The following is a 52,380-nucleotide window of genomic DNA, read 5'->3' on the forward strand; positions in this document are numbered from 1 at the left end:
CCTCCCCCCCCCCCCCCCACACCCCCCCCCCCCCCCCCCCCCCCCCCCCCCCCCCCCACCCCCCCCCCCCCCCCCCCCCCCCCCCCCCCCCCTCCCCCCCCCCCCCCCGCCGTCATGCCGGGAGGGCTGTGCGGGAGCTAGCCCCGCCGGCCTCCGGGCCCGTTGTGGCCGCCGTTGCTCTGGCCCTGGATGAAGTTGCCGGGGAGGGAGATGGTCGGGGTCGGGACGGTGCCGCCGGTGGTGTCACCCGTGGTGCCCCCGGTCGTTCCCCCGTCCGTCAGTCCGCCGATCAGTCCGCCGATCAGTCCGCCCGTGTTGTCCCCCTTTCTCCTGCCGTCGGTCCCGCCCTGTCCTTTTCCCCGGCCGTCCCCGTTGTCCTCGTCGTCGGGGATGTCGACCAGGTTGAAGTCCGGGGCGTCCTTGCCCTCGAGGGCGCCGGCCATGGCGTCCCGCCAGATCGGGCCGGGGACCTGACCGCCGTAGACGAGGTCGCGGTAGACCCCGCCGATGGTGATGTGGGTCATCTCCACGTTCTGCTTGGCGCTGCCGACCCACACCGCGCCGGCCATGTTGGGCGTGTAGCCGACGAACCAGGCGTTCTTGCGGGAGTCGGTCGTACCCGTCTTGCCCGCGCTCTCGCGGTCGGTCAGGCCCGCCTCCTGGCCGGTACCGGAGTCGACCACGCCGCGCAGCAGGGTGTTGACGGTGTCGGCGGTCTGCTCGCTCATCGCGCGCGAGCAGGTCGACTTGGGCACCTGGAGCGACTTCTCCTCGTTGCCCACCTTCTGGGTGATGGACTCGATGGCGACCGGGGTGCAGTACATGCCGCGGGCGGCGAAGGTCGCGTACGCGTTCGCCATGGTCAGCGGGGAGAGACCGATCGAGCCGAGGGCGATGGAGGGGGTCTCCGGGAGCTTCGAGCCGTCACCCTGCACCACGTGCAGCGCGTCGGTCATCTTCACCACCGGGCACAGGCCGATGTCGGAGATCAGCTGCACGAAGTAGGTGTTGATGGACTTGGCCATCGCCTCCTTCATGCGGTACGGGCCCTTCTCCGACTCGTTCTCGTTCTCGACCGTCTCGTTCTTGGTGTTGACGTAGGGGTTGCTGCTGCACCGCTGGACGGGACTCGGGTAGTTCATCTTGTACGGCGCCGAGTACTCCTGCGTCGCCGGTTTGCCGCCCTCGATCGCGGCCGCCGCCACGAACGGCTTGAACGTCGAACCGGTCGGGAAGCCGTAGTTGGAGCCGCCCATGGCCCGGTTGACCGAGAAGTTGTACTCGGTCTCGTTGTTGCCGTACCCGAAGGGCTTCGACTGGCCCATCGCCAGGACCTTGCCGGTGCCGGGCTCGACCAGCGTGGCGGCCGCGGCGACCTTGTCCGACTTGTAGACGTGCTCCTTCAGGGAGGCCTGCACGGAGGCCTGGGCCTGCGGGTCCAGCGTCGTACGGATGGTCAGGCCGCCCCGGTTCCAGAGTTTGGCGCGCTCCTCACGGGTCTTGCCGAAGGTCGGGTCGGTCAGGAAGACGTTCTCGACGTACTTGCAGAAGAACGCGGCGCCCTTGGTGGCCGTGATGCAGCCGTTCTTCGGCTTGCTGACGTGCAGACCGAGGGGCTTCTCCTTTGCCCGGTCGGCCTCCGCCTGGGAGATGTCGCCGACCTCGGCCATGCGCTGCAGCACGGTGTTGCGCCGCTTGGTGGCCTCGGCCTCGTCGTTCACCGGGTCGTAGCGGCTCGGGGACTGGACGATGCCCGCGAGCAGTGCCGATTCCTGCAGGCTCAGGTCCTTGGCGTGCTTGGAGAAGTAGCGCTGGGCGGCGGCCTCGACGCCGTAGGCCTGCTCACCGAAGAAGGTGATGTTCAGGTAGTTCTCGAGGATCCGCTTCTTGCCGAGCTTCTCCTCGATCTGGATCGCGTACTTGAGCTCGCGGACCTTGCGCCCGAGGGTCTGCTGGGTGGCCTCGGCGACCTTCGTCGGGTCGTCGCCGGCCTCCTCGATGAAGTAGTTCTTCACCAGCTGCTGGGTGAGCGTGGAGGCGCCCTGGGCGACCCCACCGCTCTGCGCGTTCTTGTTCAGGGCGCGCAGCACACCCTTGAGGTCGATCGCGCCGTGCTTGTAGAAGCGGGAGTCCTCGATCGCGACGATCGCCTTCTGCATGTACGGCGAGATGTCCTTGAGCTCCACCACCGTGCGGTCACGGGAGTAGACGGTCGCGAGCTGGTTGCCCTGGCCGTCCAGTATGGTCGTGCGCTGGCTGAGCTGGGGACTCTTGAGGTTGGCCGGGATCTCGTCGAAGCCCTTGACCGAGCCCTTGGCCGCTAGGCCCAGCGCGCCGGCCGCGGGCAGCGCGATGCCCGCCATCACGGCTCCCGCGAGCACACTGACACCGAGGAACTTGGCGACCTGCTGCGTTGCCGACAGGCCACCGCCCGAGCGCTTCTTTGGCATGGGGGCAGCCTAATCCGTACTGATGAGCGTTCCGATGGAGCGACCGGCTCTCGGGATGTTCGGGTGCCGGATCGTGATGTCCGTGATGTCCGTCGCGGGCGCATCGGGGCAGGCCGGCGGGCAGGGGTCGCATCACGGCAGGGCAAAGCCGGCGCCTACGTTCTCATTCGCCGGACACGCGCGCAGGCCTTGGCCTAAGCTGCTATCAACTGTCACAGCGGTGCGGCCACGTATCAATACGTCCGGCGACCCCGAATCGTTCCGGAAGTACCCCGACTTTCTGGTGGGGGCGTGTCCGAATCCGCCTCGTGTGTCACCTGGCGCCCGGTGTGGCGCACCACAGCTGTCCCGCTTTGCCGGGATGGTCGCGCATGTCGTCAGCTCACTCCCGCGGGTGATCTGCCGCTTACCCATAGTCCGTTCGGGCCATTCAAGATTGGGCCCGAAGGGGGTGTTGCGCTGTCCCCACCTTCCGTAACGTCCTCAACTGGCGGCGGTGAATATGCCGCTGCCGCCGTGGGGGAGCCTCGATTCGGGAGAGGACGGCGCCGGTATGGGCTGGGTAACCGACTGGAGTGCGCAGGCCGCCTGCCGCACTACCGATCCGGATGAACTGTTCGTGCAGGGAGCAGCGCAGAACAGGGCCAAGGCGGTGTGCACCGGATGCCCGGTACGCACCGAATGCCTGGCCGACGCGCTGGACAACCGCGTGGAGTTCGGCGTGTGGGGAGGCATGACGGAGCGGGAGCGCCGCGCACTGCTGCGCCGGCGGCCCACCGTGACCTCCTGGCGCCGGTTGCTGGAAACCGCCCGCTCGGAGTACGAGCGGGGCGTCGGCATCGTGCCCCTCGACAGCGACGAGGTGTACGAGCACTACGCGGCGGTGAGCTGAGGACATCGCCCCCGGCACAGACCCGGGGCCACTCCGGCCGGCCATGAGGCATGGGAAGCAGCGGTCGGAGGCGTGTTCCGGGACGACACCCACCGGCATGCCCGCCGGAACCTTCGCGGGGTCACCCGCCGTGCGGGGGCGTGCCCGTGAGGCCGTCATGCGGGCGTATGCCCTTGGGGCAGCGCCCACAGGGCACGGGCGTACGCGCGGCGACCCGTCGCCCGTCGGCGCGCCCACGGGCCATGGCTCGGCTCGGGCGCGCGCTCGTGTGCGCACGGTGCTACGACAGCTCCGTTCGCCCCGCCGCCAGCCGTTCGCCGATGTCGCGCAGACCCGTGAGGTCGTGCACGTCACCGGGCAGTGCGGGCACCTCGACAACCGCCACCTCGGGGTGGCGGGCGGTGAAGCGGTCACGCGTGCGCTGCTCGCGCGAGAGCAACTGCATGCGTTCGGCGTGCAGCCTCAGCAGGCCTGCGGTGAGCTGGTCGACGGAGCGCTCCGCGGTGGCGGGGGAGCCTTCTTCGGGAGCGGGGTCCTCAGCTGCGGCCTCGGAAGCGGAAGATTCTGAACTGCCTTGCGTGTCGGGAGAGTTACGAAGTCCAGCTTTCCCGTCCCCCTGATCCACAATGCGGGGCTCCTCAAGATTTTCCGCGGCGGCGAGCGCCCGCTCGGCCGAAAGCCGGCCGGCGCCGCTGCCGTGGACCCGGTTGAGCACCAGTCCCACCAGCGGCATGTCCTCCGCGTCCAGCCGCTCCACGAAGTACGCGGCCTCGCGCAGCGCGTCCCGCTCCGGGGCCGCCACCACGAGGAACGCCGTACCGGGCGCCTGCAGCAGCTTGTACGTGGCGTCCGCGCGGGTACGGAAACCACCGAACGTGGTGTCCATCGCGGCCACGAAGGTCTGCACGTCCTTCAGCAGCTGGCCGCCCAGCAGCTTGCCCAGCGTGCCGGTCATCATCGACATGCCGACGTTGAGGAAGGCCATACCGGCGCGGCCGCCGAGCTTCGCCGGAGCGGTCAGCAGCCGGATCAGCCGGCCGTCCAGGAAGGAGCCGAGCCGCTTGGGCGCGTCCAGGAAGTCCAGCGCCGAGCGGGACGGCGGGGTGTCCACCACGATCAGGTCCCACTCGTCCCTGGCCCGCAGCTGGCCCAGCTTCTCCATGGCCATGTACTCCTGCGTGCCCGCGAAGCCCGCCGAGAGCGACTGGTAGAAGGGGTTCGCCAGGATCGCGGCCGCCCGCTCGGGGTCCGCGTGCGCCTCGACGACCTCGTCGAAGGTGCGCTTCATGTCGAGCATCATGGCGTGCAGCTCGCCGTCGTCCTCGGTGCCCTTCACCCGGCGCGGCACGTTGTCCAGCGAGTCGATGCCCATCGACTGGGCCAGCCTGCGCGCCGGGTCGATGGTGAGTACGACCACCTTGCGGCCCCGCTCGGCCGCCCGCAGGCCCAGCGCCGCCGCCGTCGTCGTCTTGCCGACCCCGCCCGAGCCGCAGCACACCACGATGCGGGTCGTCGGGTCGTCCAGCAGCGGGTCGACGTCGAGTACGCGCGCGGGGGAGAGGCGAGGGCGGGCGGCGTCCTGCGCCTGGGCCGGGTCCGGACTCATGACAACCCCTGCTTCCGCAGCTCGGTGGCGAGTTCGTACAGGCTCGCGAGGTCCATGCCCTCGGCGAGCAGCGGCAGTTCGTGCAGCGGCAGGTCCAGCTCGCCGAGGACCGTACGCTGCTCCTGCTCCAGCGCGTACCGCTCGGCGTACTCCGTGGCCTGCTCCAGCAGCGGGTCCACCAGCCGCTCGGCGTGCCCGCCGCGCCGTGCTCCGCCGAGCCCGGCGGCCGACAGGGCCTGCGCGACGGAGGAACGAGGCACGGACCGTACGAGTTCCAGGTCGGCCGCGTCCAACACCTGGGGCCGGACCATGTTCACGACGACCCTGCCCACCGGGAGCCGGGCCGCGCGGAGTTCGGCGATGCCGTCGGCGGTCTCCTGGACCGGCATCTCCTCCAGCAGCGTCACCAGGTGCACCGCCGTCTCCGGCGACTTCAGCACCCGCATCACCGCCTGCGCCTGATTGTGTATCGGGCCGATCTTCGCGAGGCCGGCCACTTCGTCGTTGACGTTGAGGAAGCGGGTGATGCGCCCGGTGGGCGGGGCGTCCATCACGACGTAGTCGTACGTGAACCGGCCCGACCTGTCCTTGCGGCGCACCGCCTCGCACGCCTTGCCGGTGAGGAGGACGTCTCTGAGACCCGGCGCGACGGTGGTGGCGAAGTCGATCGCGCCGAGCTTCTTCAGGGCCCGGCCCGCGCCGCCCAGCTTGTAGAACATCTGGAGGTAGTCCAGAAGGGCCAGTTCGGGGTCTATGGCGAGTGCGTACACCTCCCCGCCGCCCGGAGCCACTGCGATCTTCCGCTCCTCGTAGGGCAACGCCTCCGTTTCGAAGAGCTGTGCGATTCCCTGGCGGCCCTCGACCTCCACGAGAAGCGTCCGCTTCCCCTCGGTGGCGAGGGCCAGCGCGAGTGCGGCGGCGACCGTCGTCTTTCCGGTCCCGCCCTTGCCGCTGACGACCTGGAGCCTGCTCACGCCTTCGAGCCTAACCAGTCCGGCCGACAGTCACGCGGGAGGCTGTGGATAACAGCGGCTACAGTCGGCCCATGACCAAGTGGGAATACGCAACCGTGCCGCTGCTCGTCCATGCCACGAAGCAGATTCTGGACACCTGGGGCGAGGACGGCTGGGAGCTCGTCCAGGTCGTGCCCGGGCCCAACAACCCCGAACAGCTCGTGGCCTACCTGAAGCGGGAGAAGCAGGCGTGAGTGCGGTCGAGGCCAAGCTGGCCGAACTGGGCCTGACCCTGCCGGAGGTCGTACCGCCGCTGGCGGCGTACCAGCCGGCCGTGCGGTCCGGTGCGTACGTCTACACCGCCGGCCAGCTGCCGATGGTCGAGGGCAAGCTGCCGATCACCGGCAAGGTGGGCGCCGAGGTAACGGCGGAGGAGGCCAAGGACCTGGCCCGGACCTGCGCGCTGAACGCGCTGGCCGCCGTGAAGTCCGTGACCGGCGACCTGGACCGCATCGCGCGCGTGGTGAAGGTCGTCGGCTTCGTCGCCTCCGCCTCCGACTTCACCGGGCAGCCGGGCGTCGTCAACGGCGCCAGCGAACTGCTCGGCGAGGTCCTCGGCGACAAGGGCGTGCACGCCCGCAGCGCGGTGGGCGTCGCGGTGCTGCCGCTGGACGCGCCGGTCGAGGTCGAGATCCAGGTCGAGCTCGCCCCGTGACCCACTGAAGCCCCGCTGACCTCGGGCACCTCTCGAACATTCGCCCTATCCGGGATAGCCTCCGGCCATGGCGAACGGTCAGTGGTACCCCCCGGAGTGGCCGGACCGCATCCGTGCGCTCGCGGACGGCACCCTCACCCCGGTGTCCCCCCGGCGCGCGGCCACGGTGCTGCTCCTGAAGGACACCGCAGCAGGCCCGGCCGTCCACATGCTGCGCAGACGCGCCTCCATGGCCTTCGCCGGAGGCGCGTACGCGTACCCGGGGGGCGGGGTCGACCCGCGCGACGACGACCGCCAGGTCCGCTGGGCGGGCCCCACGCGCGCGTGGTGGGCGAACCGGCTCGGCGTGGACGAGTCCGGCGCCCAGGCGATCGTGTGCGCGGCCGTGCGGGAGACGTACGAGGAGGCGGGCGTCCTGCTCGCCGGGCCCGACGCCGGTTCGGTCGTCGGCGACACCACCGGCGACGACTGGGAGGCGGACCGCGCCGCCCTGGTCGCGCGCGAGCTGTCCTTCGCCGAGTTCCTCGACCGCCGCGGCCTGGTGCTGCGCTCCGACCTGCTGGGCGCCTGGACCCGCTGGATCACCCCCGAGTTCGAGGCCCGCCGGTACGACACCTGGTTCTTCGTCGCCGCGCTCCCCGAGGGCCAGCGCACCCGCAACGCCTCCACGGAGGCCGACCGCACGGTGTGGATCCGCCCCGAGGAGGCCGCCGCCGGGTACGACAAGGGCGAGCTGCTGATGATGCCGCCCACCATCGCCACCCTGCGCCAGCTGCTCCCGTACGGCACCGCCGCCGAGGTGCTCGCCGCCGCGCCCGCGTGCGACATGACCCCCGTGCTTGCCGGCGCCCGCCTCGTGGACGGCGAGATTGTCCTGTCCTGGCCGGGGCACGCGGAGTTCACCAAGCACATTCCGACGGCTCCGAACACGGGCGGAGGCTCCGCATGACCGACGCAGCAGCACTGCCCGGCCAGCCCCGGGGCGCCGTCCTCTCGGGCCCGGCGACCGAACGGGCCGTCAACGTGCTGGCGCCGAACGCCTCCGCGATGACCCTGGACGGCACCAACACCTGGATCGTCGCCGAGCCCGACTCCGACCGCGCGGTGGTGATCGACCCGGGCCCGCTGGACGACACGCATCTGCGCAACGTCGTCGACACGGCCGAGAAGGCCGGCAGGCGCGTCGCCCTCACCCTGCTCACCCACGGCCACCCCGACCACGCGGAGGGCGCCTCCCGGTTCGCCGAGCTGACCGGCACGCGCGTGCGTGCCCTCGACCCGGCGCTGCGGCTCGGCGACGAGGGCCTGGCCGCCGGGGACGTGGTCACCGTCGGCGGCCTGGAGCTGAGGGTCGTGCCGACGCCGGGGCACACGGCGGACTCCCTGTGCTTCCACCTGCCGGCCGACGGGGCCGTGCTGACCGGCGACACGATCCTCGGGCGCGGTACGACCGTGGTGGCGCACCCCGACGGCCGCCTGGGGGACTATCTGGACTCCCTGCGCCGGCTGCGGTCGCTGACCGTGGACGACGGCGTGCACACGGTCCTGCCGGGCCACGGGCCGGTCCTGGAGGACGCCCAGGGGGCGGTCGAGTTCTACCTCGCCCACCGCGCCCACCGTCTCGCCCAGGTCGAGACGGCCGTCGAGGACGGCTACCGCAGCCCCGCCCAGGTCGTCGCGCACGTGTACGCCGACGTGGACCGCTCGCTGTGGCCGGCGGCCGAGCTGTCGGTGCGGGCCCAGATGGACTACCTGAGCGAGCACGGGCTCATCTAGGGCCTGTCCGCCCGTCCCCTGTCCTCCTGTCCTCCTGTTCGCCTGCGACCCCATCAGCCGGACGGGCTCTGGTCCGGCCGGGGCGCCTTGACCCCGTGCACGCGCGCGTACTCCTCGGCCAGCCAGGGGCCGAGGTCGTCCACGTACGACCGCAGGACCTCGGGGTCGCCGACCGGTTCGTGGCCGTACTCCGCCGCCCCGAGCAGCAGCGCCGCCCGCTGTGGGTAGTACGCGCCGAACACCTCCGCCATCTCCCGCAGGTCGCTGGTCCAGCCGTTCCAGCGGGGCATGACGAGGGTGAAGCCGGTGCGCACCAGGTGCCGGGACATGAAGCGCACCAGCGGCCGCCGGGCCTCCTCGGAGTCCGCGGCGGCGGCGATGCGCTGCCGCCAGCGGGGCAGGAGCAGCGCGAGGTCGCCGTTGGTCTCCCGGGCGAGCAGGGAGTCGGGCCGGTAGCGGGGCAGGTACTCGGCGAGGTCGTCACCGAGCAACGGGGTGCACAGGCAGGCCACGAACCAGCCCAGGTCGTGCGTCTCCAGGTCGCTCAGCAGCCGCGCCCGCCCGTACAGCAGCGTGCCGACGCCGTCGATCTGCGGGAACTCCTTGTCGAGCGCCTCGCCGAGGGCGCGGGCGGCCTCCCGGTCGGCGTCGGCCGGCTCCTCGCGCAGGGCGACGAGCAGGTCCAGGTCGCTGCGTCCCACGCGCGCGGTGCCGCGCGGAACGGAGCCGTAGAGGTAGGCGCTGTGCAGGCGCGGGCCGAAGAGGTCCAGCAGCCGGTCGCGGGCCGCGGCCACGACCGGCCGGAAGGCGTGCGGCACGCGCGCGAGGGAGCCCTCGCGCTCGATGAAGCCCAGGCCGTCGAGGCCCTTGGATGCAGCGGTTGCGGCCATGGGGCCACTGTGCCCGGTCGGGAGTGCCGGGTCAGCTGATTTACGGCGGGCCGTGGCGTGTTTTCAGCCCCGGGAAGCCACGGTCACGACAGCGGGGCCCGGCATTCCGAGAAGCCGGACCCCGCGGTCGTACGGTCGAAGCAGGCGTCAGCGCGAGCGCTTCGCCAGCCGCTCGACGTCCAGCAGAATCACGGCCCGCGCCTCGAGGCGGAGCCAGCCGCGCTGGGCGAAGTCGGCGAGGGCCTTGTTCACGGTCTCGCGCGAGGCGCCGACCAGCTGGGCCAGCTCCTCCTGCGTGAGGTCGTGGACGACGTGAATGCCCTCCTCGGACTGCACGCCGAAGCGGCGGGAGAGGTCCAGCAGGGCGCGCGCCACGCGGCCGGGGACGTCGGAGAAGACCAGGTCGGACATGGCGTCGTTGGTCTTGCGCAGCCGGCGCGCGACGGCGCGCAGCAGGGCGGTGGCCACCTCGGGGCGCGCGTTCAGCCAGGGCTGGAGGTCGCCGTGGCCGAGACCCAGCAGCTTGACCTCGGTCAGCGCGGTGGCGGTCGCCGTGCGCGGGCCCGGGTCGAACAGCGACAGCTCGCCGATCAGCTCGCCGGGGCCGACGACGGCGAGCATGTTCTCGCGGCCGTCGGGTGAGGTGCGGTGGAGCTTGACCTTGCCCTCGGTGACGACGTAGAGCCGGTCGCCGGGGTCGCCCTCGTGGAACAGGGAGTCGCCGCGTGCGAGGGTCACCTCACTCATGGAGGCGCGAAGCTCCGCGGACTGCTCGTCGTCGAGAGCCGCGAAGAGCGGGTTGCGCCGCAGAACGTCGTCCACGAGTTCTCTCCTTGTCGACCTGCTCAGGGGATCTTGCTCCCCCGTGTGCCAGGGGACCGTGTTCCCCATTTTGCCGGACGGTCCAAACAGTGTGATCTGTCACAAGGATGCCGCACAGGTGTCCCGGGGTAAGCGGCAGGGGTCCAATCGGGGGCCGATCTTCCGGGTCCGGGGCGGATGTCGGTGCCGGGCTTTAGGCTGGCCGGGTGTCCAAATCGCCGGTGAGAGCACAGGCCAAGGGGGCTTAGCGGGTGGTTGTACGTCGCGATTCCGCTGTGGGCGAACAAGGTCCCGGCGGAAGTAAGAAAACAGGCAAAACGGTTAAAAAGACCGCTCCTGCGAAGAAGGTTACGCCTGCCGAGAAGGTGGTGGCCGCCAAGAAGGCCGTTCCGGCCAAGAAGGCTGCCAAGAAGGCCGCGCCGATCAAGAAGATCGCGGTGAAGCCCCCGGCCGGCGAGTCCCGCACCGCCCTGGTCCGCCGCGCCCGCCGCATCGACCGCGAGCTCGCCGAGGTCTACCCGTACGCCCACCCCGAGCTGGACTTCGAGAACCCCTTCCAGCTCCTGGTCGCCACGGTGCTGTCGGCCCAGACCACCGACCTGCGGGTCAACCAGACCACCCCGGCCCTCTTCGCGAAGTACCCCACACCCGAGGACCTGGCCGCCGCCAACCCGGAGGAGGTCGAGGAGATCCTGCGCCCCTGCGGCTTCTTCCGCGCCAAGACCAGGTCGGTCACAGGGCTCTCCAAGGCGCTCGCCGAGGACTTCGGCGGCGAGGTGCCCGGCAAGCTGGAGGACCTGGTCAAACTGCCCGGCGTCGGCCGCAAGACCGCCTTCGTCGTCCTCGGCAACGCCTTCGGGCGGCCCGGCATCACCGTGGACACGCACTTCCAGCGGCTCGTGCGGCGCTGGCAGTGGACCGACGAGACCGACCCCGACAAGATCGAGGCCGCCGTCGGCGCGCTGTTCCCCAAGAGCGACTGGACCGACCTGTCCCACCACGTCATCTGGCACGGCCGCCGCATCTGCCACGCCCGCAAGCCCGCCTGCGGCGCCTGCCCCATCGCCCCGCTCTGCCCGGCCTACGGCGAGGGCGAGACCGACCCGGAGAAGGCCAAGAAGCTCCTGAAGTACGAGAAGGGCGGCTTCCCGGGCCAGCGCCTGAAGCCACCGCAGGCCTACCTCGACGCCGGCGGGACACCCGCCCCGCCGCTGGGGGCCGGATGACGGAACGATGTCGGTGCCCTCGGGCGTTGGACACGGCAGGACGGGGGTGGCGATGACGTACACGCACGACACGCACAAGGGTCCGGTGACGCTGAGCAAGGAGGGCCTGCCGGGCTGGCTGGACCCGGTGGTCCGGGCGGCGGAGACCGTCGAGCCGCTGCAGCTGAGCCGCTTTCTGCCGCCGGAGAACGGCTCGGGACGCAAGTCGGCCGTGCTCATCCTCTTCGGCGACGGCGAGCGCGGCCCCGAGCTGCTGCTCATGGAACGGGCCGGATCCCTGCGCTCCCACGCCGGCCAGCCCTCCTTCCCCGGCGGCGCCCTCGACCCGGAGGACGGCGACCCGCGAGGTGACGGGCCGCTGCGGGCCGCGCTGCGCGAGGCCGAGGAGGAGACCGGCCTCGACCCCGCCGGCGTCCAGCTCTTCGGTGTGCTGCCCGCCCTCTACATCCCGGTCAGCTCATTCGTCGTCACACCCGTGCTCGGCTGGTGGCGCGAGCCCAGCCCGGTCGGGGTCGTCGACCCGAACGAGACGGCCCGCGTCTTCACCGTCCCCGTGGCGGATCTCACGGACCCCGCCAACCGCGCCACCACCGTCCACCCCAGCGGCCACCGAGGCCCGGCATTCCTGGTCGAATCGGCTCTGGTCTGGGGTTTCACGGCCGGAGTGATCGACCGCCTGTTGCACTTCGCGGGCTGGGAGCGCCCCTGGGACAGGGACAAGCAGGTCCCGCTCGACTGGCGGTCATGACAGGGTGTCTGCCGTGCTGTGTTTCTCCGGGGGCGCCCACCCCCGGACCCCCGGCCGAGCCGCTGGGACCGGAGTGAATAGGCGAGGCCTGAAGCAGTGAACGTGCTGGACATCCTGTTGCTGGTCGCGGCCGTGTGGTTCGCGGTCGTGGGCTACCGCCAGGGCTTCGTCGTCGGCATCCTGTCGGTGATCGGGTTCCTCGGCGGCGGTCTCGTCGCCGTGTACACGCTGCCCGTGATCTGGGACGCCGTGACCGACAACGCGCGGGTCGGCACCACCGCGGCCGTCGTCGCCGTGGTCGTCGTCATCGTCTGCGCCTCCGTCGGCCAGGCCCTCACCACCCATCTCGGCAACAAGCTGCGCCGCCACATCACCTGGTCACCGGCCCGCGCCCTGGACGCCACCGGCGGCGCCCTCGTCAACGTCGTCGCGATGCTGCTCGTCGCCTGGCTGATCGGCTCCGCCCTCGCCCAGACCACGCTGCCGACGCTCGGCAAGGAGGTCCGCAACTCCAAGGTGCTGCTGGGCGTGTCCGAGACGCTGCCCGCCGAGGCCGACACCTGGTTCAAGGACTTCACCTCGGTCCTCGCGCAGAACGGCTTCCCACAGGTCTTCAGCCCCTTCTCCAACGAGCCGATCAAGGACGTCCAACCGCCCGACCCGGCCCTGGCGAACAGCCGGGTCGCCACCCGCGCCCAGCGGTCCATCGTCAAGGTCACCGGCACCGCCCAGAGCTGCGGCAAGGTCCTGGAGGGCACCGGCTTCGTCTTCGCCGACCGCCGGGTCATGACCAACGCGCACGTCGTCGGCGGCGTCGACGAGCCCACCGTGCAGATCGGCGGCGAGGGCCGCAAGTACGACGCGAAGGTCGTCCTGTACGACTGGAAGCGCGACATCGCCGTGCTCGACGTACCGGATCTGAAGGCGAACGCCCTCAGGTTCACCACGCGGGACGCGGCCGGCGGCGACGGCGCGATCGTCGCGGGCTTCCCGGAGAACGGCTCCTACGACGTCCGCGCCGCGCGCGTGCGCGGGCGCATCACGGCCAACGGCCCGGACATCTACCACCGCGGCACGGTCAGCCGCGACGTCTACTCCCTGTACGCGACCGTCCGTCAGGGCAACTCCGGCGGCCCGCTGCTCACGCCCGACGGCAAGGTGTACGGCGTGGTGTTCGCCAAGTCCCTCGACGACGCCGACACCGGCTACGCGCTCACCTCGGACGAGATCCAGCGGGACATCACCCGGGGACGTACGGCCAACGAGCAGGTGGGCACCGACAGCTGCGCCCTGTAAGGGGGTTGTGGGAAGCGTCCCGCGGGGCTCAGCCTCGCGGGTGACGCAGACGCACGGAGACCCAGCGGGCCCGGCGGCGCAGGATGCGCGGAATCCCCACCCTGAGGTCCGCTTCACCGAGCTGCGGAGTGCCTCGCTGCGGGGAGCTCGGCCCTGAGGCGGAGCGGCGGTTGCGGGGTGCGTCACTGTAGTCGTGCGTCCAGCCCATACCCCGACGTGTGCCCCCGCCCCAAGGTCGATAACCGCTTCCGAGCCGCCCAATTGGCCTATGCGGCAGGCATGTGGCCGTTCGAGGGACAAGTGTTCAGGAGCCGGATACTCCACGCACCCGAACGGTCACCGGTCGGGTTCGGGATCCTTCAGCCAGTTGACGAGTTCGGTCGAGAACGCCGCCGGGTCCTCCTCGTGCGGGAAGTGGCCGAGCCCGTCGAACAGGCGCCAACGGTACGGCGCTTCGACGTACTCGCCCGAACCGGCCGCGCTGCGCGTCCGCGTCACCGGGTCCAGCGAGCCGTGCAGATGCAGCGTCGGCACCCGAACCGGCCTTTTCATACGGCGGTTGAACTGGATGCCGTCCGGGCGGGCGAGCGAGCGCACCAGCCAGCGGTACGGCTCGATCGCGCAATGAGCCGTGGACGGGATGCACATGGCCCGCTGGTACGTCTCCACGGTCTCGTCCTCCGGCAGCCGCGGCCCGGACCACTCCCGGATCAGCCGGCCCACCAGCGCGCCGTCGTCGGCGGTCAGCTGCCGCTCCGGGATCCACGGCCGCTGGAAGCCCCAGATGTAGGAGCCGGCGGCCGTCTGCCGGGCGTCCCGGAGCATCGCGGAACGCCAGCGACGGGGGTGCGGCATCGAGACCACCGCGAGCCGTCGTACGAGCTTGGGTCGCATCGCCGCCGCCGTCCACGCCAGATAGCCGCCCAGGTCGTGGCCGACCAGCGCGGCGTCCGGCTCGCCCAGCGAGCGGATCACGCCGGTGACGTCCAGGGCGAGGTTGGCGGGGTCGTACCCGCGCGGGGTGCGGTCGCTGCCGCCGACGCCCCGCAGGTCCATGGCCACCGCCCGGTAGCCCGCGTCGGCGAGCGCGACCAGCTGGTGCCGCCACGTCCACCAGAACTGCGGGAAACCGTGCAGCAGCAGCACCAGGGGCCCGTCGCCGAGTTCGGCGATGTGGAAGCGCGCGCCGTTGGCGGCGACGTCCCGGTGCGTCACCTTCACCCCGTGGGGGAGGTCGATCCTTACGGCCGAGGCCGCGGCGGGCTCGGTCATGACGACGTGCGCACCCCGGCCTCGATGGCCACGGGCTCCCGGTCCTGCGGCAGCTCCGGGCGCGGGTGCGGCTTGGCGTTCTGCAGGACGCTCGCCGACTCCTTCACCGACGCGGCGACCTTCTGCGGGCCCTGGCTCTTCTTGGCCTTCTTCGCGAACACCATGCCGATCAGCGCGAGCAGGCCGGCGACCAGGACGTTGGCCGCGAAGGAGAGCAGGAAGCAGACGGCGAGGTTCCAGCCGCTCCAGGTCCGAATGCCGTACGCCAGGGCGAAGTTGAGCATCGGAAGGGAGAACAGCAGGAGCACGCCGGCCGCCGAGAAGGCGCCGCCGCTCGTCGCGCCGCGCTTGACGTCCTGCTTGAGCTGGGCCTTGGCCAGCGCGATCTCGTCGTGCACCAGCGCCGACATTTCGGTCGTCGCCGAGGCGAACAGCTGGCCGATGCTGCGTTCGGCGCCGACCGGGCTGCCGTCGGGTGCGCTCATCGCGTTCTCCCTCTGAGTCTTTCGTGCCGTCTTGATTTGTACCGTCTCGTCAGATCATGCCGGACGGTCGCCTTCCTCGCCTGCCCCGCCCGGTACTTCCTGAAGCCCGTGGCGCGCCGCCGCGGCCTTCTCGGCGGCGATGCGCCGGTGCTCGGCGGCCTTCCGCTCGAGGATCTCCGCCATCCGCAGGTGATAGGCCGGGTCGTCCTGCTCGTACACGTCCGGGATGCCGTCCAGGTCCTCGTCGCGCTCCTCGTCCTCGCACAGCCCGCGGTACTTGGCGTTCCGCATCTTCAGCAGCACCGTGGCACACACGGCCGCGATCAGCGATCCGGTGAGGACGGCCGCCTTCACCTCGTCGGTCAGCACGGCGTTGCCCTCGAAGGCCAGCTCGCCGATGAGCAGGGAGACGGTGAAGCCGATCCCGGAGAGGGCGGCCACCGCGAAGACGTCGGCCCAGGCGAGGTCCTCGCTGAGCGAGGCCCGGGTGAAGCGCGCGGTCAGCCAGGTGCCGCCGAAGATCCCGGCCGTCTTGCCGACGACCAGCCCGAGGACGACGCCGAGCGTCTGCGGCTTCGTGAACACGTCCACGAGCGCCCCGCCGGACACCACCACCCCGGCGCTGAACAGCGCGAACAGTGGTACGGCGAGACCGGCCGACAGCGGCCGCACCAGGTGCTCGATGTGCTCGCCCGGCGACTGCCGCTCGTTCTCCCGGGTGGTGCAGCGCAGCATCAGGCCCATCGCCACGCCCGCGATGGTGGCGTGCACGCCGCTGTTGTACATCAGCCCCCAGACGGCCAGCGCCAGCGGCACGTACACGTACCAGCCGCGTACGCCCTTGCGCAGCAGCAGCCAGAAGACCACCAGCCCGGCGACGGCCCCCCCGAGCGCGGCGAAGTCGATCCGCTCGGTGAAGAAGATCGCGATGATCAGGATCGCGAAGAGGTCGTCGACGACCGCGAGGGTCAGCAGGAAGGCGCGCAGGGCGCTGGGCAGCGAGGTGCCGATGACCGCGAGGACGGCCAGCGCGAAGGCGATGTCGGTGGCGGTGGGGACCGCCCAGCCCTGCGTGGAGCCGTGTCCGGTGAGGTTGGTGAGGGTGTAGACGAGCGCGGGTACGGCCATTCCGCACAGCGCGGCCACCACGGGCAGCGCCGCCGCCCTGGGGTCGCGCAGATCCCCGGCGACCAGCTCGCGCTTGAGCTCGATGCCGGCGACGAAGAAGAACACGGCGAGCAGGCCGTCGGCGGCCCAGTGGGCCACGGACAGGTTCAGGCCGAGGCGGCTGGGGCCGAGGTGGTACTGGCTGACGGCCTCGTAGCTGTCGTGCAGTCCGGGTACGTTCGCCCAGATCAGCGCCGCGACCGCTGCCAGGAGGAGCAGGACACCGCCGACGGTCTCGGTGCGCAGCGCGTCCGCGACGAAGGTCCGCTCCGGCAGGGACAGGCGTCCGAGAAACCTACGGGCGGTGTTGCGGGTGCGGGGCGCGGCCACGGCGGGGACCTCCGGGTCGGTACGGCGGTTCGTCGGCCGTCGCCGGGGTCGCCGACGGCCCTGCCGACCAGACTTCCCGGCACACCTAGAGGTTCTTCTCGCCCAGGGGGCTTTGTTTAGTTTACCTAAGATCGCCGGGGATGCATCCGGTGCACTCCACCGTAGGCACAAAAAGGGCGCCCGGCGCGGTCTGCCGGGCGCCCCTCCTGTGCCGTACCGCCTAGTCCTCGCTCGGCGCCGCCGGGAGCTTGGTCTGGATGAGGTCCATGACCGTGGAGTCCGTCAGCGTGGTGACGTCACCGAGCTGGCGGTTCTCGGCCACGTCCCGCAGGAGGCGGCGCATGATCTTGCCGGACCGGGTCTTCGGCAGCTCCGCCACCGGCAGGATCCGCTTGGGCTTGGCGATCGGGCCGAGCGTGGCGCCGACGTGGTCGCGCAGCTGGCCGATCAGCTTCTCGTCCTCGGACGCCGTACCGCGCAGGATGACGAAGGCGACGATCGCCTGGCCGGTGGTCTCGTCGGTGGCACCGACGACGGCCGCCTCGGCGACCGACGGGTGCGAGACGAGCGCCGACTCCACCTCGGTGGTGGAGATGTTGTGCCCGGACACCAGCATGACGTCGTCCACCCGGCCCAGCAGCCAGATGTCCCCGTCGTCGTCCTTCTTCGCGCCGTCACCGGCGAAGTACTTGCCCTCGAAGCGCGACCAGTAGGTGTCGATGAACCGCTGGTCGTCGCCCCAGATGGTGCGCAGCATCGACGGCCACGGCTCGGTGAGGACGAGGTAACCGCCGCCGCCGTTGGGCACCTCGTTCGCCTCGTCGTCCACGACGGTCGCGGAGATGCCGGGCAGCGGGCGCTGCGCCGAGCCGGGCTTGGCCTCGGTGACGCCGGGCAGCGGCGAGATCATCATCGCGCCGGTCTCCGTCTGCCACCAGGTGTCGACGACCGGCGTCCGCTCCGCACCGATGTGCTTGCGGTACCAGATCCATGCCTCGGGGTTGATCGGCTCGCCCACGGAGCCGAGGATCCGCAGCGAGGTCAGGTCGAACTGCGCGGGGATGTCGTCGCCCCACTTCATGAACGTACGGATCGCGGTCGGCGCCGTGTACAGGATCGTGACCCGGTACTTCTCGACGATCTCCCAGAAGCGGCCCTGGTGCGGGGTGTCCGGGGTGCCCTCGTACATGACCTGGGTCGCGCCGTTGGCCAGCGGCCCGTACACGATGTAGGAGTGCCCGGTGACCCAGCCGACGTCCGCCGTGCACCAGAAGACGTCCGTCTCCGGCTTGAGGTCGAACACCGCCCAGTGCGTGTACGCCGTCTGGGTGAGGTAGCCGCCGGAGGTGTGCAGGATGCCCTTCGGCTTCCCCGTCGTACCGGAGGTGTAGAGGATGAACAGCGGGTGCTCGGCCTCGAACGCCTCCGGGGTGTGCTCGGCGGACTGCCGCGCCACCAGATCGTGCCACCAGACGTCCCGCTCGTCGTTCCAGGCCACGTCCTGGCCGGTACGGCGGACCACCAGCACGTGCTCGACGTTGTCGACCTTCGCGATCGCCTCGTCGACGGCCGGCTTCAGCGCGGACGGTTTGCCGCGCCGGTAGCCGCCGTCGGAGGTGATGACGACCTTGGCGTCCGCGTCCTGGATCCGGGTGGCGAGCGCGTCCGCCGAGAAGCCGCCGAAGACGACCGAGTGCGCGGCGCCGATCCGGGCCGAGGCCAGCATCGCGATCGCCGTCTCCGGGATCATCGGCATGTAGATGGCGACCCGGTCGCCCTTGCGGACACCCAGTTCCAGCAGGGCGTTGGCGGCCTTGGAGACCTCGTCCTTCAGCTCCGCGTAGGTGATCGCGCGGCTGTCGCCGGGCTCACCTTCGAAATGGATGGCGACCCGGTCGCCGTGCCCGGCCTCGACATGCCGGTCCACGCAGTTGTACGCGACGTTCAGCTCGCCGTCCTTGAACCACTTCGCGAACGGCGGGTTCGACCAGTCCAGCGTCTCGGACGGTTCCTTGGCCCAGGTCAGCCGGCGGGCCTGCTCGGCCCAGAAGCCGAGCCTGTCAGCCTTGGCCTGTTCGTACGCCTCTGCCGTGACGTTGGCATTCGCGGCCAGGTCAGCGGGCGGCGCGAAGCGTCGCTCCTCCTTCAAGAGGTTGGCCAGGCTTTCGTTGCTCACGACATCTCCCTTTCCCAGGGTGTCCGTTGTGTCCCAGGCCACAGCTCATCAGACGCGAGGGGCCGATGACAAGGGTCGACGGCTAAATTGGTTTAGACCTGTCGGGGAGGTTCTGCCGTTCACACCGGGCTGCGCACCTCCTCCACTGTTCTCCTGTCCGTGTTCCCCTCCTCCGTCACTTCCTCGAACACCGTGCCTTCTCCGGACCCGCCGAGCAGGTAGGCCTGCGCCTCACCCACGTGGAAGTACATCCCGTGCAGCTCCAGCGCACCCGCCGCCAGGGCGCGCGCGACCGGGCCGTGCGCCCGCAGGTGCTCCAGCTGCTGGACCACGTTGGTCAGGGACAGCTCCTCCGCCGTGTCGGCGGGCGCCCGCCCGGCCAGCCGGGGCCGGTCCCGGCGGTCGTCGCCCAGCCGGGCGAGGCTCGGCAGCCCGTGCCTGAGCCACCGCTTCAGCGGGGTCCCTGTATCCCCGGTCGCCCCTGTATCCCCGGTCGCCCCGATCCCCCCGGTCAGCAGGGCCTGCATCGCCCCGCATCCGGAGTGCCCGCAGACCGTGACGGACCGCACCCCGAGCACCTCCACCGCGTACTCGATGGCGGCCGCCACCGAGTCGTCACCGTGGTCCTCGCCCGGCGGCGGCACCAGGTTGCCGACGTTGCGGACGACGAACAGGTCCCCGGGACCACTGGCGGTGATCATGGATGTGACGAGCCGGGAGTCGGCGCAGGTGAGGAAGAGCTGCGAGGGCCGCTGCCCCTCCCGCGCCAGCCGCGCCAGCTCCGCCCGCACCAACGGGGCGGTGTTCCGCTGGAACGAGCCGATGCCACGGGCCAGTTCATGGACTGCCGGCGCCGCGGGGGCCGAGCGAGCCTCCGCGAAACAGGCCCGGTGGTTGCGCCAGGGCGTCCAGGGCCGGCACCGGCACCCGGCGGACGGGGCGGGACCGGCGGTCCGGATCTCGCCGCGCCGGCTCGTCAGCTCGGCGGAGCCGCCCCGCGCGGTGTGGGTGTTCTGCCAGTCCTGCAGTGACTCGTACGCCGCGTGGTCCATGAACGAACCGTCCAACTCCACGACGGCGTGGGCGCCATGGGGTACGAGGTGCAGGGCTCTGCTGAGCCGGGGCACCGCCAGGAACGTCAGCTGGCCTCGTACGTGTACGTGATGGACTCCTTCCTTCTCGTCGTGCGTGATCCGGGTGCGGGTGAGGCGGCGCAGGGCGAGGGCGACCGCCATGGCGACTCCGAGGGCCACGCCCTGCAGGACGCCGAGGACCACCACGCCGAGTGTGGTGGCGGCGTACACCAGCACTTCTCGGTGGCGGGTCACCGTGCGGATGTGGTGAAGGGACACCATCTGGATGCCGACGGCCATCACCAGGGCGGCGAGCGAGGCGAGGGGGATCCGCTCCAGGAGCGGGACCATCAGCAGCGCGGCGACTACTACGAAAACGCCGTGCAGCCTCGTGGAGTTCCGGCTCACGGCACCTGAATTCACATTCGCCGTGCTCCGCACCGCCACCCCCGCCACCGGCAGCCCGCCGAGCGCCCCGGAGACGATGTTGGCGGCGCCCTGGCCGAGCAGCTCGCGGTCGAGGTCCGAACGCCCGACGCGGGCCCGGGGGCCGGGCCGGGCGGCGACCAGCCTGTCCACGGCGATCGCGCCCAGCAGCGACTGCACGCTGCACACCAGGGTGGTGGTGAGCACGGCCGCGGCGACACCGAGCGCCGGGCCCTCGGGCAGTCCGGCCAGCGAGTGGCTGCTCCAGGAGGGGAGGTCGACCCGGGGGAGGGTCAGTCCGGTCAGCGCGGCGGTCGCGGTGGCCCCGGCGACGGCGACCAGGGCGGCCGGGACCCCGCGCAGCAGGCGGCCGGTGCGGCCGGGGATGCGCGGCCAGGCCAGCAGCAGGGTCAGGGTCAGCGCGCTCATCGACACCGCGGCCGGATGCAGGTGTGCCAACTGGGCGGGAAGAGCCCGCAGGTTGGCGAGCACGGAGCTGTCCGGGTTGCCGCCGAGGACGATGTGCAGCTGGGCGACGGCGATGGTCACACCGATGCCGGCGAGCATGCCGTGCACCACGGCGGGGCTCACGGCGAGCGCGCCGCGGGCCACGCGCAGGCAGCCGAGGCCCAGTTGGGCGAGCCCGGCGAGGACGGTGATGCCGCACGTGGCCTGCCAGCCGTAGTGGTGGATCAAGTCGGCGGTGACCACGGTGAGTCCGGCGGCGGGACCGCTGACCTGCAGCGGGCAGCCGCCGAGCCGGCCGGCGACGAGTCCGCCGACGGCGGCGGCGACCAGGCCGGCCTGGAGCGGGGCACCGGTGGCCAGGGCGATGCCGAGGGACAGGGGAAGGGCGATGAGGAAGACCGCGACGGACGCGGACAGGTCGGCGCCCTCGACGCGGAAGCGGCGGCGCGGGCCCGGCGGGGGGCTGTGCGGCGGGTGGGGGTGCTGGGTGCGGGGGGATGCGCAGGCTGACATGGTCCCGTCTCCTCCGGGCGGCGCGGTCGCGGACTGGGGGGCTCCCCTGGGGCGGGGACTCGGTCGCGGCCGTGGGGTCACGGCGTTGCAGCGGCGGGATGAAATCAACGCTTGGTAAATGAACCGTAATGCAGCGTAAAGGTCATACATAACTTTTCGGTGCAAATGGCGCATCAAGTCACCCAGGTGAATGAAGCGAGCATTTCATCGGCTTGTCGTACTAATTCCTTCTCGGCCCCGTGCGACCTTGGCGGCGCTGTCGGCACAACCCGACAGACCGCCAGAAAACGCCCTCGTCAGCGTTTGCCTGAGAGAAGGAAGAAGGTGGGCGGAACATGGCCGCCACCCGCAGGATCGCCGTCGGTGCCATGGTCGCCGCGGCCTGTGCCTCGTCGCTCGCCGGTTGTGCGAGCGGCTCCAACACCTCGAAGGAAGCAGCGCCCGGCCCGCAGAAAGGGGCGCCGGCGCCCGGGAGTGTGGTCCGTCTGATCGGCGACGGATCCACCGCGTACACCGGTGGACAGCCCCACCTGCCCGTGCCCGAGCGGCTCAAGCCCGGTGAGAAGCCCCCGCAGTTCGTGGTGTTCTCGTGGGACGGTGCCGGTGAGGACAGCCAGAAGCTGTTCTCCCACTTCCGCAAGGTCGCCAAGGAGAACCACGCGACGATGACCTACTTCCTCAGCGGCGTGTACATGCTGCCCAAGGAGAAGCGGGACCTCTACAGACCCCCGCAGCACTCGCCCGGCAGTTCGGAGATCGGCTTCAACGACGAGCAGGGCATCGCCGACACCCTCAAGCAGGTGCGGCTGGCCTGGCTGGAGGGCAACGAGATCGGCACCCACTTCAACGGCCACTTCTGCGGCCCCGACGGCGGGGTCGGCGAGTGGTCGGTGAAGGAGTGGAAGAGCGAGATCGCCCAGGCCAAGCAGTTCGTGAAGACCTGGAGGACCAACACCGGCCTGAAGAAGGCGGCCCCGCTGCCCTTCGACTACGACAAGGAGCTGATCGGCGCCCGTACGCCGTGCCTGGAAGGGCAGAAGAACTTCGTGAAGGCGGCCCGTGAGCTGGGCTTCCGCTACGACTCCAGCGGGGTCGACAACCAGCTCTGGCCCAAGAAGCGACAGGGCCTGTGGGACGTGTCGATGCAGCTGGTCCCCTTCCCCGGACACAACTACGAGCAGCTGACCATGGACTACAACTTCATGGCCAGCCAGTCCGGCGCGCAGACCCAGGGTGACCCCGACAAGTACGACTACTGGGGCGACCAGATGCGCGACGGACTGATCAAGGGCTTCTACCGCGCCTACGACGGCAACCGCGCGCCGCTGATCGTCGGCAACCACTTCGAGTCCTGGAACGGCGGCACCTACATGCGTGCCATCGACGAGGTGGTGAAGGAGGTGTGCAACAAGCCCGAGGTGCGCTGCGTCTCCTTCCACCAGCTCGTCGACTGGCTGGACGCCCAGGATCCGCAGACGCTGGCGAAGCTGCGGACCCTCAAGGTGGGCCAGGCGCCCAGGCAGGGCTGGGCGTCCTTCCTCTCCGGCCGCCCGGCGCCGGCGCCGAAGGGTGTCCCCGGCGCACCGGCGGTCAAGCAGTAGGCATCAGGCGGGGGTCGTCACTCCCTCACCGAGCACGAACCCGGGGTCGACCTGCGCCGCCAGGTCGGCCCCGGTGCGCTCGTTGCCCCACGCCTCGGCGTTCTTCAGGTGGAAGTGCACCATCTGGCGGGTGTAACGCTCCCAGTCACGCGACTCGTACGTGGCGTCGGCGGCGGCCCGAAGGGTCGTCAGGGCGCGGGCGTTGGCCTCTTCCAGGAGGTCGAACCGGGGCGGGCGGCCCTTCTCCATGGCGCGCACCCAGTCCGAGTGCCCGACCGTCACGAGCAGGTCGTCCCCGACCTCCGCGCGGAGGAAGTCGATGTCGTCCTGCGCCTGGACCTTGTTGCCGACGACCTTCAGGGCGACGCCGAAGTCGCGGGCGTACTCCTTGTACTGGCGATAGACGGAGACCCCCTTCCGGGTCGGCTCGGCGACGAGGAACGTCATGTCGAAGCGGGTGAACAGGCCGGAGGCGAAGGAGTCCGAACCCGCCGTCATGTCGACCACGACGTAGTCGTCGGGGCCGTCGACGAGGTGGTTCAGGAAAAGCTCCACCGCTCCCGTCTTGGAGTGGTAGCAGGCGACCCCCAGGTCGGCGTCCGTGAAGGGGCCGGTGACCATCAAACGGACGGCCCCGCCGTCGAGTTCCACCGGGCGTGCGCAGGCGTCGTACACCGCGTTCGGCTCCCGCACCCGGACCAGCCGCGAGCCCTCGCCGGGTGGCGTCGTCTTGATCATCGTCGCGGCGGAGGTGACGCGCGGGTTGGAGCCGCGCAGGTGGTCCTTGATCAGTGACAGCCGATCGCCCATGGCGGGCAGCGCGGCCGCCTCCGCGTCCTCCAGGCCGAGCGCGGGGCCGAGGTGCTGGTTGATGTCCGCGTCGATGGCGACCACTGCGGCGCCGGCGGCCACGAGGTGGCGGACGAAGAGGGAGGCGAGCGTGGTCTTGCCGCTGCCGCCCTTCCCGACGAAAGCAATTTTCATGTTCACCAACAGTAGTCAGGTGATAGCTGTATGTGTCAGCCGGAGTGAAGAAGACCACTCCTTCGTGGGGTCGGGCGATGAGGTGCGTAGTGTCGTACTCATGAGTACGACAGGCGCGACCGCCGACCCGCTCGCGGCCCTGGGCTCGCTGCCCGGTGTGGCCGAGTCCGTGGAGTCCGTGCGCAAGTCCGTGGACCGGGTCTACGGGCACCGGATCATGCGGCGCCGCAGCACCGCGATCACCTCCGAGGCCGCGCTGCGGGCCGCCCGCGGCTCGGCGGCGCTGTCCGGCGCCGACTGGGCGCTGGAGGAGGTACGGCGGCGCACCGACTTCGGCGCCGACGACGAGGCGCGCGTCGTGGGCGCGGCGCTGCGGCTGACGGCCGAGGCGGGCCAGCTGCTGTCCATCTGGCGGCAGTCGCCCCTCAGGGTGCTGGCGCGACTGCACCTGGTGGCCGCCGCGAGCAAGGGCGACGAGGTCGGCCGGCCGCGTCAGGCGGGTGAGGAGGTCGACGAGCCGCTGATCGAGCTGCCGCTGCCGGACGCCCAGGAGGTGACCGGCCGGCTGGAGGGCCTGGCGGACCTGGTCATCGCCGGGACCTCCGCGCCCGCGCTGGTGACGGCCGCCGTGGTGCACGGCGAACTGCTCGCCCTGCGGCCCTTCACCTCGCACAACGGCCTGGTCGCGCGTGCGGCCGAGCGGATCGTCCTGATCGGCAGCGGTCTCGACCCGAAGGCGATCTGCCCGGCCGAGGTGGGCCACGCCGAGCTGGGCCGCGCCGCCTACCTCGCCGCGCTGGACGGGTACGTCTCCGGCACTCCCGAGGGCATGGCGGCCTGGATCGCCCACTGCGGCCGGGCGGTCGAGCTGGGTGTGCGCGAGTCGACGGCGGTGTGCGAGGCGCTGCAGCGCGGGGCGGCCTGACGAAAGGGCCCGGAAAAGGGCCCGGAAAAGGGTTGCGGCGGTACGAATTCTCGTACCGCCGCTGGCATGCGCACCTGGTTACCAAGCGTCCTCGATATGTTGCCCATCAGGTCGGGTGCTTTGCCCGTCACCTGGTGCGGCTGGCCCGTAATCGACGGGTCGACGTCGCGTGGGTGCCCGGTGTTCATGCGGGGTCCGTGGGCCAAGTGCGTAGTAGTAGGGGATCCTCTCGGATGTCCTTTGGTCTCGCGGGCCTGAGACCTTTGTACTGCAAGCCCGGAGCAAGCGGAACCCCTGCCTGCACTTCTTTACTTTCAGGTTCAAACAGGGGTGAATCGGTCAGGATGCGATGCTCCGGCGCCGGCTGGCGTACCAGACGAGGCCCGCTGTCGCGGCCGCGGCTCCTATGGCCGCCGCCGCGACGAGGACCGGGCGGGGCGGTACGGAGAGGCCGGGCAGCCGCTGCTTGAGCCGGACCGGCCGGCGGAACTCCAGAACCGGCCATCCGCGGCCGGTGGCCTCGCGGCGCAGCGCGCGGTCCGGGTTGACGGCGTGCGGGTGCCCGACCGCCCGGAGCATCGGCAGGTCGGTCACCGAGTCGCTGTAGGCGAAGCAGCGCTCGAGGTCGTAGCCCTCGGACGCGGCCAGCTCACGGATCGCCTCGGCCTTGGTCGGACCGTAGGCGTAGTAGTCCACCTCCCCGGTGAAGCACCCGTCGTCGCCGACGACCATGCGCGTGGCCACCACCCGGTCCGCGCCGAGCAGCTCGCCGATCGGCTCGACCACCTCGGCGCCCGAGGTGGACACGATCACGACGTCGCGGCCGGCCGTGTGGTGCTGCTCGATGAGGGAGGCGGCCTCGTCGTAGATGATCGGGTCGATCAGGTCGTGCAGGGTCTCGGCGACGATCTCCTTCACCTGCTGGACGTTCCAGCCGCGGCACAGCGCGGACAGGTACTCGCGCATGCGCTCCATCTGGTCGTGGTCGAGACCGCCGACGAGGAAGACGAACTGGGCATATGCGGTACGCAGTGCGGCCCTGCGGTTGATCAGTCCGCCCTGGTAGAACGACTTGCTGAAGGTGAGCGTGCTCGACTTCGCAATGACCGTCTTGTCCAGGTCAAAGAAGGCTGCTGCGCGGGGCAAGGAGTGGTTTTCCACGCCCCTGAGCATAGGCGCCCACCATTCGGCGTAAGGTGGGGCGCGTGGGTTTGCCTGAGAGGGCTCTCGGGTACACCATGGAAGTCACGGATCGTTCGCGACCGTGCTAACCCGGTCCGACTCCTCCCCCCCCGAGTCGGCCGTGGGGACGACCCCCGCTCTCCCCCCCGGCGGGGGTCGTCGCATGTCCGGGCGGGTTTTCTCCCTTTTTCAACCAGCCGCGAGGGCGGCAGTGAGCGGCTCGGCCGCCGCTTCGCCATGCCCATCTCTGGTTACTGACGGTAATCGTAGGTGTGCTCTGAGGAAGTCGTGCGGGAGTCGGTACAGCGGTCACCGGTATGGGTGACGGCGATATTCACAACCACTGAGTTGTCCACGGTTTTCGACCAAGATCCACACGATTTCCCGGTTCGCTGCACCGTGATTCCAGCGCGCTCCGACCGCGGCGAGTTCATGGCCGGTTCCGATTGCCGGGGCGCGTATGGCCGGTTCCTATCGGCCGCTCATATGGAGGCCGCTTGCCGGTTCTTCACACCTTTGGGAATCGCGTGGCCGCAGGGGGCCGCGCGGAAGACGCAGTGAAGGGGGACCCCACGTGGCCGGAACCGTCACCCATGACCCGCCGCCCGCCGCAGGAGGCCGGCCGGGACGGCCGCTCATCGTCACCGAGGACGCCGAGCTCCTCGACGATCTCCTGCGTCTGTGCGCGGCCGCGGGCGCCACGCCGGAGGTGCACCACGGAGTGCCGGACCAGGGCGGTGGCTGGGAAGCGGCCCCGCTCGTCCTGGTCGGCGACGACGCCGCCCGCCGGGTGCGCGGGGCCGCGCGCCGGCAAGGGGTGGTGCTGGTCGGCCGCGACCAGGACGACTCCGGAGTCTGGAAAAGGGCCGTCCAGATCGGCGCCGACCACGTCCTGATGCTGCCGGACGGCGAGCAGTGGCTGGTCGACCGGATCGCGGACGTCGCCGAGGGGGTCGGCCGACCGGCCCTCACCGTCGGGGTCATCGGGGGCCGGGGCGGGGCCGGTGCGTCCACGCTGGCCTGCGCGCTGGCCGTCACCTCCGCGCGCGAGGGACTGCGCACCCTCCTCGTGGACGCCGATCCGCTGGGCGGCGGACTCGACGTACTCCTCGGCGGCGAGAGCGCCGAGGGACTGCGCTGGCCCGCCTTCGCCGCCTCGCGCGGCCGGGTCGGCGGGGGCGCACTGGAGGAGTCGCTGCCCCAGCTGCACTCGTTGCGGGTGCTGAGCTGGGACCGCGGCGACTGCGTCGCGATCCCGTCCCAGGCCGTGCGCGCGGTGCTCGCCGCCGCCCGGCGGCGCGGCGGCACCGTCGTGGTCGACCTGCCGCGCCGCCTGGACGACGGGGTCGCCGAAGCCCTCGCCCAGCTCGACCTGGCCCTGCTCGTCGTCCCGGCCGAACTGCGCGCGGTCGCGGCCGCCGGCCGGGTCGCCTCGGCGGTGGGCATGGTGGTGCGGGACCTGCGGGTGGCGGTCCGGGGACCGTATGCGCCCGGCCTGGACGACCGCGAGGTGGCCCGGCTGCTCGGCCTGCCCCTGGCCGGCGAGGTGCCCGTCGAACCGGCGCTGCAGCACCCCCGCGGCACCGCGAAACCTCCGGGGGCGGCCGGACGCGGCCCTCTGGCCCGCTTCTGCACCACGTTCTGGGAGCAGGCACTGGTCGAGGCGGGAGGCGCGCGATGACGCTGCCCGGACTTGATCTGGCCGACGGCGCGGCCCTGCTCGACGGAGTCCGCCGACGCCTGGCCGAGAGCGGCGCCGAACCCACGCCCGCGCGCGTGGCCCAGGCACTGCGCGAACAGGGCCGGGTACTCGGCGACGCCGAAGTGCTCGGCGCGGCCGAACAACTGCGCTCCGAACTCGTCGGCACCGGCCCCCTGGAACCGCTGCTCGCCGACCCGGGCGTCACCGACGTCCTGGTGTCCGCACCGGACCGCGTGTGGGTGGACCGTGGCGGCGGCCTGGAGCTGACCCCGGTGACCTTCCCGGACGCGACGGCCGTACGACGTCTCGCGCAGCGGTTGGCCGCCGTGGCCGGACGCCGGCTGGACGACGCGCGGCCCTGGGCGGACGCCCGGCTGCCCGACGGGACCCGGCTGCACGCGGTGCTGCCCCCGGTGGCCGTCGGCTGCACCTGTCTGTCCCTGCGGGTGGTACGGCCGCGGGCGTTCACCCTGGGGGAACTGGTCGAGGCGGGCACCGTGCCGCCCGGCGGCGACCGGATCCTGCGGGCACTGGTGGCCGCCCGGCTGTCCTTCCTCGTCAGCGGTGGCACCGGCAGTGGCAAGACGACCCTGCTGAGCGCCCTGCTCGGCCTAGTCGGACCCGGCGAACGGATCGTGCTCGCCGAGGACTCGGCGGAGCTGAGACCGGAACACCCGCACGTCGTGCGGCTGGAGACCCGTCCGGCGAACCAGGAGAGCGCCGGTCTGGTCACCCTGGAGGACCTCGTCCGGCAGTCGCTGCGGATGCGGCCCGACCGGCTGGTCGTCGGCGAGGTGCGCGGCCCCGAGGTGGTGCATCTGCTGGCCGCGCTCAACACGGGCCACGAAGGCGGGTGCGGCACCGTGCACGCGAACGCGGCCGCGGACGTTCCGGCCCGTCTGGAAGCGCTCGGCACGGCGGCCGGGCTCGATCGGGCGGCGCTGCACAGCCAGTTGGCGGCCGCACTGTCGGTGGTGCTCCACCTCGTACGGGACCGGTCCGGGCGGCGCCGGATCGCCGAGGTGCACGTGCTGGAACGGGACGCCTCCGGCCTGGTGCGGACGGTACCCGCACTGCGGTGGGGTCCGCGGGCCTTCGGCCGGGAGCGCGGCTGGGAACGGCTGCGGGAGCTGTTGCGCGCCGAGTTCACGAGCGAGATCCGAGTTCACGAGCGAGAGGAGCGAGGGAGTGAGGGAAGTGAGCGCTGAGATGTCCGTGGGCGCGGCGCTGGCCTGCGCCGGGGCCGCGCTCTGGCTGCTGGGCGGGCGGCACTACGGGGCGCGGCGGGCGCGGCTGCTGCTGGCGGGCGGCGGAGCGGTGACGACCGGGCCGCCCTCCTGGGAGCGGACCGTCGCCGAACTTCGGCGGTTACGAGGCAGGTTGGGTGCCGAGTGGTGGTCGCTCGCGGCGGGGCTGCTGCTCGCGCTGCTGGGGGCCTCGCTGATTCCGGTCGTGGCGGGGGCGGCCGGGGTGCCGGTGCTGCGCCGGGTGCGCCTGACCCGGCAGGACGGGCGGGCCCGGGAGCGGCGCGCGGACGCGGTGATCGGGCTCTGCGGGGCGCTTGCCGGCGAGGTGCGGGCGGGACGGCAGCCCGGCGAGGCGCTGCTGCGGGCCGCGCGGGACTCCGGCGGCCTGGGGGATGCCCAGGCGGCCGTGGTGGCGGCGGCGCGGTTCGGCGGTGACGTGCCGGGCGCGCTGGCCGTCGCGGCCCGGCAGCCGGGCGCCGAGGGGCTGCTGGGCCTCGCCGCCTGCTGGCGGGTGGCCGTGGACCAGGGCGCCGGGCTCGCCGCCGGCCTCGACCGGCTGGACGGGGCCCTGCGTGCGGAGCGGGACCAACGGGCGGATCTGCGGGCCCAGTTGTCGGGCGCCCGGATGACGGCCCTGCTGCTTGCCGCACTGCCCGTCCTTGGGTTGCTGCTCGGCTCCGCCATGGGCGCCGACCCGCTGCAGGTGCTGCTGCACAGCGGGGCCGGGCTGGGCTGCCTGGTGGCCGGAGCGGTTTTCGAGGGCGCCGGGACATGGTGGGCGGCGCGGATCGTGCGGGGAGCCGAGGCGGTATGAGCGGGGAAGTCATCCACAGGCTGGGGATGGTCGTGGCCGCAGTGTCGGCCCTCGGATGGGCGGTCCGGTGGCTGGAGACGGCCCGGCGCCGACACCGGGCACGGCGCCGGTTGGCCGAACTGCTGGCCCGTGAGAAGGCCGGGGCCGGGCCGCACTTCGAGGTGCGGGGCGCGGTACGGCGCTGGCTGCCCGTGGCCGGAGCGGTGTGCGGTGCGTGGGTGCTGGTCGGTGGGGTCACCGGCGCGGTCCTCGGGCTCGGTGTCGCCGCCGGCCTGTGGCGATGGCGGCGCCGGCAGGCCCAGGCGGACCCGGCGGAGGAGGTCGACAGGGCCGCTGCCGCCCGCCAACTGCCTCTCGCGGGCGATCTGCTGGCCGCCTGCATCGCGGCCGGTGCCGGACCGGTGATCGCCGCGCAGGCGGTGGGCGAGGCGCTCGGCGGTCCCGTCGGGGACGCGCTGGCTCGGGGTGCGGCGGAGGTGCGGCTCGGCGGCGAACCGGCAGACGCCTGGCGCCGGTTGGCGCAGCTGCCCGGCGCCGGGGCCCTGGCCCGACTGCTGGAGCGGGCCGACGAGTCGGGGTTGCCCGCGGCCGGGCCCGTCGCCCGGCTCGCCTCGGACGCGCGCGCCGAGTGGGCGCGTGACGCCACGACCCGGGCGCGCCGGGCGGCCGTACTGGTCTCCGCGCCGGTGGGGTTGTGCTTCCTGCCCGCGTTCATCGCGCTCGGCGTGCTGCCTGTGGTGATCGGGCTGGCTGGCGGCGTGTTGGGGGGAGGTGGGGGCTGACGGGGCGAAGAGCACAGGACGATGCGGACAACAGAGGCGATTCGAGAGGAATTCGATATGCGTGAGAAGCCGAGGAAGAGGTGGGCGCGGAAGATGTGGGCGCGCCTGCGGGAGCGGTGCCGCGGGGATGCGGGAATGGTGACCTCCGAGTACGCGATGGGGATCATCGCGGCGGTCGGGTTCGCGTTGCTGCTCTACGAGGTCGTCACCAGCGGCCAGGTCAAGGCGGAGCTGCAGGCCATCGTGAAGCGGGCCCTCAGTGCGCGGATGTGAGCGGAGGAGGGACCGGGGCTTCGTGACCGTGGAGTCGGCCATGACGCTCTCCGTGCTGGTGGCGTTCACCATGGCGCTGGTCTGGGGGCTGCTCGTGGTGGCCGCACAGATCCAGTGCGTGGACGCCGCCCGCGCGGGCGCCCGGGCCGCCGCCCGGCAGGATCCGGCCGACGCGGTGGTGAAGGTGACCCGGGAGGCGGCGCCGCGCGGAGCGCGGGTGACGGTCGGACGGGAGGGCGACCAGGTCCGGGTGACGGTGATGGCCAGGCCGCCGGTGCTGAGCGGACTGCCCTTCGAGGTGCGGGAGGAGGCCGTCGCGGCGGCGGAGGACGCCGTCGGGCCGGGCTCCGCGGGCTCGGGGAAGGGGCAGGACCCCGTGGGGTCCGGTGCCGCCAGGGGCTCGGGGACGGAAGGCGCCGGCGGGACCACCTCCGGCACCGGCTCTGCGGGCTCGGGAACGGGGGAGGCGGGGCCGTGAAGCGACGCCGACGGGGGCTCCGGTCCTCCGATCGCGGGTCCGCCACCGTCTGGAGCCTCGGGGCGATCACCGTGCTGTGTGTCGTCTTCGGCGCCGTGCTCGCCCTCGGCCAGGCCGTCGTCGTCCGGCACCGGGCGGCCGGCGGCGCCGATCTGGCGGCGCTCGCGGCGGCGGACCACTGGGCCGAGGGCCGTGTGGGCGCCTGCGCCCGGGCCGAGCGGGTGGCGGCGGCGCAGAGGACCCGGTTGACGCGGTGCGCGATCGTGGGCGAGACCTCGGACGTGACGGCGGCGTCGGGACGGGGACCGTTCGCGGCGGAGGTCAGGGCCAGAGCGGGGCCCGCGGGGCAGACGCCGATCGGACCGGCGCCGACCGGACCCGTGGCAGCCGGGCCCGTGCCCGCCGACGACCGGAACGGTGCCGACCCGGCTGACGTCGACCGCCCGCCCGGGCCGGCACCCGCCCCGTAAGCCGAACGGCTCAGTCCTCCGCCGGTTTCTCCGTCGGTTTCTCCTCCGGTGCCCCCCGCAGCAGCACCGTGAGCAGCCGTACCGCCCCCCGCTTGTGCAGTGGATCGTTGCCGTTGCCGCACTTGGGGGACTGGATGCAGGACGGGCAGCCGGACTCGCACTCGCAGGAGGCGATGGCCTCCCGGGTGGCGGCGAGCCAGGCGCGGGCGGTGTGGAAGGCGCGCTCGGCGAAGCCCGCTCCGCCGGGGTGGCCGTCGTACACGAACACCGTCGGCAGGAGCGTGTCGGGGTGGAGCGGCACCGACACACCGCCGATGTCCCAGCGGTCGCAGGTGGCGAAGAGGGGCAGCAGACCGATCGAGGCGTGCTCGGCGGCGTGCAGGGAGCCACCGAGGATCTCCGGGCTGATCCGGGCCTCGTCCAGCTGGTCCTCGGTGACCGTCCACCACACCGCGCGCGTGCGCAGCGTACGAGGAGGGAGGTCGAGTTTCGTCTCGCCCAGCACTTCGCCCGTGATGAGTCGTCTGCGGAGGAAGGAGACCACCTGGTTGGTGACTTCGACGGAGCCGTAGCACAGGCGGCCGGCGCCCCAGGGCACCTCGACGTCCGTCTCCAGGACGGAGATGGAGGTGGTGTCGCGGGCGACCGTCGAGTACGGCGGATCGGCCTGCTCGACCAGGGCGACCGAGTCCTCCAGGTCGAGGGAGCGCACCAGGTAGGTGCGGCCCTGGTGCAGGTGAACCGCGCCCTCGTGGACCGTGGAGTGCGCGGCGCCCGCGTCGACCGTGCCGAGCAGCCGGCCCGTGCCCGCCTCGACGACCTCCACCGGGCGTCCGCCGGCACCGCGGATGTCGGTCAGGTCGGCCGCCCGCTCCCGGCGCGTCCAGTGCCAGGCCTTCGTCCGGCGGCGCAGCAGCTTCGCGGCCTCCAGCTGCGGCACCAGCTCCGTGCAGGCGGGGCCGAAGAGGTCCAGGTCGTCCTCGGTCAGCGGTATCTCGGCGGCGGCGGCGCACAGGTGCGGGGCGAGGACGTAGGGGTTGTCGGGGTCCAGGACGGTGGATTCGACCGGTTGGTCGAACAGTGCCTCGGGGTGGTGGACCAGGAAGGTGTCCAGCGGGTCGTCGCGGGCCACCAGCACCGCCAGGGCGCCCTGTCCGGAGCGGCCCGCGCGGCCCGCCTGCTGCCACAGGGAGGCGCGTGTGCCCGGGTACCCGGCGATCAGCACCGCGTCGAGGCCGGAGACGTCCACGCCCAGCTCCAGGGCCGTCGTGGCGGCGAGGCCGAGGAGTTCGCCGGAGTGCAGGGCGCGTTCCAGGGCGCGGCGCTCCTCGGGGAGATAACCGCCGCGGTAGGCCGCGACACGCCGGACCAGGGAGCGGTCGACCTCGGCCAGCCGTTCCTGGGTGATCACCGAGATCAGCTCGGCGCCGCGCCGGGACCGTACGAAGGCGACCGAGCGCACGCCCTGCACCGTGAGGTCGGTCAGCAGGTCGGCGGTCTCGGCGGTGGCGGTACGCCGAACGGGCGCGCCCTTCTCGCCGTGCAGCTCGGTGAGCGGGGGCTCCCAGAGGGCGAAGACGAGTTCACCGCGCGGGGAGGCGTCGTCGGCGACCTCGACCACCGGCAGGCCGGTCAGCCGGCGGGCGGCGGCGGCGGGCTCGGCGGCGGTCGCGGAGGCCAGCAGGAAGACGGGCGAGGCGCCGTAGCGGACGCACAGGCGGCGCAGCCGGCGCAGCACCTGGGCGACGTGCGAGCCGAACACGCCCCGGTAGGTGTGGCACTCGTCGATGACGACGTACTTGAGCGCCTTCAGGAAGGAGGACCAGCGAGGGTGGGAGGGCAGTATGCCGCGGTGCAGCATGTCCGGGTTGGTCAGGACGTAGTTCGCGTACTGACGGATCCACTCGCGTTCCTCGAACGGCGTGTCGCCGTCGTACACGGCCGGGCGAACGGCCGCGCCCAGGGGTTGTGAAAGTTCCTTCACGGACCGGCGCTGGTCCGCCGCCAGCGCCTTGGTGGGCGCGAGGTAGAGGGCGGTGGCGCCACGGCCGTTCGGCGCCTCGGAGCCACCCAGGAGGGTCGACAGGACCGGCACCAGGTAGGCGAGGGACTTGCCGGAGGCGGTACCGGTCGCGACGACCACCGAGTCGCCGTCCAGGGCGTGCTCGGCGGCCAGCGCCTGGTGGGCCCAGGGGTGCTCGATGCCGCACGCCTGCACGGCCGCGATCACTTCCGGGCGAATCCGATCAGGCCAAACGGCATGCCGACCGGCGCGCGGGGGCAAGTGCTCCGTATGAGTGATGCGCGCGGAGCGGCTCGGCCCGGAGGCGAGCCGGTCCAGGACCATGCCCGGAGACGGGCGGGACGCCGGGTCCGCCAGGGGTCGATCGGATCGGTGATTCTTGGCCATCGGCACCGAGTGTGTCACTGGCGTGACGGACAATGGGGCCAAGGCGTCGTGCACGCCTGCCAGTAAGTGATTGAATGCCATCGCGGCTGGCGATGCGTCCCGGGGGCCGCAAGCCGAGGTGTCCCGAGGGGCGACCGCTCGATAGCAAGGTGCTGGAGGATCCGTGGACCTGTCCCTGTCGACCCGTACCGTCGGCGATCGTACGGTCGTCGAGGTCGGTGGCGAAATCGATGTATACACCGCGCCCAAGCTGCGCGAGCAGCTGGTCGAGCTGGTGAACGACGGGAATTTCCACCTCGTCGTCGACATGGAGGGCGTGGACTTCCTCGACTCCACCGGGCTCGGCGTGCTGGTCGGCGGCCTGAAGCGGGTACGTGCCCATGAGGGCTCGCTGCGCCTGGTCTGCAACCAGGAGCGCATTCTGAAGATCTTCCGTATCACCGGCCTCACCAAGGTGTTCCCGATCCACACCTCGGTCGAGGAAGCGGTGGCGGCCACCGACTGACCGCGGGCCGGTCACCGGGTCCGGACCGCCCGTCGGTCCGGACGCCGGTAGGCCCCGGCCCCGGGGCGTTCGTCCGGGGCCAGTAGTTCATCAGGGGGTGCGGGCTGTCGGCGGCCCCGCCTCCGGAATCGCACGCCCGTAGTCGCGAGGGGGATGCATGGCCACCGTCGAACTCCGCTTCAGCGCGCTGCCCGAGCACGTCCGGACCGCCCGTCTGGTGGCGGCAGCGGTGGCGCGCAGGGCCGGAGTGGACGAGGCCGTGCTGGACGAGGTCCGGCTCGCCGTGGGCGAGGCCTGTTCCCGCGCCGTCGGCCTGCACCGGAGCCATGAGATCACGGCACCGGTGAAGGTGGCGCTGATCGAGGAGGAGAAACAGTTCTCCATCGAGGTCGGCGACGAGGCCCCGCACGCCGTTCCCGCCGAGCGGGTGGCCGGCGGTGCCGCCGCGGACGCGGACGTGGAGGCCGAGGAGGACGAGATGGGCCTCGCGGTCATCAGCGGCCTCGTGGACGACGTGGAGGTCACCACGGGCCGGAACGGCGGGCTGATCCGCATGAGCTGGCCCACCACCGCTCCACCGGCCGCCGCACTCGCCTGAACTCCCGCGCACAGCGCACCGAAGGGCCCTGCTGAGCAGGGCCCTTCGTGCTGTTTCCGGCGCTCCGCCAATTCGTGAAAGAATTCACGATCAATAGCCCGATAATTTGATCAAGCATCAATGTGGCCGTCAATGCCTTTAGGGCATTACTCCTTTCGGGTTGGACGGCATGACCTCGATCATTTGCTGAAGAGCACAAGAAGGCCAATTCCGTTTACCGTCCCCTGTTTAGATCACTCGGGGGTACCTACAATCCGTCCACATCTTGAGCTCAGCCCAAGCGTCAAGGAGGACGAATGGCGGGGCTTTCTACCCCTCATCAGCTGGACCACCCCACAACCCTCGCGGCCGCGGTCCTGACCGACGACAACCGGATCATCGTGGCGGTGATCGCGGTCGTAGCCCTGGCCGCGCTCGTGGTCGCGGGCGTCCTGGTGCGCCAGGTGCTGGCCGCCGGCGAGGGCACCGACAACATGAAGCAGATCGCCGAGGCGGTCCAGGAAGGTGCCAAGGCGTATCTCGCCCGGCAGTTGCGCACGCTCGGCGTATTCGCCGTCGTCGTCTTCTTCCTGCTCATGCTGCTTCCCGCGGACGACTGGAATCAGCGTGCCGGGCGGTCGGTGTTCTTCCTGATCGGTGCTGTGTTCTCGGCTGCCACCGGCTATATCGGCATGTGGCTGGCCGTGCGCAGCAATGTGCGGGTCGCCGCGGCGGCCCGGGAAGCGAGCCCGGCACCCGGCGAACCGGAAAAGGATCTCACCACCGTCTCGCACACCGCGATGAAGATCGCATTTCGCACGGGCGGCGTGGTCGGCATGTTCACGGTGGGGCTCGGCCTGCTGGGCGCCTCCTGCGTGGTGCTGGTCTACGCCGCCGACGCGCCGAAGGTGCTCGAGGGCTTCGGCCTCGGCGCCGCCCTGATCGCCATGTTCATGCGTGTGGGCGGCGGCATCTTCACCAAGGCCGCCGACGTCGGCGCCGACCTGGTCGGCAAGGTCGAGCAGGGCATTCCGGAGGACGACCCGCGCAATGCCGCGACCATCGCCGACAATGTGGGCGACAACGTCGGCGACTGCGCGGGCATGGCGGCCGACCTGTTCGAGTCGTACGCCGTCACCCTGGTGGCCGCGCTGATCCTCGGCAAGGTCGCCTTCGGCGACTCCGGTCTCGCCTTCCCGCTGCTCGTGCCGGCCATCGGTGTGATCACGGCGATGATCGGCATCTTCGCGGTCGCCCCGCGGCGCGCCGACCGCAGCGGCATGACGGCGATCAACCGCGGCTTCTTCATCTCCGCGGTGATCTCCCTCGTGCTGGTCGCGGTCGCGGTCTTCCTCTATCTGCCCGCGAAGTACTCGGACCTCGACGGCGTCACCGACGCGGCGATCCGGGGCAAGGACGGCGACCCGCGGATCCTCGCCCTGGTGGCGGTCGCCATCGGCATCCTGCTCGCCGCCGTGATCCAGCAGCTGACCGGCTACTTCACGGAGACCAACCGCCGCCCGGTCCGGGACATCGGCAAGACCTCCCTCACGGGCCCGGCGACCGTCGTCCTCTCCGGCATCTCGCTGGGCCTGGAGTCGGCCGTCTACACCGCGCTGCTGATCGGGCTCAGCGTGTACGGCGCGTTCCTGCTCGGCGGTACGTCGATCATGCTGGCGCTGTTCGCGGTCGCCCTGGCCGGCACCGGCCTGCTCACCACGGTCGGCGTGATCGTCGCCATGGACACCTTCGGGCCGGTCTCCGACAACGCCCAGGGCATCGCCGAGATGTCCGGCGACGTCGAGGGTTCCGGCGCGCAGGTGCTCACCAACCTGGACGCGGTCGGCAACACCACCAAGGCCATCACCAAGGGCATCGCCATCGCCACCGCCGTCCTCGCGGCGTCGGCGCTCTTCGGGTCGTACCGGGACGCGATCACCACCAACGTCCAGGACGTGGGCGCGAAACTCACCGGGCCGGGCTCGCCGATGAGCCTGTCACTGGACATCTCGCAGCCCAACAACCTGGTCGGCCTCATCGCGGGTGCCGCGGTCGTCTTCCTCTTCTCCGGACTGGCCATCAACGCCGTGTCGCGGTCGGCCGGTGCGGTGGTCTTCGAGGTGCGGCGGCAGTTCCGTGAGAAGCCCGGGATCATGGACTTCACGGAGAAGCCCGAGTACGGCAAGGTCGTCGACATCTGCACCAAGGACGCCCTGCGGGAGCTGGCCACGCCCGGTCTGCTGGCCGTCATGGCGCCCATCTTCATCGGGTTCACCCTGGGCGTCGGCGCGCTCGGCTCCTACCTCGCGGGCGCCATCGGCGCGGGCACGCTGATGGCGGTGTTCCTCGCCAACTCCGGTGGCGCCTGGGACAACGCCAAGAAACTGGTCGAGGACGGTCATCACGGCGGCAAGGGCAGCGAGGCCCACGCGGCCACGGTGATCGGCGACACGGTCGGCGACCCGTTCAAGGACACCGCGGGTCCGGCGATCAACCCGCTGCTGAAGGTCATGAACCTGGTCTCGCTGCTCATCGCGCCCGCGGTGATCAAGTTCTCCTACGGCAGCGACAAGAACCTCGGCGTACGGATCGGGATCGCGATCCTCGCGCTGGTGGTGATCATCGTGTCGGTGTACATCTCCAAGCGGCGCGGCATCGCCGTCGGCGACGACGAGAACGCCGAGCGGGTCACCAACTCGGCGGATCCGGCGGTGGTTTCGTAGGCCGTCCCAAAAGGTCCTGCTCAACGGGCGGGTGGGCGACGCGTGCTGACGCGCCGCCCGCCCGCTTCGTCGTGTGGGCTCACCCACGTCGTGAGCCTTCTCTCCCACGGTGTAAAGAGTCACAAAAGCCGACTTATAACGCGTTCGGCGTAGGGAGGCGGCGGTCAGCCGTGTAGATTCCGGGGGCCGAGAGCCATGGAAGGGACCAATCCGGTGAACAAGAAGCTCGCGGCCGCACTGTCCGGCGGTGCGGTACTGGTAGTGGCGCTGTCGGGATGCAGCAGCAACAAGGACAGCGGACCCGACCCCAAGCTGGTGGCCTGGGCCAAGTCGGTGTGCGATGCGGTCCCCGCGCAGGACGCGAAGATCAGGGCGGCCAACGCGTCGATCGCCAAGATCGCAACGAACAGCAACCTCCCGCCGAAGACCGCCAAGGAAACGTACTCGCAGGCCTTCCAGGACATGGCCGACGGCTACAAGGCGCTCGCCACCGCCATCAACGACGCCGGAGCGCCGCCCACGGTCGCGGACGGCGCCAAGCGACAGCGTGACGCCGCCAAGAACCTGAGCGGCCTCGCCACCTCGTACGCCGACCTGAAGAAGAAGGTCGACGGGCTCGACACCAAGGACCAGGGCAAGTTCGCGTCCGGTCTGCACGAGGTCGCGGACCAGACGAAGGAGATCGGCAAGCAGAGCAGCAGCGGCACCGAGGCGCTGAGGAGGCTCGAGCAGGGCGACGTCCAGGCGGCGATCGCCAAGCAGCCCAGCTGCAAGGTCGCCGCCTCGGCGTCGGCCTCGACGGCGACCGGCTGACGCCGGCGGCCGGCCCGGGCGGGGCGGGCGCCGAGGCGGCCGCCGGCAGCCCTCGCGGGCCACAATGGGGGGCGTGACTGACTCCGGCCTCGCCCCCCTGCCCGCCATCGACCGGCCCGACGTCGCCGCACGCCTGCGCGACGCCCTGCTCGCCGCCTCCTTCACCGCCGACGGGCTGCTCGATCTGCTCGGCGCCCCCGCCTACGCGGCGCTGGCCCGCAGCGAGACGGTGCCCGCGCTCCGGGCCACCCGCGGCGACACGCCGCTGGAGACGCTCGTGCGGCTCTTCCTGCTACAGCAACCGGCGGCCCACGCGCGCGTGGCGGCCGTTCTGCCGGTCGCCGAGGCCCTGGAGAGCGGTTGGTTCAGGGACGCGGGCGGCGGCGAGGTGGCCGCGACCGTGGACGTGCGGCCCTACGGCGGTCCCGGCGGCGAGGACTGGTTCATCGTGTCCGACCTGGGCTGCGCGGTCGGCGGCGCGGGCGGCATCGGGCAGCGCGACGAGGGCGTCGTCCTGGGCGTCGGCGGCGCCTCCACCACCCTCGCCGGCATCACCGTCCGTACGCCCGTCGCCGCCGCGCTCGACCTCGGCACCGGCTCCGGCATCCAGGCGCTGCACGCCTCCCGGCACGCCACGCGCGTGACGGCCACCGACGTCAATCCGCGCGCCCTGCACATCACCGCTCTCACGCTCGCGCTCTCCGGGGCACCGGCCGCCGAGCTGTGCGAGGGGTCGCTCTTCGAGCCGGTCAACGAGGGCGAGACGTTCGACCTGATCGTGTCCAACCCGCCCTTCGTGATCTCGCCCGGCGCCCGGCTGACGTACCGGGACGGCGGCATGGGCGGGGACGATCTGTGCCGCTCGCTCGTTCAGCAGGCGGGGGAACGGCTGAACGAGGGCGGGTTCGCGCAGTTCCTCGCCAACTGGCAGCACGTGGCGGGGGAGGACTGGCAGGACCGGCTCAGGTCGTGGGTGCCGCGCGGGTGCGATGCGTGGATCGTGCAGCGCGAGGTGCAGGACGTCACGCAGTACGCGGAGCTGTGGCTCAGGGACGCCGGCGACCACCGCGCGGACCCCGCGGACTACCAGGCGCGCTACGACGCCTGGCTCGACGAGTTCGAGGCGCGCAAGGTCAAGGCGGTGGGCTTCGGGTGGATCACCCTGCGCAGGACCGGGGACGCCGAGCCCTCGGTCACCGTGGAGGAGTGGCCGCACCCGGTCGAACAGCCGCTCGGTGAGGTGATCCGGGCGCACTTCGACCGCATCGACTACCTCCGGGAGTACGACGACGCGGCGCTGCTCGAAGGCCACTTCAGGCTGGTCGCCGAAGTGGTCCAGGAGCAGGTCGGCCTGCCCGGCGCCGAGGACCCGGAGCACGTGGTGCTGCGCCAGCACCGCGGGATGCGCCGTGCCACGAAGGTGGACACGGTCGGTGCGGGCTTCGCCGGTGTCTGCGACGGCACGCTCAGCGCCGGCCGCATCCTGGACGCCATCGCCCAGCTCGTCGGCGAGGACCCGGTGCTGCTGCGCGACCGCACGCCCGCGCAGATCCGGCTGCTGGTGGAGCAGGGCTTCCTGGAGCCCGTGGGCTGAGCCGGGGCACGGGCGGCCGGGGCGGTGCCGTAGCCGGGCTCCCCTAGCCGCCGTACCCGCGTCCGGAGCGCCGTCGTATGCCGGTGGCACGGGCGGGGACGCGCCGGTGCCGGTAAAACGGCCGGAAAAATATGGGTGCGGTGCCCCAGCCGTGCCGTTCGAGCGCGTGTTCGGTGACCTGTCGACCTTCCGTTCACCCCGATGTCGCCCGTCCGTTTCCCTCGCGTGCCACTCTCCCCGCGCTGGGTACGGGCGGCGGGCACGGAAGGGGCGGGCGGGGTCATGGAGAGCGGGCCGGCGATCTTCGCTGGAGTGGTGTTCGCCCTGTTCGGGGGCGCCCTGCTGATGTGGACCGGCACCCGGGTGCGGCGCCGTGAACCGGTCGCCCACGGTGTGAACCAGGTCGCATCGGCCACCCTCGCCGGCGCGGTCGGCGTCGTCGCGCTGGGCCTCGGCGTGTACTGCCTCACCCGCCTCTGACGTCGGCGGTCGTGGTGCCGCGGCCGTGGCGGGAGCGTGACTGGAGCGTCACGCTCCGGACAGGGGGCGAGGGGTCGCCGAACACTCCGGGCGGCAGGAATGCCGGTAGTCGGGTTACCGTTCGAGTGGCCGTTGTGGGCTTTTCCCGTTTGACACGGGGGCGGGATGTAGCGTCACACTCCGCAGCGTCACACGAGCCAGAAGCACGCCGCGACCCCGGGACCAAGGCCTGGGGAGGCCACAGCGTCGACCGGAGAGAAGAGCGAAGTTGTCCCCGACCAGCGAGACCGCACAGGGCGGCCGCCGACTCGTCATCGTCGAGTCGCCTGCCAAGGCGAAGACGATCAAGGGCTACCTGGGCCCCGGCTACGTAGTCGAAGCGAGCGTGGGGCACATCCGTGACCTTCCCAACGGCGCCGCGGAGGTGCCGGAGAAGTACACCGGTGAGGTCCGCCGCCTCGGTGTGGACGTCGAACACGACTTCCAGCCGATCTATGTGGTCAACGCCGACAAGAAGGCGCAGGTCAAGAAGCTCAAGGACCTCCTGAAGGACTCCGACGAGCTGTTCCTCGCCACCGATGAGGACCGGGAGGGCGAGGCGATCGCCTGGCACCTCCAGGAGGTGCTCAAGCCGAAGATCCCCGTCAAGCGGATGGTCTTCCACGAGATCACCAAGGACGCGATCCGCGAGGCCGTGGCCAACCCGCGCCAGCTCAACCAGCGGCTGGTCGACGCCCAGGAGACCCGCCGCATCCTCGACCGCCTCTACGGCTACGAGGTCTCGCCGGTCCTGTGGAAGAAGGTCATGCCGCGCCTGTCGGCCGGCCGTGTCCAGTCGGTCGCGACCCGGCTCGTGGTCGAGCGGGAACGCGAGCGCATCGCTTTTCGTTCCGCCGAGTACTGGGACCTGACGGGCACCTTCGGGACCGGCCGCGCGGGTGACTCGAGCGACCCGTCGTCCCTCGTCGCCCGTCTGCAGACCGTCGACGGCAGGCGGGTCGCGCAGGGCCGCGACTTCGACTCCCTCGGGCAGCTGAAGAGCGCGAACACCCTCCACCTCGACGAGGCGAACGCCCGCGCCCTCGCCGCCGCCCTGGAGAACACCCGCTTCTCCGTGCGCTCCGTCGAGTCCAAGCCGTACCGCCGCTCGCCGTACGCCCCGTTCCGTACGACGACGCTGCAGCAGGAGGCGAGCCGCAAGCTCGGCTTCGGCGCGAAGGCGACCATGCAGGTCGCGCAGAAGCTGTACGAGAACGGCTACATCACGTACATGCGTACGGACTCCACGACGCTGAGCGACACCGCGATCGCGGCCGCCCGCGCCCAGGTCACGCAGCTGTACGGAGCCGACTACCTGCCCCCGCAGCCGCGTACCTACGCCGCGAAGGTCAAGAACGCGCAGGAGGCGCACGAGGCGATCCGTCCCTCGGGTGATCGTTTCCGCACGCCCGCGGAGACCGGCCTGACCGGCGACCAGTTCAAGCTCTACGAGCTGATCTGGAAGCGGACCGTCGCCTCCCAGATGAAGGACGCGACGGGCAACTCCGTCACCGTGAAGATCGGTGGCACCGCCGCCGACGGCCGGGACGTCGAGTTCAGCGCCTCCGGCAAGACGATCACCTTCCACGGCTTCCTGAAGGCCTACGTCGAGGGCGCCGACGACCCGAACGCCGAGCTGGACGACCGCGAGCGCCGACTGCCGCAGGTCTCCGAGGGCGACGCGCTGTCCGCCGAGGAGATCACGGTCGACGGGCACGCCACCAAGCCCCCGGCCCGCTACACCGAGGCCTCCCTGGTCAAGGAGCTGGAAGAGCGCGAGATCGGCCGCCCGTCGACGTACGCGTCGATCATCGGCACGATCCTCGACCGCGGCTACGTCTTCAAGAAGGGCACGGCCCTGGTGCCGTCCTTCCTGTCCTTCGCCGTCGTCAACCTTCTGGAGAAGCACTTCGGGCGGCTCGTCGACTACGACTTCACCGCCCGGATGGAGGACGACCTCGACCGCATCGCCCGCGGCGAGGCCCAGGCCGTGCCGTGGCTGAAGCGGTTCTACTTCGGCGAGGGCACGGTCACCGGCGCCGCCGCCGACGCCGGCAACGGCGACGGGGACCACCTCGGCGGCCTCAAGGAGCTGGTGACCGACCTGGGCGCGATCGACGCGCGCGAGGTGTCCTCGTTCCCCGTGGGCAACGACATCGTGCTCCGCGTCGGCCGCTACGGCCCGTACATCGAGCGCGGCGAGAAGGACACCGAGCAGCACCAGCGTGCCGACATCCCGGACGACCTGGCGCCGGACGAGCTGAGCGTCGAGCTGGCCGAGGAACTGCTGGCCAAGCCGAGCGGCGACTTCGAGCTGGGCGCCGACCCGGAGACCGGACGCCAGATCGTCGCCAAGGACGGCCGCTACGGTCCGTACGTCACGGAGATCCTCCCCGAGGGGACGCCGAAGACGGGCAAGAACGCGGTCAAGCCGCGTACGGCCTCGCTCTTCAAGTCCATGTCGCTGGACACGGTGACCCTCGAGGACGCGCTCAGGCTGATGTCGCTGCCGCGTGTCGTGGGCACCGACGCCGACGGCGTGGAGATCACCGCGCAGAACGGCCGCTACGGCCCGTACCTGAAGAAGGGCACGGACTCGCGCTCGCTGCAGGCCGAGGACCAGCTCTTCACGATCACGCTGGAGGAGGCGCAGGCGATCTACGCCCAGCCGAAGCAGCGTGGCCGCGCGGCCGCCAAGCCGCCGCTGAAGGAGCTGGGCGAGGACCCGGTCTCCGCCAAGCCGGTCGTGGTCAAGGACGGCCGCTTCGGCCCGTACGTCACCGACGGCGAGACCAACGCGACCCTGCGCTCCGGCGACAGTGTGGAAACGATCACTCCGGAGCGCGGCTTCGAACTGCTCGCCGAGAAGCGGGCGAAGGGGCCCGCCAAGAAGACGGCGAAGAAGGCCACGGCCAAGAAGGCCGCTCCGGCGAAGAAGACCGCCGCCAAGAAGACGGCAGCCAAGAAGACGACGGCCGCCGCGAAGAAGACGACCGCCAAGAAGACCACCGCGACGAAGAAGACGACGGCCTCGAAGGCGACCGCTTCCCGCCCGGAGGACTGACACCCCGTCGGATCTTCTGACCGGCTTCGCGAAACGCACGCCCCGGCATCACTTTGGTGTCGGGGCGTGCGCATGCCAGGAGAGGCGAGGTGTGGTGTCGGCGGCTGCGGATAGGCTGAACGCATGACGCGAGCCGAGCAGCCAACGGCCCCCACCACAGCACCGGACGACGCCCTGGTCGCGGACTCCCGCGAGCGCGCCGTCCGCTCCCTGCTGCGCCGACCCCAGTTGAGGCGCCTGTGGAGCGCACAGCTCGTGAGCGGTGTCGGTGACGCCCTCGCGCTTCTCGTGCTGGTCCTCCTCGTCCTCCAGGCGGCCGTCGCCGAGGGCTCCTTCGGCGGCGGCTACCGAGGCGTGGCGTTCGCAGTGGCGACCGTCTTCGCCGCGCGCATCCTCGCCACGCTGCTCTTCGGCGCGGTCCTCCTCGGCCCGCTGACCACGCTCACCGCCCAGGAGGGCCCCCTCGACCGGCGCTGGACCATGGTCGGCGCCGACGGTCTGCGGGCCGCGCTGCTGATCGTCGCGCCCCTGTGGATCGACTGGACCCCGGACAACGCGCTCGCCGTCCTGCTGGTCACCGCCTTCGTCATCGGCGTCGCCGAGCGGCTGTGGACGGTGTGCCGGGAGAGCGCGGCGCCCGCCCTGCTGCCCGCCCCGCCCCCGGAGGGAGCGACGGTACGGCCGCTGCCGGACCACCTGGACGCCCTGCGCCGGCTGTCGCTGCGCACCGGCTTCCTGGCCGTCCCGCTGGCGGCCGCCGCACTCGTCGTGGCCGCGCTGCTCAACAACCTGCTCGGCACCGGTATCGCCTGGTTCGACCAGCACCACGCGGCCCTCGCCGCGTACGTGGCGGCGGGACTGTTCGCCGCGTCCCTGTCCGTGGTGACCTTCCTGGAGCTGCCCGACACGCGCACCCCGCGCCCGCGGTCCCCGCTGGAGGGTCTGCGCCGGCCGCGCACCGGCACGGGCGTCGACAAGGGCCGCACGGGCGCCATCCCGCTCCTCGTGCCGGCCTGCGCCGCCGTGGCCGGAGCCGTCGCCGCCGCCGTCTCCGTGTGCGTGCTGCAGGCCACCGACCTGGGCGGCGGCCCGGTGCTCTACGGCCTGCTGGTCCTCGGCCTGACCGGCGGTGTCGCCGTCGGCATCCGTACGGCGCCCTCGGTGCTGCCCTCGCTCTCGCGCCGCCGGCTCCTCGCGATCGCGATCGCCCTCAACGGCGTCGCCCTGCTGGCCGCCGGTCTCGTCCCCGACGTCACCACCGTCCTGCTGATCGTCACGCTGGCCGGCGTCGCCGCGGGCGTGGCCGCCAACACCGGGCACGCTCTGCTCGACCAGGAGACCGAGGAGTACCGCCGGGCGCGCGTCACCGAGCACCTGCACGCGGTGGTGCGGGTCTTCATAGCGCTCGGCACCCTGATCGCGCCGCTGGTCGCCGGGCTGATCGGCCGGCACCGGCTGGAGAACGGAAGGTTCGTCTTCGCGCACGGCGGCGCCTCGTTCACGCTGATGCTGGTGGGCGCGCTGCTCCTGCCGGTGGCCGCGCTGGTGCTCGCGAAGGTGGACGACCGCTCCGGCATCCCGCTGCGGCAGGACCTCAAGGACGCGCTGCTGGGCGGCGACGACCCGGTCACGGTCCCGGCGACGAACGGCTTCTTCATCGCCCTGGAGGGTGGCGACGGAGCCGGCAAGTCCACCCAGGCCGAGGCGCTCGCCGAGTGGATCCGCGCCAAGGGCCACGAGGTCGTGCTCACCCGCGAGCCGGGTGCCACCCCCGTGGGCAAGCGACTGCGCTCGATCCTGCTGGACGTGTCCTCGGCCGGCCTGTCGCACCGCGCGGAGGCACTGCTGTACGCGGCCGACCGGGCCGAGCACGTCGACACCGTCGTACGGCCCGCCCTGGAGCGCGGCGCGGTCGTCATCTCCGACCGGTACATCGACTCGTCCGTGGCCTACCAGGGCGCCGGCCGCGACCTGTCCCCGACCGAGATCGCCCGCATCAACCGCTGGGCGACCAACGGGCTCGTCCCGCACCTCACCGTCCTGCTGGACGTCTCCCCGGAGGCCGCCCGCGAGCGGTTCACCGAAGCGCCGGACCGGCTGGAGTCGGAGCCGGCCGAGTTCCACGCGCGCGTACGGGCCGGTTTCCTCACGCTCGCCGCCTCCGACCCCGGCCGCTACCTGGTCGTGGACGCCGGGCAGGAGCCCGAGGCCGTCACCACCGTCATCCGACACCGGCTCGACACCGTGCTGCCGCTGTCCGAGGCCGAGATCGAGGCCCAGGAGGAGGCGCGCAGGAAGGCCGAGGAGGAGGCCCGCCGCAAGGCCGAGGAAGAGGCCGCGCGCAAGGCCGAGGAGGAGCGCCTGGAGCGCGAGCGCCAGGAGCAGCTCGCCAAGCTGCGCGCCGAGGAGGAGGAGCGCAAGCGCCGCGAGCTGGAGGAGGCGCAGCGCCGCGAGGCCGAACGGCAGGCGGAGGAGGCCAGGCTGCGGGCCGAGGAGGCGCGGCGCCGCGCCGAGGAGGAGCGGCAGCGGCTGCTCGCCGAGGAGAAGGCCCGCGCCGAGGAGGAGGAACGCCGCAGGGCCGAGGAGGAGAGGCGGCGCAAGCAGGCCGAGGAGGAGGCCAGGCTGCGCGCCGAGGAGGAGGCGCGACGCCTGGAGAAGCAGCGCAAGGCCGAGGAGGCGCTCCTGCGTGCCGAGGAGGCCCGCCGTCAGGCGGCCGAGGCCGCGGCCGCCGCCGACGTGGCGGCCCGCCGGCCCAGCACCCCACGGCCGACGGTGCCGGGCGTGACGCCGGAAGCGGCGACCGCGCCGACACCCGTGGTCTCGCCGGGTGCGGCCGAGACGGTGCCGACGCCGGTCGCGTCCCCGGGCACCGATGAGACGACCGTGCTGCGGCCGGTGCGCGAGGAGCGGGCCGACGACGCCCGGACGGCCGGGACGGCCGAGTCCGAGGCGACGGCCGAGCTGCCGCAGCCGCCGGTCGCCTCCGGCGCGGCGGACGAGACGGCGGTGCTGCCGCCCGTGTCCGCCGAGGAGACCGCCGTACTGCCGCCCGTGTCCGCCGACGAGACGGCCGTACTGCCGCCGGTGGCCCCCGGCGCGGCGGACGAGACGGCGGTGCTGCCGCCCGTACGGGATGACGCCCGGGCGGACCGGATGCCGTCCGGCTTCTTCCGGGACGAGCGGCCGGCCGCGGGGCCCGACGGCTCCGAGGGCCGTACGCGCGAGATGCCCCAGATCGACGCCGACGGCACCCCGCGTCGCAGGCCGCGCCCGGACTGGGCCGAGGAGACGCCGCTGGACGACCTGCCGTCCCTGGCGGACGAGCTGCTGGGGTCGTACGACGAGCAGCAGCAGGGGGACTCCGGTGAGGACCAGGGCCACCAGGGCCGGGGTCACGGCCGCCGCGGCTGAGCGGAACACGGGAACACCGGGCGGGCGGCGCCCGCCGGAGCGCTTCGGGGCACCGACGGTCGCCGCCCCTCGTCGTCCCGGGGCCCGGCGACGCCGCTGGCCGCCCGCGTTGTCCGCGTTGTCAGTGGCCACCCGCACAATGGATCCCGGAACGCGGAGTGTGACGGAAGGGCGGCGTGACCCATGACCGTGTGGGACGACCTCGTCGGGCAGGACAAGGTGAGCGCGATGCTCGACGCAGCCGCGCGGGACGCCGACGCCCTGGTCACGGCCGCCGCGGCGGACGAACCGCTGCCGGAGGCGTCGAAGATGACCCACGCCTGGCTGTTCACGGGCCCGCCCGGAGCGGGCCGCAACCAGGCGGCGCGGGCCTTCGCCGCGGCCCTGCAGTGCGTCAGCCCCGACCGAGCCCTCGGCGGTTCCCCCGGCTGCGGCTTCTGCGACGGCTGCCACACCGCGCTGCTCGGCACCCACGCGGACGTCACCACGGTCGCCGCCGTGGGCTCCGAGATCCTGGTGAAGGACATGCGGGACACCGTCCGCAAGTCGTTCACCTCCCCGGCGAACGGTCGCTGGCAGATCATCCTGGTCGAGGACGCCGAGCGGCTGAACGAGAAGTCGGCCAACGCCGTCCTCAAGGCCGTCGAGGAGCCCGCGCCGCGTACGGTCTGGCTGCTGTGCGCCCCCTCGATCGAGGACGTCCTGCCCACGATCCGCTCCCGCTGCCGCCACCTGAACCTGCGCACGCCGTCCGTGGACGCGGTCGCCGACATGCTCGTACGACGTGACGGCATCGAACCCGAAGTCGCGGCGGCCGCCGCCCGCGCCACCCAGGGCCATGTGGACCGGGCCCGCCGGCTGGCCACGGACCCGGCGGCCCGCGACCGCCGCGCCGCCGTGCTCAAGCTCCCCCTGCGCCTGGACGAGGTGGGCGCCTGCCTCAGGGCGGCCCAGGAACTGGTCGACACGGCCGCCGAGGACGCCAAGCAGCTCGCCGAGGAGATGGACGGCAAGGAGGCGGAGGAGCTGAAGGCGGCCCTCGGCGCGACCCAGGGCGGCCGGCTGCCGCGCGGTACGGCGGGCGTGATGAAGGACCTCGAGGACATGCAGAAGCGCCGCAGAACCCGTACGCAGCGCGACAGCCTCGACGTCGCCCTCGGCGACCTCACCGGCTTCTACCGCGACGTTCTGGCCCTGCAGCTCGGCTCCCGGGTCGCGATCGCCAACGGGGAAGCCGAGGACGCCCTGGACCGGCTGGCCCGGGGCAGCAGTCCGGAGTCCACGCTCCGCCGCATCGAGGCGATCGCCGCCTGCCGTGAGGCCCTGGACCGCAACGTGGCCCCGCTGCTGGCGGTGGAGGCGATGACGATGGCCCTGCGGGCGGGGTGAGCCGGGCGTACCGTGGTTGACGGACCGCGTCCCTCGTACGAGGCGACAGGCCGCACGCACCGCACCCGACCCGTCGCACAGCGTTACGCTCGCCTGATGCACACCTGGCCATCCCCCCGCCGGCACCGCCACACCCGGACTCGGACCGGAACCCGGACCCGCGACCGAACCCGGGCGACCGCGCGCGCCACGGGCATCCTGCTCGCGGCCGTCGCGCTGTTCGTGTCCGCCTGCTCCTCCGGGAACTCGAGCACGTCGGCCGGCGGTGCGGCGGAGGCGGCGCTGGCCGCGCTGCCCCGTGCCACGCCGCCGGCGCTGTCGTCGTACTACACCCAGCACCTGCAGTGGCACAGCTGCGGTGTCCCCGGCTTCCAGTGCGCCACGATGAAGGCCCCGCTGGACTACGCCAAGCCCGGCGCGGGCGACATCAAGCTCGCCGTCGCCCGCAAGAACGCCACCGGCAAGGGGAAGCCGCTCGGCTCGCTGCTGGTCAACCCCGGTGGGCCCGGCGGTTCGGCGATCGGCTACCTCCAGCAGTACGCGGGCCTCGGCTACCCCGCCGAGGTCCGCGCCCGCTACGACATGGTCGCGATGGATCCGCGGGGCGTCGCCCGCAGCGAGCCGGTCGAATGCCTCGACGGCCGCCAGATGGACACGTTCACCGCGACGGACACCACCCCCGACAGCCGGAAGGAGACGAACGCGCTGGTCGGGCAGTACAAGAAGTTCGCCGAGAGCTGTGGGGCGCACTCGGCGCGGCTGCTGCGGCACGTGTCCACCGTCGACGCGGCGCGGGACATGGACATCCTGCGAGCGGTGCTCGGCGACGCCAAGCTCAACTACGTGGGTGCGTCGTACGGCACCTTCCTCGGCGCCACGTACGCCGGGCTGTTCCCGGACCGGGTGGGCCGCCTGGTGCTGGACGGCGCGATGGACCCGTCCCTCGACTCCCGCAAGCTGAACCTGGAGCAGACGGCGGGCTTCGAGACGGCGTTCCAGGCGTTCGCGAAGGACTGCGTACGGCAGTCCGACTGCCCGCTCGGCGGCAGGGGAACGACGCCCGCACAGGTCGGCGACCACCTCAGGGCCTTCTTCCACAAGCTGGACGCGCATCCCGTCCCGGCGGGCAATAACCGCACGCTCACCGAGTCCCTGGCCACCACCGGCGTGATCGCGGCGATGTACGACCAGGGCGCGTGGGGCCAGCTGCGCGACGCGCTGACCTCCGCGATGAAGGACAACGACGGCACCGCCCTGCTCGCCCTCTCGGACAGCTACTACGAGCGCGACGCGAAGGGCCAGTACAGCAATCTGATGATGGCCAACGCCGCCGTGAACTGCCTCGACCTGCCGCCCGCCTTCACCGGCCCCGACCAGGTCGAGAAGGTCCTGCCGGCGTTCGAGAAGGCGTCCCCCGTCTTCGGTGAGGGCCTGGCCTGGGCCTCGCTGAACTGCGCGTACTGGCCGGTCAGAGCCACGGGCGGGCCGCACCGGATCGAGGCGAAGGGCGCGGCGCCCATCGTCGTGGTCGGCACCACCCGCGACCCGGCGACCCCCTACCCCTGGGCCGTGTCCCTCGCCCACCAGCTCTCCTCGGGCCGCCTGCTGACCTATGTCGGCGACGGCCACACCGCCTACGGCCGGGGCAGCACCTGCATCGACTCGGCGATCGACACCTACCTCCTCCACGGCACCCCGCCACCCGCCGGAAAGCGCTGCTCATAGCGCCTCGACCAGCCCCGGAGTTCACCCCTCCGGGGCTGGTACGAAGCACTCCGGGAAACTGTGTAGACTTACCGACGTTGCTGATCGCACCATGGTGCGGACAGCGCGCCGCTTTAGCTCAGATGGCCAGAGCAACGCACTCGTAATGCGTAGGTCTCGGGTTCGAATCCCGAAAGCGGCTCCACTGGAACCCCAGGCCGGAATTTCCTCCGGCCTGGGGTTTTCTCGTTCAGTGGATGCGGCGACGGCGGGAGCGAGCCGCGCGGCTGTCGAGGGTCTCAGTTGCCTACGAGCGGCTTGCGCCACGCGGCTTTCAGGAGCCGGCTCATCCATGAGAGCGCCAGTCGCCTCGGGGCTGTGGCGCACCCTCAGCTGCGCAAGGTGGCACGCAGGCGCAAGCCGGCCGTTGTGAGGCCTTCGAAGGTAGTGACCTGGAAGCCGGGTTCCGGTCCGGGCGGCTCGCTCAAGTGGTAGCGGCGAGCGGTCTGCGCAGTCAGGAGCGTCAGCATCGCCATGGCCAGAGCGGCTCCCTCGCAGCCGTGCGGCCCGGTACCGAAGGAGAGGAAGACCCCGGGTTTCGCCGGCGAGCCCGAGTCGTCGAGCCAGCGCTCGGGCTGGAACTGGTCCGGCTCGGAGTGTTCCCGGGCGTCGCGGTGGGCGGTGTAGGGGCAGACCAGAACGGTGGAACCGGCGTCGATGGTGTATCCGGCGAGCTCGGTCTGTCGCGTGGCGCGCCGGGTCAGCAGCCAGCTGGGTGGTTGCAGTCGGAGCACCTCGCGTACCAGTGCCTGGGTGTATTGCAGGCTGTCGAGGTGGGTGCCGGTCGTCTCGGCCGGGTCCGCGGGCAGCAGGGCGGCTTCGGCCGAGACGCGGTCCGCTGCCCGGGGGTGCCGGGCCAGGTGGAGCAGGATCCATCCGGCTGCCCGGGAAGGTGTCTCGAAGGTGGCGACGGTGATTCCGGGGAGAGTGTCGAGGACGGCCTCTTCCGGAAGCAGGCCGTAGCGGGAGGTGGGCCGGAGCATCTGTCCCAGCAGGTCGTCACCGAGCCGGTCCGATGAACGGCGGCGGCGGACGATGGGCCGCAAAGCGTTCGTGAAGGCGACTTGCTGCCGTGTGCGGAACCGCCGGGCCGGTGTGGGGATCCAGCGCGGCCATACCCAGCGCGAGGGGCGTACGAGCACCTCCCGGGCCAGGAATAGCTGTGAGGCGAAGGGCAGCAGGGTGGGAGCGTCTTCGGAGAAGAGGTAGTGCACGCCGATCTCTGCCAGGGCGTGCCGGACCGGGGGCAGAACCTCGACATCCTGGCCCGTGGGCCACTGGTCGGCGAATCGCGCGGCCCTGGGCGCAATCTCACCGATCCGGGCTGCAACCGCCTGCGCGCGTAGTCCGCGCATGCGTGCGGCGTGAGCGCGGGCGCGCTCCTCAGGCGTCGGTGCCCCGCTCGACCGGTCCAACGGCGGGAAGAGAGGCGAGGGTGCCTTGCGGAAGTCCTGCGCGCGGCGCAGGACGTCTTCACACGGCCCGGCTGCAGCGGCTACGTAGACACCAGGCTCCAGCTGCCAGACGTCCCCGCACTCGTCGGCGCCACGACGCGCCAGTGCCAGCCGGTCGCGGCTCCAGGCCGCGAAGCCGCCTTCGGGCAACCGCGGCGGCTCGTTCATTCGGCCCATGAGATCGTCCCTGGCTCTCGTACCTGTCCAGGCCGATGCCGTCGGCAGCGTGGCGGGGAGGCGGGGGGGGGGGGGGGGGGGGGGGGGGGGAGGGGGGGGGGTGGGGGGGGGGGGGGGGGGGGGGGGAGGGGGGGGGGGGGGGGGAGGGGGGGGGGGTGGGGGGGGGGGGGGGAGGAGGGGGGGGGGGGGGGGCGAGCGGTCCGATGACGCGTAGGCCGCCGAGGGTGCGGATGTGCAT

General features: G+C 71.9%; 41 protein-coding genes, 1 tRNA gene and 1 pseudogene. 28 read left to right on the forward strand and 15 right to left on the reverse strand.

What is annotated here, in order from left to right; all coding sequences use genetic code 11:
• Positions 1–137: 137 nt before the first annotated feature.
• Complete coding sequence (locus tag AC07CM_RS41730; RefSeq protein ID WP_478881763.1) at positions 138–2,450, reverse strand: transglycosylase domain-containing protein; 2,313 nt, start codon at positions 2,448–2,450, stop codon at positions 138–140.
• A gap of 553 nt (positions 2,451–3,003) precedes the next feature.
• Between AC07CM_RS41730 and wblA the strand changes: the two genes are divergently transcribed.
• The gene (gene wblA, locus AC07CM_RS41735; protein ID WP_069779560.1) at positions 3,004–3,342 is read left to right on the forward strand and encodes a transcriptional regulator WblA; all 339 of its coding nucleotides are present in this window, start codon (positions 3,004–3,006) and stop codon (positions 3,340–3,342) included.
• A gap of 280 nt (positions 3,343–3,622) precedes the next feature.
• On the opposite strand, the gene bagB is transcribed toward wblA, so the two are convergent.
• Positions 3,623–4,948: an ATPase BagB gene (gene bagB, locus AC07CM_RS41740; protein ID WP_478881764.1), complete on the reverse strand. Its 1,326-nt coding sequence runs from the start codon at positions 4,946–4,948 to the stop codon at positions 3,623–3,625.
• Positions 4,945–5,922 (reverse strand): ATPase BagA, encoded by a 978-nt coding sequence (gene bagA / locus AC07CM_RS41745; protein ID WP_478881765.1) that lies wholly within the window; start codon positions 5,920–5,922, stop codon positions 4,945–4,947. Before bagA ends, bagB begins: the two co-directional genes overlap by 4 nt.
• 71 nt (positions 5,923–5,993) lie before the next feature.
• On the opposite strand from bagA, the gene AC07CM_RS41750 reads away from it, so the two are divergent.
• The 4 genes from AC07CM_RS41750 to AC07CM_RS41765 all read left to right on the forward strand — a co-directional run bounded on the left by AC07CM_RS41750 (position 5,994) and on the right by AC07CM_RS41765 (position 8,392).
• The gene (locus AC07CM_RS41750) at positions 5,994–6,155 is read left to right on the forward strand and encodes a Sp36 family protein (RefSeq protein ID WP_003975360.1); all 162 of its coding nucleotides are present in this window, start codon (positions 5,994–5,996) and stop codon (positions 6,153–6,155) included.
• Entirely contained in the window at positions 6,152–6,616 is a 465-nt protein-coding gene (locus tag AC07CM_RS41755) for a RidA family protein (protein WP_478881766.1), read from the forward strand. The genes AC07CM_RS41750 and AC07CM_RS41755 overlap by 4 nt, the downstream gene beginning before the upstream one ends.
• Positions 6,617–6,683: 67 nt before the next feature.
• Positions 6,684–7,565, forward strand: coding sequence for an NUDIX hydrolase (locus AC07CM_RS41760; protein ID WP_478881767.1), 882 nt, complete (start codon positions 6,684–6,686; stop codon positions 7,563–7,565).
• Positions 7,562–8,392 carry an MBL fold metallo-hydrolase gene (locus tag AC07CM_RS41765; protein ID WP_478881768.1) on the forward strand — a complete coding sequence of 277 codons (831 nt, stop codon included), beginning with the start codon at positions 7,562–7,564 and terminating at the stop codon, positions 8,390–8,392. Before AC07CM_RS41760 ends, AC07CM_RS41765 begins: the two co-directional genes overlap by 4 nt.
• A 53-nt stretch (positions 8,393–8,445) precedes the next feature.
• Here AC07CM_RS41765 and AC07CM_RS41770 read toward each other — a convergent pair whose 3' ends face one another.
• On the reverse strand, positions 8,446–9,282 hold the full coding sequence (locus tag AC07CM_RS41770) for a nucleotidyltransferase domain-containing protein (RefSeq protein ID WP_478881769.1): 837 nt from the start codon (positions 9,280–9,282) through the stop codon (positions 8,446–8,448).
• Between the two features lie 147 nt (positions 9,283–9,429).
• Positions 9,430–10,104 (reverse strand): Crp/Fnr family transcriptional regulator, encoded by a 675-nt coding sequence (locus tag AC07CM_RS41775; protein ID WP_018547939.1) that lies wholly within the window; start codon positions 10,102–10,104, stop codon positions 9,430–9,432.
• Positions 10,105–10,379: 275 nt separating this feature from the next.
• Here AC07CM_RS41775 and nth point away from each other — a divergent pair, with 275 nt between their 5' ends.
• The 3 genes from nth to AC07CM_RS41790 all read left to right on the forward strand — a co-directional run bounded on the left by nth (position 10,380) and on the right by AC07CM_RS41790 (position 13,374).
• Positions 10,380–11,330: an endonuclease III gene (nth, locus tag AC07CM_RS41780; protein ID WP_478881770.1), complete on the forward strand. Its 951-nt coding sequence runs from the start codon at positions 10,380–10,382 to the stop codon at positions 11,328–11,330.
• 52 nt (positions 11,331–11,382) lie between these two features.
• Positions 11,383–12,078 carry an NUDIX hydrolase gene (locus tag AC07CM_RS41785; protein WP_478881771.1) on the forward strand — a complete coding sequence of 232 codons (696 nt, stop codon included), beginning with the start codon at positions 11,383–11,385 and terminating at the stop codon, positions 12,076–12,078.
• Between the two features lie 96 nt (positions 12,079–12,174).
• Complete coding sequence (locus AC07CM_RS41790; RefSeq protein ID WP_478881772.1) at positions 12,175–13,374, forward strand: MarP family serine protease; 1,200 nt, start codon at positions 12,175–12,177, stop codon at positions 13,372–13,374.
• Between the two features lie 28 nt (positions 13,375–13,402).
• On the opposite strand, the gene AC07CM_RS41795 is transcribed toward AC07CM_RS41790, so the two are convergent.
• The 6 genes from AC07CM_RS41795 to AC07CM_RS41820 all read right to left on the reverse strand — a co-directional run bounded on the left by AC07CM_RS41795 (position 13,403) and on the right by AC07CM_RS41820 (position 21,284).
• Positions 13,403–13,582 (reverse strand): hypothetical protein, encoded by a 180-nt coding sequence (locus tag AC07CM_RS41795; RefSeq protein WP_478881773.1) that lies wholly within the window; start codon positions 13,580–13,582, stop codon positions 13,403–13,405.
• Positions 13,583–13,710: 128 nt separating this feature from the next.
• The gene (locus tag AC07CM_RS41800; RefSeq protein WP_478881774.1) at positions 13,711–14,646 is read right to left on the reverse strand and encodes an alpha/beta fold hydrolase; all 936 of its coding nucleotides are present in this window, start codon (positions 14,644–14,646) and stop codon (positions 13,711–13,713) included.
• Entirely contained in the window at positions 14,643–15,131 is a 489-nt protein-coding gene (locus AC07CM_RS41805) for a phage holin family protein (RefSeq protein WP_478881775.1), read from the reverse strand. The genes AC07CM_RS41800 and AC07CM_RS41805 overlap by 4 nt, the downstream gene beginning before the upstream one ends.
• A gap of 54 nt (positions 15,132–15,185) precedes the next feature.
• Entirely contained in the window at positions 15,186–16,628 is a 1,443-nt protein-coding gene (nhaA, locus tag AC07CM_RS41810; RefSeq protein ID WP_478881776.1) for a Na+/H+ antiporter NhaA, read from the reverse strand.
• A gap of 220 nt (positions 16,629–16,848) precedes the next feature.
• A complete protein-coding gene (gene acs, locus AC07CM_RS41815) occupies positions 16,849–18,804 on the reverse strand; it encodes an acetate--CoA ligase (protein WP_478881777.1) in 1,956 nt (651 codons plus the stop codon).
• Positions 18,805–18,923: 119 nt separating this feature from the next.
• Positions 18,924–21,284, reverse strand: a complete 2,361-nt coding sequence (locus AC07CM_RS41820; RefSeq protein ID WP_478881778.1) for a bifunctional SulP family inorganic anion transporter/carbonic anhydrase — start codon at positions 21,282–21,284, stop codon at positions 18,924–18,926.
• A 335-nt stretch (positions 21,285–21,619) separates the two neighbouring features.
• On the opposite strand from AC07CM_RS41820, the gene AC07CM_RS41825 reads away from it, so the two are divergent.
• Positions 21,620–22,885 (forward strand): polysaccharide deacetylase family protein, encoded by a 1,266-nt coding sequence (locus AC07CM_RS41825; RefSeq protein ID WP_478881779.1) that lies wholly within the window; start codon positions 21,620–21,622, stop codon positions 22,883–22,885.
• A gap of 3 nt (positions 22,886–22,888) precedes the next feature.
• Here AC07CM_RS41825 and AC07CM_RS41830 read toward each other — a convergent pair whose 3' ends face one another.
• On the reverse strand, positions 22,889–23,869 hold the full coding sequence (locus AC07CM_RS41830; RefSeq protein WP_478881780.1) for an ATP-binding protein: 981 nt from the start codon (positions 23,867–23,869) through the stop codon (positions 22,889–22,891).
• A 100-nt stretch (positions 23,870–23,969) separates the two neighbouring features.
• On the opposite strand from AC07CM_RS41830, the gene AC07CM_RS41835 reads away from it, so the two are divergent.
• Positions 23,970–24,794: a Fic family protein gene (locus AC07CM_RS41835; RefSeq protein ID WP_478881781.1), complete on the forward strand. Its 825-nt coding sequence runs from the start codon at positions 23,970–23,972 to the stop codon at positions 24,792–24,794.
• 339 nt (positions 24,795–25,133) lie between these two features.
• Here the strand turns inward: AC07CM_RS41835 and AC07CM_RS41840 are convergent, their stop codons facing one another.
• Positions 25,134–25,967, reverse strand: coding sequence for an HAD family hydrolase (locus AC07CM_RS41840; RefSeq protein WP_478881782.1), 834 nt, complete (start codon positions 25,965–25,967; stop codon positions 25,134–25,136).
• Positions 25,968–26,550: 583 nt separating this feature from the next.
• Here AC07CM_RS41840 and ssd point away from each other — a divergent pair.
• The 7 genes and pseudogenes from ssd (at position 26,551) to AC07CM_RS41875 (ending at position 31,742) form a co-directional block, all read left to right on the forward strand.
• A complete protein-coding gene (gene ssd, locus AC07CM_RS41845) occupies positions 26,551–27,657 on the forward strand; it encodes a septum site-determining protein Ssd (RefSeq protein WP_478881783.1) in 1,107 nt (368 codons plus the stop codon).
• The gene (locus tag AC07CM_RS41850) at positions 27,654–28,886 is read left to right on the forward strand and encodes a TadA family conjugal transfer-associated ATPase (RefSeq protein WP_478881784.1); all 1,233 of its coding nucleotides are present in this window, start codon (positions 27,654–27,656) and stop codon (positions 28,884–28,886) included. Before ssd ends, AC07CM_RS41850 begins: the two co-directional genes overlap by 4 nt.
• A gap of 1 nt (position 28,887) precedes the next feature.
• Positions 28,888–29,739, forward strand: coding sequence for a type II secretion system F family protein (locus tag AC07CM_RS41855; protein WP_478881798.1), 852 nt, complete (start codon positions 28,888–28,890; stop codon positions 29,737–29,739).
• A complete protein-coding gene (locus AC07CM_RS41860; RefSeq protein ID WP_478881785.1) occupies positions 29,736–30,521 on the forward strand; it encodes a type II secretion system F family protein in 786 nt (261 codons plus the stop codon). The genes AC07CM_RS41855 and AC07CM_RS41860 overlap by 4 nt, the downstream gene beginning before the upstream one ends.
• A gap of 93 nt (positions 30,522–30,614) precedes the next feature.
• Positions 30,615–30,794, forward strand: coding sequence for a DUF4244 domain-containing protein (locus tag AC07CM_RS41865; protein ID WP_478881799.1), 180 nt, complete (start codon positions 30,615–30,617; stop codon positions 30,792–30,794).
• 22 nt (positions 30,795–30,816) lie between these two features.
• A pseudogene (locus AC07CM_RS41870) lies at positions 30,817–31,149 on the forward strand (TadE family type IV pilus minor pilin); the annotation flags it as partial.
• Between the two features lie 119 nt (positions 31,150–31,268).
• A complete protein-coding gene (locus AC07CM_RS41875; RefSeq protein ID WP_478881786.1) occupies positions 31,269–31,742 on the forward strand; it encodes an Rv3654c family TadE-like protein in 474 nt (157 codons plus the stop codon).
• Positions 31,743–31,752: 10 nt separating this feature from the next.
• Here AC07CM_RS41875 and AC07CM_RS41880 read toward each other — a convergent pair whose 3' ends face one another.
• Positions 31,753–34,233, reverse strand: a complete 2,481-nt coding sequence (locus AC07CM_RS41880; protein WP_478881787.1) for a DEAD/DEAH box helicase — start codon at positions 34,231–34,233, stop codon at positions 31,753–31,755.
• 82 nt (positions 34,234–34,315) lie between these two features.
• Between AC07CM_RS41880 and bldG the strand changes: the two genes are divergently transcribed.
• The 11 genes from bldG to AC07CM_RS41935 all read left to right on the forward strand — a co-directional run bounded on the left by bldG (position 34,316) and on the right by AC07CM_RS41935 (position 50,656).
• Positions 34,316–34,657 carry an anti-sigma factor antagonist BldG gene (gene bldG, locus AC07CM_RS41885; protein WP_010986038.1) on the forward strand — a complete coding sequence of 114 codons (342 nt, stop codon included), beginning with the start codon at positions 34,316–34,318 and terminating at the stop codon, positions 34,655–34,657.
• Between the two features lie 157 nt (positions 34,658–34,814).
• Positions 34,815–35,255, forward strand: coding sequence for an ATP-binding protein (locus AC07CM_RS41890; protein ID WP_478881788.1), 441 nt, complete (start codon positions 34,815–34,817; stop codon positions 35,253–35,255).
• Positions 35,256–35,551: 296 nt separating this feature from the next.
• On the forward strand, positions 35,552–37,957 hold the full coding sequence (locus AC07CM_RS41895) for a sodium-translocating pyrophosphatase (protein WP_478881789.1): 2,406 nt from the start codon (positions 35,552–35,554) through the stop codon (positions 37,955–37,957).
• Positions 37,958–38,170: 213 nt separating this feature from the next.
• Positions 38,171–38,770, forward strand: coding sequence for a small secreted protein (locus AC07CM_RS41900; protein ID WP_478881790.1), 600 nt, complete (start codon positions 38,171–38,173; stop codon positions 38,768–38,770).
• A 64-nt stretch (positions 38,771–38,834) separates the two neighbouring features.
• Positions 38,835–40,364 (forward strand): DUF7059 domain-containing protein, encoded by a 1,530-nt coding sequence (locus tag AC07CM_RS41905; protein WP_478881791.1) that lies wholly within the window; start codon positions 38,835–38,837, stop codon positions 40,362–40,364.
• Between the two features lie 282 nt (positions 40,365–40,646).
• The gene (locus tag AC07CM_RS41910; RefSeq protein ID WP_478881792.1) at positions 40,647–40,844 is read left to right on the forward strand and encodes a hypothetical protein; all 198 of its coding nucleotides are present in this window, start codon (positions 40,647–40,649) and stop codon (positions 40,842–40,844) included.
• A 268-nt stretch (positions 40,845–41,112) separates the two neighbouring features.
• Positions 41,113–43,947 (forward strand): type I DNA topoisomerase, encoded by a 2,835-nt coding sequence (gene topA, locus AC07CM_RS41915; RefSeq protein ID WP_478881793.1) that lies wholly within the window; start codon positions 41,113–41,115, stop codon positions 43,945–43,947.
• Between the two features lie 123 nt (positions 43,948–44,070).
• Complete coding sequence (tmk, locus tag AC07CM_RS41920; protein WP_478881794.1) at positions 44,071–47,358, forward strand: dTMP kinase; 3,288 nt, start codon at positions 44,071–44,073, stop codon at positions 47,356–47,358.
• 183 nt (positions 47,359–47,541) lie between these two features.
• On the forward strand, positions 47,542–48,747 hold the full coding sequence (locus AC07CM_RS41925) for a DNA polymerase III subunit delta' (protein WP_478881795.1): 1,206 nt from the start codon (positions 47,542–47,544) through the stop codon (positions 48,745–48,747).
• 96 nt (positions 48,748–48,843) lie between these two features.
• Complete coding sequence (locus AC07CM_RS41930) at positions 48,844–50,472, forward strand: alpha/beta hydrolase (RefSeq protein WP_478881796.1); 1,629 nt, start codon at positions 48,844–48,846, stop codon at positions 50,470–50,472.
• Positions 50,473–50,579: 107 nt separating this feature from the next.
• Positions 50,580–50,656, forward strand: a tRNA-Thr gene (locus AC07CM_RS41935).
• A 184-nt stretch (positions 50,657–50,840) separates the two neighbouring features.
• Here the strand turns inward: AC07CM_RS41935 and AC07CM_RS41940 are convergent.
• Complete coding sequence (locus AC07CM_RS41940) at positions 50,841–52,133, reverse strand: cytochrome P450 (protein WP_478881797.1); 1,293 nt, start codon at positions 52,131–52,133, stop codon at positions 50,841–50,843.
• Positions 52,134–52,380: the final 247 nt, after the last annotated feature.

The organism is Streptomyces sp. NPDC044061 (assembly GCF_056434305.1).

Coding starts and splice junctions, on each gene's coding strand:
- AC07CM_RS41850 (WP_478881784.1), top strand. CDS start 27,654: ATGACGCTGCCCGGACTTGATCTGGCCGACGGCGCGGCCCTGCTCGAC.
- AC07CM_RS41840 (WP_478881782.1), bottom strand. CDS start 25,967: ATGCTCAGGGGCGTGGAAAACCACTCCTTGCCCCGCGCAGCAGCCTTC.
- AC07CM_RS41730 (WP_478881763.1), bottom strand. CDS start 2,450: ATGCCAAAGAAGCGCTCGGGCGGTGGCCTGTCGGCAACGCAGCAGGTC.
- AC07CM_RS41835 (WP_478881781.1), top strand. CDS start 23,970: ATGAGTACGACAGGCGCGACCGCCGACCCGCTCGCGGCCCTGGGCTCG.
- bagB (WP_478881764.1), bottom strand. CDS start 4,948: ATGAGTCCGGACCCGGCCCAGGCGCAGGACGCCGCCCGCCCTCGCCTC.
- AC07CM_RS41930 (WP_478881796.1), top strand. CDS start 48,844: ATGCACACCTGGCCATCCCCCCGCCGGCACCGCCACACCCGGACTCGG.
- AC07CM_RS41925 (WP_478881795.1), top strand. CDS start 47,542: ATGACCGTGTGGGACGACCTCGTCGGGCAGGACAAGGTGAGCGCGATG.
- AC07CM_RS41750 (WP_003975360.1), top strand. CDS start 5,994: ATGACCAAGTGGGAATACGCAACCGTGCCGCTGCTCGTCCATGCCACG.
- AC07CM_RS41825 (WP_478881779.1), top strand. CDS start 21,620: ATGGCCGCCACCCGCAGGATCGCCGTCGGTGCCATGGTCGCCGCGGCC.
- AC07CM_RS41820 (WP_478881778.1), bottom strand. CDS start 21,284: ATGTCAGCCTGCGCATCCCCCCGCACCCAGCACCCCCACCCGCCGCAC.
- AC07CM_RS41765 (WP_478881768.1), top strand. CDS start 7,562: ATGACCGACGCAGCAGCACTGCCCGGCCAGCCCCGGGGCGCCGTCCTC.
- AC07CM_RS41880 (WP_478881787.1), bottom strand. CDS start 34,233: ATGGCATTCAATCACTTACTGGCAGGCGTGCACGACGCCTTGGCCCCA.
- AC07CM_RS41905 (WP_478881791.1), top strand. CDS start 38,835: ATGGGGGGCGTGACTGACTCCGGCCTCGCCCCCCTGCCCGCCATCGAC.
- AC07CM_RS41855 (WP_478881798.1), top strand. CDS start 28,888: ATGTCCGTGGGCGCGGCGCTGGCCTGCGCCGGGGCCGCGCTCTGGCTG.
- wblA (WP_069779560.1), top strand. CDS start 3,004: ATGGGCTGGGTAACCGACTGGAGTGCGCAGGCCGCCTGCCGCACTACC.
- AC07CM_RS41895 (WP_478881789.1), top strand. CDS start 35,552: ATGGCGGGGCTTTCTACCCCTCATCAGCTGGACCACCCCACAACCCTC.
- AC07CM_RS41860 (WP_478881785.1), top strand. CDS start 29,736: ATGAGCGGGGAAGTCATCCACAGGCTGGGGATGGTCGTGGCCGCAGTG.
- AC07CM_RS41910 (WP_478881792.1), top strand. CDS start 40,647: ATGGAGAGCGGGCCGGCGATCTTCGCTGGAGTGGTGTTCGCCCTGTTC.
- tmk (WP_478881794.1), top strand. CDS start 44,071: ATGACGCGAGCCGAGCAGCCAACGGCCCCCACCACAGCACCGGACGAC.
- AC07CM_RS41865 (WP_478881799.1), top strand. CDS start 30,615: ATGTGGGCGCGCCTGCGGGAGCGGTGCCGCGGGGATGCGGGAATGGTG.
- AC07CM_RS41785 (WP_478881771.1), top strand. CDS start 11,383: ATGACGTACACGCACGACACGCACAAGGGTCCGGTGACGCTGAGCAAG.
- AC07CM_RS41940 (WP_478881797.1), bottom strand. CDS start 52,133: ATGAACGAGCCGCCGCGGTTGCCCGAAGGCGGCTTCGCGGCCTGGAGC.
- AC07CM_RS41890 (WP_478881788.1), top strand. CDS start 34,815: ATGGCCACCGTCGAACTCCGCTTCAGCGCGCTGCCCGAGCACGTCCGG.
- AC07CM_RS41805 (WP_478881775.1), bottom strand. CDS start 15,131: ATGAGCGCACCCGACGGCAGCCCGGTCGGCGCCGAACGCAGCATCGGC.
- AC07CM_RS41795 (WP_478881773.1), bottom strand. CDS start 13,582: ATGGGCTGGACGCACGACTACAGTGACGCACCCCGCAACCGCCGCTCC.
- AC07CM_RS41770 (WP_478881769.1), bottom strand. CDS start 9,282: ATGGCCGCAACCGCTGCATCCAAGGGCCTCGACGGCCTGGGCTTCATC.
- AC07CM_RS41760 (WP_478881767.1), top strand. CDS start 6,684: ATGGCGAACGGTCAGTGGTACCCCCCGGAGTGGCCGGACCGCATCCGT.
- AC07CM_RS41800 (WP_478881774.1), bottom strand. CDS start 14,646: ATGACCGAGCCCGCCGCGGCCTCGGCCGTAAGGATCGACCTCCCCCAC.
- AC07CM_RS41830 (WP_478881780.1), bottom strand. CDS start 23,869: ATGAAAATTGCTTTCGTCGGGAAGGGCGGCAGCGGCAAGACCACGCTC.